This window comes from Rikenella sp. (assembly GCF_056799795.1).
Window position 1 is genome coordinate 1 of the sequence record NZ_JBQIQO010000018.1, and the last position, 45,165, is coordinate 45,165.

Annotated in this window: 27 protein-coding genes and 1 other RNA gene; 17 read left to right on the forward strand and 11 right to left on the reverse strand. The window is 57.4% G+C overall.

The window, feature by feature from the left end; translation table 11 throughout:
* Positions 1-3,159 (reverse strand): NACHT domain-containing protein (locus ACTO3O_RS05715; RefSeq protein WP_482596555.1); only part of this gene is annotated, 3,159 nt, incomplete at its 3' end.
* 653 nt (positions 3,160-3,812) lie between these two features.
* On the opposite strand from ACTO3O_RS05715, the gene ACTO3O_RS05720 reads away from it, so the two are divergent.
* The 6 genes from ACTO3O_RS05720 to ACTO3O_RS05745 all read left to right on the forward strand — a co-directional run bounded on the left by ACTO3O_RS05720 (position 3,813) and on the right by ACTO3O_RS05745 (position 15,417).
* Positions 3,813-4,514: an NUDIX hydrolase gene (locus ACTO3O_RS05720; RefSeq protein WP_297829875.1), complete on the forward strand. Its 702-nt coding sequence runs from the start codon at positions 3,813-3,815 to the stop codon at positions 4,512-4,514.
* Positions 4,515-4,540: 26 nt separating this feature from the next.
* Positions 4,541-6,781, forward strand: coding sequence for a glycoside hydrolase family 3 C-terminal domain-containing protein (locus tag ACTO3O_RS05725; RefSeq protein WP_297829877.1), 2,241 nt, complete (start codon positions 4,541-4,543; stop codon positions 6,779-6,781).
* 4 nt (positions 6,782-6,785) lie between these two features.
* On the forward strand, positions 6,786-8,897 hold the full coding sequence (locus ACTO3O_RS05730) for a right-handed parallel beta-helix repeat-containing protein (protein ID WP_482596556.1): 2,112 nt from the start codon (positions 6,786-6,788) through the stop codon (positions 8,895-8,897).
* A gap of 12 nt (positions 8,898-8,909) precedes the next feature.
* On the forward strand, positions 8,910-10,115 hold the full coding sequence (locus ACTO3O_RS05735; protein ID WP_482596557.1) for a glycoside hydrolase family protein: 1,206 nt from the start codon (positions 8,910-8,912) through the stop codon (positions 10,113-10,115).
* Positions 10,116-10,189: 74 nt separating this feature from the next.
* On the forward strand, positions 10,190-13,162 hold the full coding sequence (locus ACTO3O_RS05740) for a LamG-like jellyroll fold domain-containing protein (protein ID WP_297829884.1): 2,973 nt from the start codon (positions 10,190-10,192) through the stop codon (positions 13,160-13,162).
* A 14-nt stretch (positions 13,163-13,176) separates the two neighbouring features.
* Positions 13,177-15,417, forward strand: a complete 2,241-nt coding sequence (locus tag ACTO3O_RS05745; RefSeq protein ID WP_297829885.1) for a hypothetical protein — start codon at positions 13,177-13,179, stop codon at positions 15,415-15,417.
* Between the two features lie 17 nt (positions 15,418-15,434).
* Here the strand turns inward: ACTO3O_RS05745 and ACTO3O_RS05750 are convergent, their stop codons facing one another.
* From ACTO3O_RS05750 to ACTO3O_RS05760, 3 genes are read right to left on the reverse strand one after another with little or no spacing between them, the layout of a single operon-like run.
* Positions 15,435-15,704, reverse strand: a complete 270-nt coding sequence (locus ACTO3O_RS05750) for a WG repeat-containing protein (RefSeq protein ID WP_297829887.1) — start codon at positions 15,702-15,704, stop codon at positions 15,435-15,437.
* A complete protein-coding gene (locus tag ACTO3O_RS05755) occupies positions 15,691-16,119 on the reverse strand; it encodes a WG repeat-containing protein (RefSeq protein WP_297829889.1) in 429 nt (142 codons plus the stop codon). The genes ACTO3O_RS05750 and ACTO3O_RS05755 overlap by 14 nt, the downstream gene beginning before the upstream one ends.
* Positions 16,120-16,125: 6 nt before the next feature.
* Entirely contained in the window at positions 16,126-16,512 is a 387-nt protein-coding gene (locus ACTO3O_RS05760; RefSeq protein WP_297829890.1) for a hypothetical protein, read from the reverse strand.
* A 116-nt stretch (positions 16,513-16,628) separates the two neighbouring features.
* On the opposite strand from ACTO3O_RS05760, the gene ACTO3O_RS05765 reads away from it, so the two are divergent.
* Positions 16,629-17,261, forward strand: a complete 633-nt coding sequence (locus ACTO3O_RS05765) for a hypothetical protein (RefSeq protein ID WP_297829893.1) — start codon at positions 16,629-16,631, stop codon at positions 17,259-17,261.
* A 22-nt stretch (positions 17,262-17,283) separates the two neighbouring features.
* Entirely contained in the window at positions 17,284-18,438 is a 1,155-nt protein-coding gene (locus ACTO3O_RS05770) for a DUF4934 domain-containing protein (RefSeq protein ID WP_297829895.1), read from the forward strand.
* A 103-nt stretch (positions 18,439-18,541) separates the two neighbouring features.
* Here the strand turns inward: ACTO3O_RS05770 and ACTO3O_RS05775 are convergent, their stop codons facing one another.
* From ACTO3O_RS05775 to mltG, 5 genes are all read right to left on the reverse strand, one after another.
* Positions 18,542-20,122, reverse strand: coding sequence for a S41 family peptidase (locus tag ACTO3O_RS05775; protein WP_297829897.1), 1,581 nt, complete (start codon positions 20,120-20,122; stop codon positions 18,542-18,544).
* Positions 20,115-23,354, reverse strand: a complete 3,240-nt coding sequence (locus tag ACTO3O_RS05780) for an efflux RND transporter permease subunit (protein ID WP_297829899.1) — start codon at positions 23,352-23,354, stop codon at positions 20,115-20,117. Before ACTO3O_RS05780 ends, ACTO3O_RS05775 begins: the two co-directional genes overlap by 8 nt.
* The gene (locus ACTO3O_RS05785) at positions 23,333-26,416 is read right to left on the reverse strand and encodes an efflux RND transporter permease subunit (protein ID WP_297829901.1); all 3,084 of its coding nucleotides are present in this window, start codon (positions 26,414-26,416) and stop codon (positions 23,333-23,335) included. Before ACTO3O_RS05785 ends, ACTO3O_RS05780 begins: the two co-directional genes overlap by 22 nt.
* 335 nt (positions 26,417-26,751) lie before the next feature.
* On the reverse strand, positions 26,752-28,317 hold the full coding sequence (gene lnt / locus ACTO3O_RS05790) for an apolipoprotein N-acyltransferase (protein ID WP_297829903.1): 1,566 nt from the start codon (positions 28,315-28,317) through the stop codon (positions 26,752-26,754).
* 34 nt (positions 28,318-28,351) lie between these two features.
* Positions 28,352-29,431: an endolytic transglycosylase MltG gene (mltG, locus tag ACTO3O_RS05795; protein WP_297829905.1), complete on the reverse strand. Its 1,080-nt coding sequence runs from the start codon at positions 29,429-29,431 to the stop codon at positions 28,352-28,354.
* A 105-nt stretch (positions 29,432-29,536) separates the two neighbouring features.
* Between mltG and ffs the strand changes: the two genes are divergently transcribed.
* From ffs to gap, 5 genes are all read left to right on the forward strand, one after another.
* An RNA gene (gene ffs / locus ACTO3O_RS05800) (signal recognition particle sRNA small type) lies at positions 29,537-29,629 on the forward strand.
* Positions 29,630-29,755: 126 nt separating this feature from the next.
* Positions 29,756-30,370: an L-threonylcarbamoyladenylate synthase gene (locus ACTO3O_RS05805; protein WP_297829907.1), complete on the forward strand. Its 615-nt coding sequence runs from the start codon at positions 29,756-29,758 to the stop codon at positions 30,368-30,370.
* A gap of 26 nt (positions 30,371-30,396) precedes the next feature.
* Positions 30,397-30,984, forward strand: coding sequence for a DUF4199 domain-containing protein (locus ACTO3O_RS05810; RefSeq protein ID WP_297829909.1), 588 nt, complete (start codon positions 30,397-30,399; stop codon positions 30,982-30,984).
* A gap of 15 nt (positions 30,985-30,999) precedes the next feature.
* Positions 31,000-31,947 carry a glycosyltransferase family 2 protein gene (locus ACTO3O_RS05815; RefSeq protein ID WP_297829910.1) on the forward strand — a complete coding sequence of 316 codons (948 nt, stop codon included), beginning with the start codon at positions 31,000-31,002 and terminating at the stop codon, positions 31,945-31,947.
* A gap of 154 nt (positions 31,948-32,101) precedes the next feature.
* On the forward strand, positions 32,102-33,106 hold the full coding sequence (gene gap, locus ACTO3O_RS05820; protein ID WP_297829912.1) for a type I glyceraldehyde-3-phosphate dehydrogenase: 1,005 nt from the start codon (positions 32,102-32,104) through the stop codon (positions 33,104-33,106).
* 79 nt (positions 33,107-33,185) lie between these two features.
* Here the strand turns inward: gap and ispF are convergent, their stop codons facing one another.
* Positions 33,186-33,668 carry a 2-C-methyl-D-erythritol 2,4-cyclodiphosphate synthase gene (ispF, locus tag ACTO3O_RS05825; RefSeq protein ID WP_297829914.1) on the reverse strand — a complete coding sequence of 161 codons (483 nt, stop codon included), beginning with the start codon at positions 33,666-33,668 and terminating at the stop codon, positions 33,186-33,188.
* Positions 33,669-34,018: 350 nt separating this feature from the next.
* On the opposite strand from ispF, the gene ACTO3O_RS05830 reads away from it, so the two are divergent.
* The 4 genes from ACTO3O_RS05830 to ACTO3O_RS05845 all read left to right on the forward strand — a co-directional run bounded on the left by ACTO3O_RS05830 (position 34,019) and on the right by ACTO3O_RS05845 (position 42,940).
* Positions 34,019-35,476 carry an aminoacyl-histidine dipeptidase gene (locus tag ACTO3O_RS05830; RefSeq protein ID WP_297829915.1) on the forward strand — a complete coding sequence of 486 codons (1,458 nt, stop codon included), beginning with the start codon at positions 34,019-34,021 and terminating at the stop codon, positions 35,474-35,476.
* A gap of 285 nt (positions 35,477-35,761) precedes the next feature.
* Positions 35,762-39,319: a SusC/RagA family TonB-linked outer membrane protein gene (locus ACTO3O_RS05835; protein ID WP_482596562.1), complete on the forward strand. Its 3,558-nt coding sequence runs from the start codon at positions 35,762-35,764 to the stop codon at positions 39,317-39,319.
* 49 nt (positions 39,320-39,368) lie between these two features.
* Complete coding sequence (locus tag ACTO3O_RS05840) at positions 39,369-41,489, forward strand: SusD/RagB family nutrient-binding outer membrane lipoprotein (RefSeq protein WP_482596564.1); 2,121 nt, start codon at positions 39,369-39,371, stop codon at positions 41,487-41,489.
* A 344-nt stretch (positions 41,490-41,833) separates the two neighbouring features.
* Positions 41,834-42,940, forward strand: a complete 1,107-nt coding sequence (locus ACTO3O_RS05845) for a pyridoxal phosphate-dependent aminotransferase (protein ID WP_297832468.1) — start codon at positions 41,834-41,836, stop codon at positions 42,938-42,940.
* Positions 42,941-43,096: 156 nt separating this feature from the next.
* Here the strand turns inward: ACTO3O_RS05845 and ACTO3O_RS05850 are convergent.
* Positions 43,097-45,165 (reverse strand): SusD/RagB family nutrient-binding outer membrane lipoprotein (locus ACTO3O_RS05850; RefSeq protein ID WP_297832471.1); only part of this gene is annotated, 2,069 nt, incomplete at its 5' end.

Genomic DNA, 45,165 nt, shown 5'->3' on the forward strand with positions numbered 1-45,165 from the left:
AAAACAACAATGTGTCAAGTCTAATAAAATCGCATCCGAGGTCTGAAATTCAAATCGATGTAATAGTTGAATCAGGTATTGGACTTTTAAGTTCCATTGGAACTGATAGTCGTTAGTTATAGATATTGCGTCAGTAAAATCAACCGTTTCAATGTTTTGGTCGAACCATTGATGTAAATAGCCTTTTTGGAAAGTTGAAACTTTTGGAGGATTCTGAGTGCTTAATGCCTGGTAGATATGCCTTATTGTAAACCGTTCCATATTTTCTGGTTGAGCAAACCAGTGTTGAATTTGTGGTTTGGTTACTGGTTGCTCTTGGGTCATAAGGCTCATCCATCGTAAGACGCTGCGATTGGCTAATTCATCTCCCGGCTGATGCTTTCTCACAAAATTCAGCTGCTGCGTGTTGTATTCTTCGTAAGATAAAGATTCTTGTTCTCCCAAAAAATCTATGCAAGCTTTTTGAAAATCGATCGGATCAAATAATAGATCAAAAGCCCGTTGTTCTTGTTGCCGATGGATCGCTTCAAAATCAATCTTTGGCGGTAAGACAATGCGAATATCGGTGCTGGCTTCAATTGCTTGTTTTAGTGGCTCGAATAATTCCGGATGATCCCACTTGGTCGATCGACAAATAAAATCGAGTTGATTCGAATCGATTACCTGATTGTGATAAGCCTCAATCAATAGAGGGAAGAGTGTCGACGTGAGGGCAAATGCCAATATGCACAGAATAATATAATTGTCGGAATTCTTTACCTGTTCTAAAATATTTAAGATTAGCTGTTTGCGGGTATTGGTTTTGTCAAAAAAATCAAGAACGATCAAGATGTACATACTGCGATTGTGAAAGCAACTTTCACAATGCTTTTGTAAAAGCTGTTGCATAAGGTTATATACGGAGGTATCTTCCGCATAAATATCGACGACATGGTCGATGATATGTTTTGCTGTTTCTTGGAACTCATTCAAAACATGATCTTCAAGATCAGAGATGTGTTGTGTCCAAAACTCTAAAATGCGATGTAAACTGTATGAGGTGTTGCATCGCCTAAGTATGTCAAAAATCGAAGATTCGAAGCCAACGGTATGATTCACTTCGGTTAGTCCGGAGAGGTAATAGTCAATATAGTGTTCATAAACTTGATGTTTCTTGAATAATGTGTAAAGTGATGATCGAACATGATCGTCCTTTTCGTTTTTTAATAGTTTGTAGATCGTATCTATAACTGGTGTATTTGCTCCGACTGCCGAGATCGAGCTGATGATTTCCCTGATCAGATAACCATCGGCTCGATCGCTGTCTGTCAAGGTTTGTACCAACCGTTCCACTATCCAGTCCGTAAAATGACAAGATGAAAAGTCGTAGTGCTGAAGTATATCCAAGGCATTCAGTCGACAGCGTCTTCCGTTTTGGACCTCACAGGCTTCGTCGACCAGAAATCGGATGCAATCTTCCTGTTGACCAAAACGTGCATAATGAATTGGGGCGATCTTTTCGCGATCCAACCAGCTCTCTTTTTCTTTGTAATAGTTGAAAATATTTTTGAAAATTTCGATGCGTAAATCTACATCCAATTTTTCCGGTTCCATGGCAATCAGCCCCGCCGGATCATGCTTTGTTAACCAGTCGATAAGTCGCTCGAACAAAGTAGATTCTTTCGGTAGAATATTCAGCAATAAGGTCAGGGTATTCTGCCATCCCGGCAGAATCGTGTCATTGGCACTTTGGATCAGGGGTAAAATCTGATCGAATATTTGCCGACTCAGTAGGCGGGCTGATAAGAATTCTTGGAAATAACCGTGTTTGAATTGCCAATGGTCGGTCTCTTTTTTGACAAGAGTTCCAGAGCATCGCATTAAACGATACGCTTCACGATCGGATAATAATGCTGCAATCTCTGAGTCGGTAATTGTCCGAGTTCCCGTTATATTCATGCAACAGGCAATCGTTTCGAGATGTCTGAACAGTTCGTTTCTTTGTTCTACTAATGGAATTGAGCCATCATAGTGGCTGGCGTCGCGTTTGAAATTGCGTTCGATCAAGTATTCCAACAGTTCGGTGATGCTTTTCCCCAAATTCCGATGTTCTTGATAGAACTCGATCATGGCGATCGCCCAAAAAGGATTCTCGAGTAATGCGATTAATCTGTGCTGATATACTTGGGTGAGAAAATTTTCCGAGTCGACCGACGAGTGTGTCTTGCTAATATTATAGGCTTGTACAGCTGCCGAAGTCAATGGTTCTAAGGTAGCAACCGTAAAATCGCTCAGACTTCCCCCTGTCCCCTCCATGGGTAATGTATAAAAGTTGGATCGGCACGAAACGAGGATGGGAATTTCCGGATGAGTATGGGCAAACAGTCCGATCTCGCGTTTGACTCGCTCCGTATCCTCAGGAAGCACTTCGTCTAACCCATCCAGTAATAACGTCTTGGGTTGTCTGGCTGTCAACCACTCTGAGGCGAGCATTTGCTCCAAAGTTCGGGCTCCGGTAAAAGTATTCAGGGGCAAATGAAAGGGACAACATGTCTCTGTTAATTGTAGTGCCAACTGCTTGAGCTCGGTGCTCTTTCCCATTCCGGCACTCCCTAATATAACCAGTCGGGAATGGCGGGCTATTAGGTCGATCGGGGCATATTCACTGCCTTCCGAGAACATTCCGTTGCTTGCTTGTTGTGGATGATTGATTAATCTGACAGTACGTGGAATATGGTATGATGCTGTCGGTGCGAGATGTGGGATGAAAAAATCGTTGGAGAATAAAGGAGTTGGTATGGTTTGGGGGCAGACTGTTTTGTGCATTTCAGCTACCAGAGTATGCGTGTCCGAACTGATGCAATAATGTAGGAAACTTTGCGTCCGAGCATCCTTTTCCAGTTCAGCGCGAAATAAATCTAACAAATCATTACCACAATTTTGGGTTGACGAATTGTTGAGCAGTTGCTGAATGGTTTCTTGGAGTTTTGTGTGCAGATAGTTTTCCTCTCGATCCCGAATGTTATGATTTATGGTCCATTGTCTCAGGGCCCGATCGTATGCTTGTTGAATAGCTGTTTGTATGTTATGGTCGGAAAATTGGAACGGAAGCAGAGATTTGATAAATTCATAACTTACGTTGGTTATCAATCCGGTTAAAATCGAGCTAAGTATTCCCATCGTTTTTTAGAACTAAGACATAAATAATATATGTTGCTAATATATCGATTTTGACATAAAATAACCAAAGATGAGGTTATGAAATTCAGTCCTACCTTAGCAGATAAGATGGCATTAAATACAGCTATTCATACAATAGATGACATTATCAACCAACTTAAGAGTTTGTTATAATCAGGGGGTGCAAATAGGGGCGCAGAAATTTGCATCCCGATTTGAAGCCTCGAAACAAGGAGAAATTTCGGAAAAATGAAACCGCTCAACGCCACAATGTTAGAATCTAAATATCTGATTGTTAGTGAAATTAGTCGTCTGCTACCGACCTCACACGGAGAGGGTTTTTAATGCGCTGGTTCTTCGGCGAATTGAAAACCCTCTTCTCTTTTTTCCGGTAACCGTTGCGGGGGTGTTGGGGAGGGGGATCTTCTGTCAGTGGCGGACTCTTTCATCGAATAAAATAAGCGCTCGGGGGAAGTACAATAACCCCTCGGGGGATAGGTCTTGGAAATCAGCCTGTCGCCGGTCTTGTCGTTCGAATACAAATAGTGTATTTTATACAATAAGTTTCGGTTTAACGAATTGTCCGATAGTATTTTGCGGTCTAAATAACTATATTTGTCGAGGCGCGGCGGACGGCCGTTGCGGAATGGCTTATGGAATATATGTATGCCCATGTGTCGGTCGATTGCGTGGTGTTCGGTTTCGATGGGAACGAGCTGAACATTCTGTTGATCGAAAAGGAGGGGACGTCGGACCTGAAACTGCCCGGCAGCCTGATCTATCAGCCGGAGGATACGGACAGCGCCGCCCAGCGGGTGCTGTATGAGTTGACCGGTATCCGGAGGATGAGCCTCAAGCAGTTCAAGTGTTTCAGCTCGCCCGACCGGGCGGCGGATGCGCGGGATGTGGCGTGGCTCGAAACGACCTACGGGCATCCCGTCGGGCGGCTGATTACGATTGCTTATCTGTCGCTGTGTAAGATTAACCGGACGCTGAGCGCTGTGGCGCGCAGCAGCGGGGCCCGGTGGTGTCCGGTCAGTGCGGTGCCTGCGATGCCGTTCGATCACAATCGGATCGTCGAGGAGTCGCTCGGCGAGATTCGCCAATGGATCGAAACGGAGCCGGCCATGCTCTTCGAACTGCTGCCTGCGAAGTTTACCCTCGCCGAGTTGAGGGGACTCTATCAGGCGATCTATCGCAAGCGGTTCGACATCCGAAATTTTTGTAAAAAGATCGCCCGGATGGCCTATGTCGTCCGGCTCGACGAGCAACAGACCGATGTCGCGCATCGCGCGGCGCATTACTATAAATTCGACCGGATCGCTTATAATCGAACCCGTCGGGCGGTCGAGTGATTTCTGACTTAATTCATTCTGTTTTTATGAAGAAAATCGTTTTGTTGATCTTCTTTCTCGGTCTTCTGGGGCGGCAGGGGATGGCCGCTGGCGACCCGCGTCTGTGTGTCGATCCGCGGGTCGATTCGCTGATCGACAGGATGACCCTCTCGGAGAAGATCTCCCAGATGATGCACGTCAGTCCGGCCATTCCGAGGCTCGGGATTCCGGCCTATAACTGGTGGAACGAGTGTCTGCACGGCGTGGGACGTTCGGGCGACCGGGTGACGGTCTTTCCACAGGCGATCGGGCTGGCGGCCACCTTCAATCCCGAGGCCTTGGAGCAGACGGCGGGGATGATCGCCGACGAGGCGCGCGCCATTTATAATCGGGCCAAAGGGACGCCGGACGAGGGGAGACAGTACAAGGGGCTGACGTTCTGGACGCCGAATGTCAACATCTTCCGCGATCCGCGATGGGGAAGGGGGCAGGAGACCTACGGCGAAGACCCCTGGCTGACCGGTCGGATGGGGAGCGCGATGGTGCGGGGGTTGCAGGGCGGCGATCCGCGTTACCTCAAGACTTCGGCGTGCGCCAAGCACTATGCGGTGCATAGCGGGCCGGAGCCCGAACGCCACGAGTTCGATGCCCGGGTGAGCGACTACGACCTGTGGGATACCTACCTGCCTGCTTTCCGCACGCTGGTGTGCGAGGCGGGGGTGTCGGGGGTGATGTGCGCCTATAACCGCTACGAGGGACAGCCCTGCTGCGGCAGCGACAAGCTGATGCGGCTGATTCTGACTTACGAATGGGGGTTCGAGGGGTATGTTACTTCGGATTGCTGGGGGATCAGCGATTTCCACAAGTATCACAAAACGCATTCGGACGCAGCGACGGCGGCGGCCGATGCCGTGCTGCACGGGACGGATATGGAGTGCGGCGGCGATTATGCTTCGCTCGCGGCGGCGGTGGAGCGGGGGCTGATTACCGAGGAACAGATCGATTTGTCGTTGCGGCGGCTTTTTATGATCCGTTTCCGGCTCGGTCAGTTCGAACCGGCGGGGCGGGTGCCTTATGATACGATTTCCGGTGCGGTGATCTCGTCGCCGGAGCACCGGGCGCAGGCTCTGGAGATGGCGCGGCAGTCGATGGTGCTGTTGCGGAACGAGGGGGTGCTGCCGCTGCGGACGGGAAGGGTCGGGACGGTGGCCCTGTTGGGGCCGAATGCCGACGACGGAACGACGCAGTTGGGCAATTACAACGGGATTCCGGTGGAGAATGTCACGCTGCGGATGGCGTTGGAGCGTGAACCGGGTCTGCGGGTGATCTACTATCCGGCGACGGCGTTCACCGGGCCGCTGGCGGAGGGCCCGGAGGTGGAGGAGGTGCTGGAGGCGATTGCCGGGGTCGATGCGGTGATCTTTGCGGGCGGGATTTCGCCGCTCCTGGAGGGAGAGGCGGGCGATGCGGGGAACGACGATATCAAGGGCTTTCTCGGGGGCGACCGCAGCCGTATCGAGCTCCCGGCGGTGCAGACGGAGTGGATGAAACGGCTCAGGGGGCTGGGCAAACCGCTGATCTTCGTGAATATGTCGGGCAGCGCGGTGGCGTTCCCGTGGGAGGCGGAGCATGCCGATGCAGTCATCCAGGCGTGGTACGGCGGGCAGGAGACGGGTACGGCACTGGCGGATATCCTCTTCGGACGCTACAATCCGTCGGGCCGACTGCCGGTCACGTTCTACCGTTCGACGGACGATCTGCCGGATTTCTGGGATTATCGCATGGAGGGGCGCACGTATCGCTATTTCGACGGCGAGGTGCTCTATCCGTTCGGCTATGGGCTGAGTTACAACAGATATGTTTATTCTGCGCTGCGGCTGCCCGATGCCGTTGAGGTCGGAGACTCCGTCAGGGTGAGCGTCGAGGTGCGCAACCGAGGACGACGAGGCGGGGAGGAGGTCGTGCAGCTCTATGTCTCGCGACGGGGGATGGTCTCCGGACGGATGCCGATCTGTTCGCTGGCGGGAGTGCGGCGGGTCTGGCTCGAACCGGGCGAACGGCGGATGGTGAGCTTTGCGGTGGCGCCCGAACAGCTCGGTGGGGTCGATGAGCGGGGGAATAGGGTGGTGATGCCGGGGCGGGTGCGCATCTGGGTCGGCGGGCGGATGCCGAATGCCCGGCCGGAGCGGTTCGGCGACGAGCCGCTGGCGGGAGAGCTGGTGCTGACCGGCGACCGGCTGCTGTTCGACCATGCCGGAAATCCGATCGAAACGGATCATCGAAAGTAAAATTATGAATATGAAGAAGATGAAACAGACACGCAAAGCGCTTTTTCTCGGGCTTCTCTCCTTTCTTTCGGTCGCCGCGGCGACGGCCCGGAAAACGTTCTTCGTAGCGCCGACCGGCAGCGACCGGGCGGCGGGTTCGCTCTCCCGCCCTTTCCGCACGGTGGAACGGGCGCTGGCCGAGGCGGCGCGGTTTCCGCACGATACGACCGACATTCTGCTGCGGCGGGGGACGTATGTCTTGCGGAAGACGGTCGAGATTGCCGGGTTGAACAACGTGACGATCGCTCCTTACCGGCAGGAGGCGGTCTCTTTCACCGGGTCGCGCCGGGTCGATTCGAAACAGATACGGAAAGTGACGGATCCGGCGGTGCGGGAGCGGCTGCGGCCCGAGGTGCGCGACCGGGTGCGCCAGATCGATGCGGGGGCCCTCGGGATTCCGCTGACGGGGATTATCCCGAAAGGTTTCGGGCATCCGTCGCTTCCGGGCTGGAGCGAACTCTTCATCGACGGACGTCCGCTCTCGATCGCGCGATGGCCCAATGACAGCATGGCGCCGATCGGAAAGGTGCATTGCACCGGCGATATCCCGCGCGAGGGGAAATACGGTATCGGAAATCCGGTCTTCGAGTATGCCGAGGAGCGGCCGGCGCAGTGGAAATCGACCGACGGGATGTGGATCGGCGGCTATTTCGCTCACGGCTATGCCGACGACATGGTTCCCGTGCTGCGGATCGACACGGCCGCACGTACCGTTACGGCTGCCCGGTCTACGCGGTACGGCTTTATGACCGGCGCGCCGTGGCGGAGGTGGTTCGCCCTGAATCTGCTCGAAGAGATCGACCGACCGGGCGAATATGTGCTCGACTCGGCGGCCCGGAAGATCTATTTCCTGCCGCCGAACGAGGCGAAAATCGGAGACGATGTCCGGGTCTCGACGCTCGATGCGCCGATGTTCGCTGTCGAAGGGTGTCGGAATGTCGTGCTGCGCGGCCTGACGCTCGAATATGCGCGCGGGATGGGGGTCTACATCGAGGCGTCGGACTCCGTGCGGGTGGACAGCTGTGTGATCCGCAATCTGGGGTATGTCGGTGTCTGCATCGGACGGGGGGACAAACCGAGGCAGGTCGGCGCGCTGGGAGGGATCATCTATGACGATGTGCTGATCAATCGCTGCGCGGGGAGGTATAACGGGGTGAGCAATTGCCACATCTATCAAATGGGTGCCGGAGGGGTCAACCTGAGCGGCGGCGACCGGGCCACTTTGACTCCGGCTTATAATTACGTGGAGAATTGCCGCATCCACAATGTCAACCGACTGGAAAAATCCTATATTCCCGGCGTCTGGATCGACGGCGTGGGGAACCGCGTCTCGAACTGCGAGATTTTCGATGCGCCGAGCATGGCCGTTCTGCTGCACGGCAACGACCACCTGATCGAATATTGCGACATCTACGACGTCTGCCGCGAGGTGGACGATCAGGGGGCTTTGTACTACGGCCGCGACCCGTCGGAGCGGGGCAACCGGGTGCGGTACTGCTATTTCCATGATTTTTCGTCGGCCCACCGCGTCTCGGCCACCTATCACGACGACGGGGCGTGCGGCATGGAGGTCTTCGGCTGCGTCTACTTCCGCTCGGGGACCATTCCCGTACTTATCGGCGGCGGGCACGACAATATCTATCGCAATAACCTCTTCGTCGACCTGCCGCAGGCGGTTCACATCGATAACCGGATGGAGACCTGGGGACGCGGGATGCTCGATCCGGACGGGGTGGTAGATCAGCGGCTGCGGGCGGTGCGGCATACCGAACCGCCGTATGCGACGGCTTATCCGGAGTTGGCCCGCTATTGGGAGGGAACGCCCCGGGTGTCGCGCGGCAATGTGTTTGCGGGCAATCTGTTCTATCGGGTCAAAAAGATGCTGAATGGTTCTCCGGGCTGGGCGGATTGGAGCAACAACTGGGTCACGATAGAGAATCCGGGCTGGGTCGATCCGGCCGACCCGATGAAAGGTTTTGTCCCGGATGCGGCGATTTATCGGATGATCCTCGGTTTCACGCCGATTCCGTTCGACCGGATCGGCTGCAAACTGCCTGTGTCCGAATCGGAACTGTAAATGCTTTGTGTGATGAAAAGAGTGCTTCTATTTACCGCCTTGTGTGCGGCGGTTTGCGGTTCGGCTTCGGCGCAGACTTACTGTGTGAAGGCCGGGCCGGCGGAGATCAGCGTCACTCGTCGCGACGGCAGGGCGGTCGTGACGGGCGAGGGGGCGTTTCAGCTGCCGGATCACTTCGTGTGGGGCGCTTCGGTCATCCGGGGAGACGAGGGGCGATACTACATGATCTACAGCGCGGTGCCGACGGGAAAATATGCGTTCGACCCCGCGTGGGTTTTGGGTTCCAAAATGGGGCTGGCTGTCTCCGATCGACCGGACGGAGGATTTCGACACCTCGGCTTTTTCCTCAACGAAGACGGTTTTCGGCCCGACCGGTCGGCGTGGGATGCCCAGACGGTGATGAACTCTCACGTGCGGAGATTCGGGGATAAATACTATCTCTACTATGTCGGCGGGGTCGATCTGGGGAACGACCGCGTGCGGTCGGCGGACGGCACGTTGCCGCTGCGCGCCCGGGTGCAGCAGTCGCTGCGGATCGGCGTCATTGAGTTCGAGACGTTCGCCGATCTGCTGGCCGGTCGCTTCGAACGGTCGAACGGGCCGCTGCTGGCGCCCCGAACGCGTGTCAAACCGAACGACATCGTCGATCCGTCGCCGGAGGGGACGAGGCCGATGCCGGACAACATCATCGTGGTGAATCCGGCGGTGGTCTATCGGCCCTCGGACGGGAAGTATCTGCTCTATTTCAAGGGCAATGTGTACGATCCCGCGTGGCGCGGGGTGCACGGCGTGGCGATCGGCGACTCGCCGGCCGGGCCTTTCGTGCCGCTCGACCTCGAAGTGCTGACGATCAAGGACGGCGACAAGCGGCTGTCGGCTGAAGACCCTTATGTGTGGTACTGCGCCCGGGACTCCTGTTTCTATGCCGTTTTCAAAGACTTTACCGGGGCGTTCACCCGGAGCGAGCCTTGTCTGGCTGTGATGCGGTCGCGGGACGGGATCGAATGGGAGTTGCCGGAACGGTCGCTTTTCATGAAAAAACAGGTGGTCTTGCCGTCGGGCGAGGTGGCGAAGGTGGCGCGTCTGGAGCGTCCCCAGCTGCTGGTCGATGAGCAGGGGGTGCCGCTGGTGCTCTACTGTGCCTGTGCGGTGGACGAGGTGAACGGACGCATCGACGGGGGATCGTTCAACGTCCAAATCCCGCTCCGCAGCGAATAGTCTGAACAGGTGTTCCGGAACTAACGGCAAATGAAGAACTGTTGCAGTTGTCGAATTCAAACCTATTTCTTCCAATGATAAGAGGTCTCTTTTTCGTTTTGTTTTCCCTGGGGGTGTATGACGTGGCGCGGGGAGCGGTTACGCCCGTTCTGCACTATAATTTCGGTAAGGCGGGTAATGTGACCTATGCTGTCGCTCCGCGGGCGGTGCGATCCTCGACGGGCGGCGGAGAGCTGCTCGTCGTGGGCCAGCCGGTGTTTTATGCCGACGCGCCCGGAGATCGAAAAATGAAGGGCGAAGGCTCGATTCTGTTCGACGGGAAACGCGACGGGTATCGTTTGCGGGAGGAGAGCGTTCGGTGGGGGGACAATCGGCTGTTGGAGGTGTGGGTCAAAGCGGCCGACACGGGCCGTGAGGCTGTGCAAACCGTTGTGGCGCTGGGGGACGGGGCTGAAAGCATGACGCTCGGGCAGCGGGGAGACAAATGGGTGTTCCTCTGCGGAGCAGGCGGGGCAGGTGGGGCAGAGGAGGTCGAAATCGGAGAGGCGGTTGCCGACCGGTGGGTACATCTGGCGGCGGTCGTCGAACGAGGGCGGGGCGCAGTCTGGATGGACGGTCGGAAGTCGGGCGAGTTTCTCTTCGAGGGGGCTGTGGCGCCGATCCTTTCGGTGGCGGTCGATGCGGAGGGCGGTCGCGCGTTCCGTGGCAGCATTTACGAGATCCGGTACGGCACGTTTGCGGATGGGGCGTTCTCTCCGGAGACCGATCTGTCGTTGCACGCGATGCGGAGCGAGGGTCGGACGGCCCGGAGTGCCGAGGCTCGGGCGGCTTTGGTCGCCCAGTTGGAGGCGCCGGGCTACGGCAAAGAGGTTGTCCGCACACTGTCCGAAGAACGCCAGCAAAATGACTGGCTGATCCGCCCCGTCCGGCAGGCGAGCCGTCTGTATGTGCGGGTGGCCGACGATCGGCAGGATGTCCGGTTCCGGCTCGACAACGGCTTGGTCTCGCGCACCTTCTATTTGGGCGGCAACATCGCCTGCATCAGCTACAAGAACAAGAGCGACGACACCGAATACCTCCGTGCGGTGAAGCCCGAGGCCCGCATCCGGATCGATACGACGTGGTACGACGTCGGCGGCCTCGCCGGCCAGCCCGAAATGTCCTACCTGCTCGAAGAGTGGCTGCCGCAGATGACGGCGGCTCCGGGGGCTTTCGTGCTGGAGAAGATCGAGACGGGAGTACCGGTCGAACGTTATCCGTGGAGCCGGAAATTCCACGCTCCGGCGGCCGACTGGCCGCCGAAAGGGCTGCGGCTGACCCTGACGTTCGCGGCGCCCGGGGATGTGCCGCAGGTCAAGGGGGTCGAGGTGCGTGTCCATTATGAAATCTACGACGGCCTCCCCGTGATTGCCAAATGGATCGAGGTGGTGAACGACGGCGCTCGGGAGCTTCTGCTGCGGGATATGGAGTGCGAAGTGTTGGCGGTGAATCAGGATCGGGTCTCCCGCATGCACGTCGAGAGCGACTACTCCTTCGCGCTGGCCAACGCCGACCCGCAGGGGAGCGCCCTGATGCACTATGCCGGAGACCCGAAAGCCTATCACGTCGGCCGTTCCACCACCCGGTGGGTGCCCGACCCCGAATACCACACCTGGGCCAGCCACAATCAGGCCGAAGACAAATTTCTCGGTTTCCCGCACCACAATCTGCTGCTCAGCAAGTTGCCCATGGGGCCGTGTGTCGAGGTCGAGGCGGGGAAACCGTTCCGCTCTTTCGTCACCTTCGAGCTGCTGCACGACAGCGACGACCGCGAACGCCAGTCGCTCGCCCACCGGCGCATGTACCGCCGGCTCGCTCCGCAGGTGACCGAATCGCTTATCGCGGCGGGTATCACCTCGCACGACGAAACGCAGTTGAAAAAACTGATCGACCAGATGGCCGAGCTCGGAATCGAACAACTCGACATCCAGGCCTGGCCCGGGGTCAGCCACGACAATCTCGATTCCGCCTATGTTGCTCATTGGCGGGATATCGCGGCCTATGCGGCTGACAGAGGGATCGTGATGGGCGGGTACGAACTCCAGATCGCTTCGCGCGGGCGGGGCGACTCGGTCGACTGTGTGCATCCCGAGACCGGCAGGCCCGGCAGCCTCTTCGGACAGAGTGTCTGTGTGGCCAGCGGGTGGCAGGATACCTATTTCCCGAAAATGTGGGAGTTTTTCGACCGCACGGGCTTCAAGACCTACAACATGGACGGCCCATACCACGGCGACCCTTGCGCATCCGCGGCGCACCTCCACCACGAGGGGCTCGAAGACTCGCAGTGGCGGCAGTGGTCGGCGCAGGTCGGGGTGTTGCACGAGCTGCAACGGCGGAGCATGTACATCCCTATCCCCGACTGGTATTTCCTGAACGGACAGACGGTCACCGGGATGGGCTATCGCGAGGCCAGCGCCAATCTCACTCCCCAGCAGCAGTTGCTGCTCGGGCGGCAGTATATCTACGACGGGACGTGGCACAAATTGCCCACCATGGGCTGGATGACGCTCCAGCTCGTCGGCTTCTACACCAACGACCCGCGGGTGGGGCTCGAGCCGTTGTGCGACAATCTCGACCGCTACGAAGCCCAGCTGTTCCAGTACCTGGCCAGCGGCTGCCACCTCACCATCCGTGGCAACCGGCTCTACGATACGCCGGAGACGAAAGCGATGGTCGAGCGCCAGTTAGCGTGGCTCCGCCGCTATCGCGATATCCTTACCTCTGAAATCATCCATGTCAGCCGACCCACCGGATGCGATCTCGATTGTATGATGCACGTCAATCCCTTTATCGATCACCGGGGGATGGTGGTCGTCTTCAATCCCACCGACCGGAAAATCGAAAAAACGCTCCGCCTGCCGCTTTACTACACCGGGTTGGAGAAAAAGGTGAGTGTGACCGGATCCGACGGCTCGAAGGCGGTGCGTAAGCTGGACGGCAAACAGGAACTGTTTCTCCCGGTCAGCGTCGAAGCCGGCGGCAGCGCATGGTATCTGCTCGAAAAATAAAAGCACTTGAATTTATGACCGGAAATCCGTTATACCGCTTTGTCCCGACCTTGTGTCTGCTGATTTTCAGCGTCTGTTCCGCACAGGCCCGGGGCAGCTGGCTTCCCGAGCGGCCCGACCCGACGAAACAGATCCGGCTGCTCGACTGCCGCTACGACGGGCCGGTGCTTGTCCGGGCCGAAGAAATCGACCCGGCTGACGGAAATTGGGAGGTGGCCGTTGCCTGTTCCGACGATTCCTCCTGCACCTTCACCTTTCGCGCTCTGCGCGATATGGCAGATGCCGGGGTGGCGGTCGCTTTCGATTGCTACGGGTGGAGCAGCGACAATTATGTGATGATTCCGGCAGCCGTCTACGGCGGCAACCGCCAGCGGATCGTGAACCGCTCTTACGCTACCGGTCTCGACGCCACCGACTACGGCCGGCGTGATCTGGCGCTGACCTCGAATCCGATTCCGCAGCTCTCGCCGGAGTTCGGTGCGACGTCGCGGCTGGAGCTGCTCGTCTGCAATGCTTCGACCCCGGCCATCGCCTGGCTCGACCGGGCGAACCGGCAGGGAACCATCCTGCTGACCGATCAGGGGATCGAACGGGACGGCGAGGTGAAAGACCACGGCCTGATGGTCGAGGAGTCACCCGATCGGAGCATCGCCACCTTCGTCATCAGCGCGCCGGGCGTGCGGGAACGGAAGCCCGAATTCATCGGGTTCAGCCCGAGTCCCGACCGGGGGGTGTCTATCCGAAAAGACGACGAGATCACGATCCGAGTCACCCGGCTCGATTTCGAGGCCGGCGGGGTACCGGATTTGCTGGCCTGTTTTATGCGCGAGCGGAAACGTCACATGCCGACCGCGATGCCGCGCAACCTGATGCCGATGAGCGAGGTGCGACGGCGTATGGAACGAAACATCGAGAGCCGTTACCATGTGGGCGCGGCGGGCGAATACTACTGTCCGGAGAATGCGGACTGGATGTCGTACGGCTGGATCGGCGGCCTGATGAATACCTATCCGATGCTCGCCGCGGGCGATACGCTCCGCTTGCGGCGCGTGGTCCATACGTTCGATTTCGGGCTCTTGAAGGGCTGCGGCGAGAGCGGTTACTACTGCGATGTGCTCGGCCCGGACGGGAAGCCGCTCTATCGTGACGCGGCGAAGCTCCACCCGGGGATCGCCCTGACCCGCAGGAACGCCGATCTGCTCTATTGGATGGTCAAACAGTTCGACCTGCTCCGGAAACAGGGGCGCGGCTACGCGATCCGGCCGGAATGGGAAGTCCGTGTGCGCGGACTGGCCGACGCTTTCGTCAAGACTTGGAAGGAGGAGGGAACGTGGGGCAACTACCTCCACCTGGCGACCGGTCGCGTGGCGGTTTACAACACCACCGGCGGGGCGATGGCGGTCGGCGGGCTCGCGCTCGCTGCGGGGTACTATGGCAATCCGGAATACCTCGACGTCGCCCGGCTGGCGGCGGACTTTTATTACCGGGACTTCGCTCTGCGCGGGTTCACCTCGGGCGGCTGCGGCGACATCCTCCAGAACGCCGACTCCGAGACGGCTGCGGCACTGATGACTTCGCTGATGACGTTGTATGAAGCTACGGGCGATACGGCTTATCGCACTTGGTGTGCCGATCTGGCGAACCTCTGCGCCACCTGGACGGTGTCGTTTCGTTACCGGCTGCCGGACGATACGCCGCTGGCCCAGCTCGGAGCCGACCTCACGGGGGCCGTCTGGGCCAGCACTCAGAACAAACACGGGGCGCCGGGTTTCTGCACCCAGTCGGGCGACGCGCTGTTCAAGCTCTACCGCGAGACGGGCGATACGCTCTATGCGGCGTTGCTGCGGGACATCATCCACGCCCATGCCGAAGGGGTGCAGCCCGACGGCCGGATTACGGAGCGATTGACCTACTGCGATGCGGACAGCCGGGGTTCGCGCGGCGACGGGGGACGGACGGGCTGGAACGAGACCAATGGGGCGCTGATGGCGATCGAGGTGCCGGGGATCTATCTGCGGACGGACACCGGACGGGCCTACGTATTCGACCATGTAGTGCTCCGGAAGATCGAAAAAACGGACAAAGGGATTACCCTCACCCTGTTCAACCCGACCGCATACGATGCCGCTGTCACGCTGCTGGCCGAAGACGGGGCGCAAGCCGCTGAGCCGCTCGGCGACAACGCTTTTGTGGGCTGGAGAGGCCCGGTCGTTGTCCGGGCGGGGCGGGCCCGGACGGTTCGGATCGCCCGGTAAAGGTGTCGAAGTTGCGCTTAGGGTCGTTCCAGCCGGTCGTACAACTCCTCATCCGAGGCGTAGTCGCCCCACGGAACGACCATCCGCCATGTCCCGACCTCCAGCACGCCGTATCGGCCGTTTTTCTCGACGCCGTAATAATACCGGTCGTTTGTCCACACGGGCCAGATGTAGTCGTATTCCGTATCGGGCAGGACGATATTCCCGCGTAAATCCATCAATCCCCACTTGCATCCCGGATAGACCCGTCGAAAGTCCGGGCTGTCGGCACCGTCAGGATCGTACACGCCGCGGTTGAACCGCAGGTAGGGCTCCCCCGCGATTGATGTCGATATAGCTGTATTCCGGCGGGACGATATAGCTCCCGTTCCGGCCGATCAATCCGGTCTTTCCGGGCGTGGCGACCTGGATATTATGCGAAATCTCTTGTACGAGCATCGCATTCAGACTGTCGGCCACGACCACCCGTGCCATCCCCTCGTAAAAGTCGGAAACCAGGCTCCACCGGGGACGAATGACGATCCGTCCAGTGGAGTCGGCATATCCCCACTGTTTCCCGTCCGGCGAAACGGCGGCGAGGCTTTCGTGCAGGGAGCGGGTTGTCGGGTTTTGCCGCTCCGTCCGATGCTGCTGCGCCCGGAGGGGCAGTACGTTCAATCCCGCCCCCAGCAACAATCCGAACCATCCGATCGGTATTTTCATAAAAAATTATCGTTTCTTATTACGTTCCGCATATCGGTATCCCGCCCAAAAAACCGGCACGAAATAACTGCTCGCCCAGATGAAATAGCCGATGAACGATCGGACTCCCGCGCTCCACGAGGAGGCATGGCATCCGAAGAGTTCGTACCAGACAAAGATGCTGCATACGGCTACCGGGCAGGCTGCGATCCAGGTCAGGAGACGGTACTTGCCGGGATGCCGCCTCAGGAGAATCAGGTAACCGTAGGCATAGAGCGTGACGGGAATCGAAATCACGCCGTAAATGAACGGCAGGATTCCGTCGCCGATCGGCCCCGGGTCTGTCTCCGCATGCTCTCCCCACAGGGCGTCGCCGACCGCATAGAGCCCGAAAATCAGGATCTGGCACAGCATTCCCGCCGCGGGCGAGGCCTAATATCGCACTGCGCTCATTCGGAAAATCAGTTAACGTTGTTAGATCGTTTCTCAAATATATGCACTATCTTGCGGATATGATTCATTATTAGGTCATGAGGCTGCTTTTTTTATGGGTTGCGGCGACCGTCGGGATGGTCGGATGCGGTTCGCCGCAGCAGGCCTCTGTCGTCGGCCGGGACGAAAACGTCGGGTCGGGGCTCGACACGGGGCATTATGTGCGGATCGGCGGGCTGAAGTGGAAACGATACAACCTCGGCGCGACGGCACTGCCGTCCGAAGGGTGGGAGGAGAGTCTGGGCGGTTATTTCTCCTATGCCGACCGGGCGACGTTCGTGAAGCGGCATTGCGTGAACGGGTGGCGGCTTCCGACCGAGGCCGATTATGAACGTATACGGCCGGCCCGGCAGTTTTGTCAAACCGAATGGGAGCAGATCGACCGGAAAAACGCCCTTTTTCGGGACAGTGTCACGGGCATCACGTATGAAATGTGTCGGGCGGGGCGGAGGCAGTCGTTTCTGCGGATCGTCCAGGGGGCCAACACGCTGGAATTTCCGGCCGCCGGTTATCCGGCCCGGGAGCGGTCGGTGGGGCTGAACGGCATCTATATGACTGCGACGCCGGAGGGACGGGAGTGGGTTCGGGTTTATTACATGGATCCGTCGTTCGTGAACATCCACCGGTGGGGAGGCAACGGGCGGATCTCGGTCCGGCTGGTCAAGGATTGATCATGAACGAAACACGTTCGATATGATACGTTTTTTGCATTTCACCTCTGTGCTGACGCTTGTCTCGACCCTGTGTCTGACCGGCTGCGGCGAGTCGGGGGCTTCTACGGCTGATGGTCTGGCGGTTATCCCTGTCGAACAGGGGCTCGGGCGGGAGAGGAGGGTCTCGTTGTCCGATTTCGCTGCGCGGGCGGTCGAATATGTCGTGCTGGACGATGCGCCCGAGGCGCTGGTCGGCGAGGTCTACATGCTGGTGCTGTCGGGAACCGGATTCTATGTCGCGGAAAAGAACTATGGAGCGGCCAACAGTGCGGTCAAGTATTTCGACTGTTCGGGGAGGTTCGTCTCCACCCGGGGAGGGATCGGACACGGGCCGAATGAGTATGTCGGGGTGTCGTATCTGGCGGTGGACGAGGAGAGCGAGCGGGTGTTTGTCGGCGGAACGGGCGTGATTGCGTACGACCGGAACAATCGCCGGACGGCTCGCAACGATTCGATCCGGTCGGCCCAGATGGCTTATCGGAACGGGGAGTTGCTGGTCTTTCACTATCCGTCGGGAGAGGCGGAGGGGGATGGGAGCCGGGTGCTGTTCACCCGCTACTCGGCGGACGACCTGACGCCCCGGGGTGAGATTCGGGGGGCGGACAAGGGGCGGGTGGCGGTGGAGGTCGGATTCCAGGTGCTGTGCGATCGGGGGAACGGGTTGTCGTTCAAGGAGGAGCTCAGCGATACGATATGTCGTCTGAGCGGCGATTCGGTGCGGCCTGCCTGCCGGTTGGAGATGGGGCGGTATCGATTCCCGGCGGAAAAGATGACTTTCGAGGCGATGAACGAGTGGCCGGATTACTACCGGCTGGTGGATCTGCTGGCCGGGGAGCGATATTTGTTTCTTTCGCTCCAAAACGGGCTGATGGGAGATCGGACGCTGCTGGTGTATGACAAGAGCGACGGGGCGTGCTACATCCCGAAGGGAGATGACGGGTGGCAGGGGCTGTTCGTGGACGGGGTGCGCTTTACGCCGCGGAGTCTCCGCCGGAACCGGCTGGTCGGCGAACTCGACCTGCTGGATTTGCTGGATCGGAAAGAGCGGATAACGGATCCGGCGTTACGGGCGGTTGCTGCCGGCGTGACGGAACGGAGTAATCTGGTGGTGGCGATGCTGCCGCTGAAGGAGTAAATCCGTCAGGCTTTCCTCCCGATTGTGCCGTTTTTGCGTAAAAGTCGGAAAACCAGCTTTTCATTGTAGTGAAAGGGAAATTGCTTGTGGCTTTTCAATCCGATCATTTCGAAAGGTGTTGTTCCTGCAACCAGCGGAGGAAACGCGGGAGAATGCCTTCTTCTTGCTTCCCGGCCAGCCACTCCTCGCAGGAGATCGGCTCGGGTTGCAACGGAATGTCCACCGGTTCGAACTCGAACCGTGGTGCATGAACATCATTTCGTAAACTCGAATAGGGAATCGTGAACGAAAAATCCGTATACGGCAGCCTGACCCATTGCGCATTTCCGCCGCTGATGCTCGCATAGCCTCCACAAGGCTCGCCCGCCGTCAGGCCGATCTCCTGCTCCTTGAAATGCTGGGCAAAGAGCTGCGCTGCCGAGTAAGTCCCCGAACCGGTCAGCAGGTAGACCGCCTGCCCCCGATACCGGTGTTTCAGAACCGAGTCCGGCCGGAAACGAAGATCGTACACCATGTCAGTCGTGAAAAAACTCCCGTCCGGAATGCTGTCCACATACGCCGCCATCTGTTTCTGTTGTTCCGGCGTCAGGCCGAATAGGTCGTACTGCGTGTTCCGAATCACGGTCTTGATCTTTTCGCGGTTCGCGTCCGTCACCCGATAGGCCTTGTTCGCATCCACCGACCGGGTCGTCAGGTAGTTCAGCGTCTTGTAGACGTTGTCGATCATCCCGTCGCCGTTCCCGCTGATGTCGAGCACCAGCGTGTCGATCCGGTTCCGGTCGACCCATGCCATGGCCCGCCGCAGCTTTCGGGAATAACGCCGGTCTTTCTTACCCAAGCCGAGAATCATAGCCACTGGACTCTGACCCACGAAATAATCGATACTCACCACCGCGCTGTGCGCGCCGATCCGCTGTCGGGAGATCGTCTTGTCGCCGAAAAAGAGACTCCACACATTGTCGTCCCTGGATCTTTGTCTCTTCTTTTTAGCTATTTCCCGAAGTTCTCCGCGGGTCATGCCGGCCAACGTAACCGTATCAACCCGTTCGCTCCCCGGCAAAACGTACTCCACCCGATAGGGCGCCTGTTCTCCTTCCATGAACAGAAAGTTCATCAGGCTATACCAATAGGCAGGTTCTCCCGTTTCGATGATAGAAAAGCCCTCGCCGTCCTTCTCCCAAGCGGGTATGGAGCGCATGACACAGGCCATCTCCTGCGCCGACCGGCCGTTCACACGAAGAATCCGGGCATCCTCCGGCAGGTGGCCCGTAGGGTCTCTCTGAACGAACGTCGTCCCGTCTTTCCAGTTCTTGATGCTGATCGGAAACAGTGTGTCGGTCGGCAGAAAGACTCGATGACGGTTGTAATACGACATGTCGGGAAAGGTGAAATGGCCGTCCTGGATCAACGTTCCCGTGTACCGCAAGGCATACAGATATTCGTTCTGCGTCCTGGCGGCTTGCAGTTTCTCGCGTAGCGCCTCCACCCGTTTCTCCCACTCTTCGTCGCTGGCTCCACGGTGACCATAAATATATACGGAGTCGATCTGACGAACGATAAACGCCAACTCCTCGTCCCGCTGCTCCCGAGTCAGGAAGGTGCTGTCCGCCGGCTCCTGGGCCTGCGCCGAAAAGAGCGTACCGGTTAGAAGAAGGATAAGAAACCGATTTCCCAATTTAGTCATGATGTATGGTTTTGGTGCTGTCGATATATGATTTTCTTGGCTGTTTCAGGGGCAGGAAGATCGGCAGGAAGAGCAGAATCGCGATCAGCGAGAAGAGCATACCCCCCATCGCTCCCGCGGCGAACGAGAACCAGAACGGTTCGCGGCTCACCACCACGAACGGAACCAGCCCCAGTACCGTCGAAAGTACGGTCAGCAGAATCGGCACGATCTTCCGGTTGTAAGCCCGCAGGTAGGTCGGCAAACCCGCTCGCACGCCGTTCCGCAGGAAGAGGTTGTAGTCGTTGATGAGGTAGATGCCGGCATTGACCACCAGCCCGCTCAGCAGGACGAACGAGGCGAAGCCGCCCTGGTCGAACCGCAGTTCGAAGAGGTAGAAGGTCAGAAAAACGCCGATGAACGAGATCGGAATCATCGCGATAATCACCAGCGGCTGGCGAAGCGATTCGAAGAGCACCGAACAGATGAAGTAGATGATGACGATGATCAGGCCCAGCAGCCAGTACGGTGTGCCGCCGCCATCGCCCCACCAGCCTCCGCCCCGGTCGTTCGCCACGCTGTAGCCTACCGGCAGCTCGGCCCGCAACCGCTCCGCCTGTCGGTCGGTGAAGCGGTTCGCCAGCTCGTAAGAGCCCACGAAGTCGAAGGCCACGATCAGCGAATACTGCTGGTTGTGCTTGTAGATGTTGTTCCCAGAGCGTCGTTTGGCCAGCTCGCCGAGCTCCGAGAGCTTGACATTCCGGTCACCGACCGTCAGGATGTCGTTCCGCATGTGCCATGCGTCGAAACGCTCCGCCTCGGAAGAGACCAGCACCGCCTGTTCCATCCGTCCGTCGTGGTAGAACGACGGCAATCCTTGGCGGTAGACCTGTTCGCTCAGCGTCCGGTAGTAGGCCGACGGGGTCACGCCGTATAAGGCGAAGCGGTCGAAGTTCAGGTCGAGATAGAACTCCGTTCGGTTGTCTTTCCCGCCGAAGGTGACCCGCCCCATGATCTCCGGGTCGGACACCCGCGGGTTGACCGAAATCGAGTCCACCAGCTCCTGCGCATAGCGGTAGAGTTGTTCGTAGTTGTATCCCCGCAGCGTGATCCGGTTCGATTTCCATCCCGAACTGAGGCTGTTGTTGAATCCCTGTCCCACTCCGTAGATGCTCCAGTCGGCACCGCCGAGGCTGATGGCCTTCGAGGTGGCGAGGTCTTTCAGCCGGAAGGCGAAGCCCTGCCGGTCGGCTTCGGGTCGGAAGGTCACGGTGATCTGCCCGTTGTCGTACCCCGTGATCGAGGTGCGGAACATGTCGATCTCGTCGAATCCGCTCAGGAAATTCTCCATGTCGCGCATCGTCTCGTTCAGCTGGTGCACGGTGCACCCCTCGGGCAACCGGGCGCCGATAATCAGCCGCGTCCGTTCCGGATCGTTATAGAAGTTCGAGTTGTAGACCTTCTTGGCGAAGAGCCGCATCGAACCGCCCAAGGCCCCCTCGACCCACTCCTTGGCTTTCTGCTGATAGAAGGTGCTGCCGATCGTGGCGTTGTAGGCCCGTACCCAGAGGGTCGAATCCCGGGCCGGATCGTTCTTGTGCTCGATCTTGGCGGGCAGCAGCTGGACGGGCAGGCCGAATCCCAGCACCGCTGCTGCGATAAAGGCCCATCGCCACCGCCGGGCGAATCGCAGGAACCGGGCGTAGCGGGCTGTCGCCCAAGCTGTCCGCCGTTTTCCGCGGGTGCGGAAACGGCGTGCCCGTTTCGAACGCTGTCGTTCGTAGATCGGGCTCTTGTCGAGCAGGGCGGGGATGAAGAAGACCGAAATCGCCATCGAGACGACGAGGTTGATGACGATGACGGCGCAGAAGTCGACCAGATTCTCGCGCTGGCTCTCGGGCAGGAAGAGCACGATGCTCAGCGCGCCGATCGTGGTGAGCAGGGCGCCCATAATCGCCAAAAATACCCGCCGGTTGCGGAACCGGCCGTAGTGGTCGATCATGATGATCGAGGTGTCGATGATCATCCCGAGCGAGACGGTGATGCCGGCCAGCGAGTAGAGGTGGATCTCCAGCCCGAAGAGGTTGTAGAAGATGAAGGCCACCAGCACGTTGCAGGCCAGTGTCAGGACGATCATCCACAGATACCTCCAGCTTCGGCTGGTGAGGAAGACGAAGAGCAGCAGGATCAGTACCGACAGCCCCGTCCGCCAGTAGATTTTGCTGAGCTCGCCCCGGATATAGACCGAGGTGTCGTCGGCCAGCAGGATGGCGTAGCCCGGCGGTAGCGAGACGCGGATCTCCTCGACTTTCGCCTTCAGGGCGTCGGTCACCACCAGCGTGTTGACGTGCTTTTCGGCGTAGATCGTCAGGTTGATGTTGTTCAGTCCGTTGATCCGGTAGTAGGTCTCGGGCAGCTTCTGGCGGTGTTCGACGGTGGCGACTTCGCCCAAACGAACAATCCGGCCGCTGCAGTTGCCCACTTCGATCCGTTCCCACGCTTCGGGCGGTACGGGGCGCGGCCGAAGACCGATGCGGATCTGTCGCGGTTCGCCTGTCCGGTCGTCCGTTTCGAGCGTGCCGATCCCCAGCTGGTCGTTGCGGGCCAGCCGTTGGAAGGCGTTCCGGATATCCTGTCCGGTCAGGCCGAGTGTGGCGCAACGGTTCGGGTCGAAGGTCACGACCCACTCGAACGGCGTGGCGCCGGTCACCGAGACCTGTCGTACCCCTTCGACCCGCGAGAGGGGCTCGGCGATGTTCTTTTCGGCGTATTGCTCGATTTGCCAGGTGGGCAAGTCGGCGTTGATCGTGTAGGTGAGCACCGGCGAGGCGCTCTCGCCGTCCATGCCGGTCGAGAGCTGGGGATAGGAGACGCCGTCGGGCAGCGAGGGGTAAAGCTGGCGCAGCCGCGACGAGATGTCGAACCGGACGGCGTCCATCCGGGCCTCTTTTTTGAAACTGAGGGAGATGCTGCCGCCGTCTTTGTAGGAGGCGGAGTACATCTCGCGGATGCCGGAAATGGAGGCGAGGGTGCCTTCGATTTTCGAGGTGACCTCCTGTTCCACCACCCGTGCCGAGGCGCCCGGCCAGTTGAACCAGACGGTGATCCCTTTCTGGCTCACGCCGGGCGCGTATTGCACGTGGAGCAGCGGGATCATGGCGATCCCGATCACCATCAGGGTCGCCATCACCAGAATCACGGTGAAGGGGGATATGCGTCGTGTCGGCGTGCTCATGACCGGGAAGAGGGGCACCGTTTATCGCTCCGGCGGTAGATGAGGTAATAGAAGATCGGAATGAAGTAGACGCTGACGATGGTTCCGAAGACCATCCCGCCGATGATGGCGAGCGACAGCGGCCGCTGGAGGTCGTTCCCCATCCCGCCCGAGAAGAGGAAGGGCAGGATGGCCAGAATGGTCGTGAGGGAGGTCATGACGATCGGTTTGAGCCGCCGGTCGCCGCCGGTCAGCACGGCGCGCAACAGGCCGTGGCCTTCGCGCCGCAGCCGGTTGAAGGTGTCGACTTTCAGGATCGAGTCGTTGATGACGATCCCGCTCATCACCACGAGGCCGATCAGCGACATCAGGTTGAGGCTCGATCCGCACAGCCACAGCACGAACAGCGCGCCCGAGATGTCCACGACGATTTCGGACATGATGATGAAGGGCTGTACCAGCGATTCGAACTGCGAGGCGAGGATGAAGTAGAGCAGCAGCAGCGAGACGACGAGCACGGTCACGAGCTGTTGCAGGGTGTCGCGGCTGTCGAACCAGCCGCCCGAGAAGCCGACTTCGAAGTTGCCGTCGCGTTCCACCGCTCGCCGGACGACGTTCATCGTCTCCGGCACCTGTTCGTCGGCCACGTCGAGGTGCAGCGGGTAGTACTCTCCCTCGGCGCCCGAGACGATGCTCCGCAAGTCGCGGTCGGGGCTCTCGGTCAGGAGAAACGACACGGGAATCTCGACCTTGTCGTCCGACAGCACGGTATGCGAGGCGAGCACCTCCCGTACGGTGCGCTCGGCAGCTCCCAGCGAAACGGGAAGGGTGTATTGCCCCTGGCGGATCTCCAGAATCCGGTTCCCGTTGAATGCGCTTTTCAGGGTGTAGTAGAGGTTGTTGTAGCCGACCTTATAAAGCGCCATCCGGTCGGGGTCGGCATACAGCGTGATGTGCTCCTGCCAGACGACGGGCTCGATCCGAACTCCCGGCAGACTGTCCCGGATGGCGGCCAGCAGGGGGTTGAGTTTGTCGGGCTCGGCGCTTCCTGCGGTCGGTCGCAGCCGTGCCGTCAGCATCGCGCCGCCGTCCGAAAAGATCATCTCGAAAATATTGCCGGCCTCTTCGGTCTGGAAAGCAGCCTCGGGATATTCCCGCTCGATGAACCGCTGCGCCCGCTCCACGACCCCTTTCAGCGAGTCCGGATCGCTCACCCGCACATAGACCAGCGCCTCGTTGCTCCCCGTCTCGCGGGTGTGCGAGAGGACGAACTGCTGCTGCCCCGCCAGCACGGTGGCATGCGTCGCCCCGGCCCCCAGCATGCCGGCCAGCCGGTCGGTCCGGTTGCGGTTCTCTGCGGCCGTGATCGGCTGGTTCCAGTCCACGTGCAGGATGATATCCTCCTTGTCCATCTCCGGCATGGTGCTCTTGTCGAGTTCGCGGTAGAACCAGATGCCGGCAGCGGTGAATCCTGCGACGGCGAGCCATACGAACCGCTGGTGCCGGAAGACCCACTTCAGGCTCCGTTCGTACGCCCCGGCCATATCCCGCACGCCGATTTTCTGCAAGATACGGTTCCGTCCGCGCTGCTCTTTTCCGCGGTAGAGGAGGTGGTAGTAGACGGGGATGATGGTCATGGCGACGATCAGCGAGGAGACGAGGCCGATGGTGACGGCCATCGCCTGGTCGTAGAACATGGCTCCGGCGATGCCGCTCAGGAAGATCAGCGGCACGAAGATCGAACAGGTGGTCAGCACCGAGCTGAGCAGGGCCGAAAAGACTTCGCCCGTCCCGACGACGACGGCTTCTTTCATCCGTTCGCCACGGTCCCACCGTTGCGAGATGTTGTCGATGACGATGATCGAGTTGTCGACCATCATCCCGAGGCCGAGCATCAGCCCCGAGAGCGAGATGATGTTGATCGAGATGCCGAGAAGGAAGAAGAAGAGCAGCGACACGAGCAGCGACAGCGGAATGGTCAGCGTGATGAGGAGCGGGGCGCGGAAGTCCTGCATGAAGAGGAAGATCACGAGGCAGGCCAGCACGGCACCCACGATCAGGTTGCTCTCGAGGTTGCCGATAGAGTAGTCGAGCAGTTGGGTCTGGTCGCGTGTGAGGGTGAAGTCGATGTCGGGGTAGTCGTGTTCGAAATGGCCGACTAGGCGGTTGATTTCGGCTTTGAGGTCGCCCATCCGGGCATCGGACTGCTTGATGACGGCCATGGTGACGGCTTCGCGGCCGTCGGAGAGGACGATGCCCTGGCGTTGTTGAGGCCGTTCGACTACGGTGGCGAGTTCGCCGAGGCGGAATATCCGGCCTTCAATGTTGAGGGGGATTCGTTCGATGTCGCGCCGGCCGGAGAGGGTGGAGTTGAACCGGATGTTATACTGGTACTGGCCGTCCCGGACGGTCAGGTTGCCCATGTTGATGTGGTTGGCCTGGATGGCGGCTTCGAGCTGCGAGGGTTCGATGCCCAAGGCTTCGAGCCGGGCGGCGTCGGGGATCACGACGAGTTCGGGGTACAGGCGGCCGCTCATGTCGACGAAGGCGACTTGCGAAAGCTGTTCGAGCCGTTTGGCGATCACGGTGGCGGCGAAGTTGCTGAGTTCGATCAGCCGGTTCTCGCGGGCCCGGCTGTTGGCAGCTGCTCCGTCGGCGGGTCGTTCGTCGGAGAGGGTGAGGTTCAGATAGAAGGCGGGGATGTCGGTGGCGCTGGCTTTCACGACGGTGGGGCGCTCGACCTCTTTGGGCAGTGACCCCATGGCGCGGTCGATGCGCTCGTTGACGTCGATGAAGAGGTAGTCGATGTCGGAGCCGTAGTCGAATTGCAGAAAGATCAGACCGGCGCCGTCTTTGGCTTCGGCGGTGATCTCGCGCAGGTGGCCTGCCTGCATGAGTTGCGACCGCAGCGGGGCGATGACGGAGGCCTGAAGCTCTCGGGCGGGGGTGTTGGGGGCGTGGATCCGGACGGTGATCTGCGGAATGTCCACTTCGGGCATCAACGAGATGGGCAGCAGCCGAGAGGCCACGATCCCGAGCACGATCACGGCGATGGCGCACATGGTCACGGCGATCGGTCGCTCTATCAGTCTTCGAACCATAGCTTATTGCATAATCTTATTTGTTTTGCTTGTACCGGCTGGAACTGCCGCTTTCTTGTAAGAAAGCGGCGCAAAGAACTTTCGTGATAGCTACGCTACTCCTTAGGCTCCGCAGTCCTCAATCTTCGTGATTGCTTTTGGGTCGGGGTTCTCCGGGCGCGTAAGGATAATTCCCGCATTAGCGCGCCCGGAAGAATCCCCGGCCCAAAGAAGAGTCCGAGAGTTGGGCCGCCGGCAGTCCATGGAAAACGAAGTTTTCCCGAAAGTCTTTTTGGTTCTTTTTCTTCAGAAAAAGAACAGTACTCTCCCGATAAAAAGCAGAAAGGCAAATAGGGCTATTCATCAAGGAGCGAGCGTTTTCGGAAGTGCCACGCCACCGAGTAGAGCACGCACAACCCCAGTACCAGCAGCGACAAGCGCGCTACGTAGTCCCCCCCGCGGACATACGGCGTCAGCGAGTCGTTCGACCGGATGTCGCCCGCCAGCAAGTCCCGTTTGTCCCAGCCGCTGCGGTCGAGCACCTCTCCCCGCTGAGAGATGAGGCCCGAGATGCCCGTGTTCGCACACCGCGCGATCGCCCGGCGCGTTTCCACCGCCCGTAGCCGCGCATAGTTGAAGTGGTGCCTGTATCCCGGCGTGTCGCCCCACCAGCCATCGTTCGTAATCACGAACATCACCTGCGCCCCCCGCCGCACATATTCCGTATAGTACGCTCCGTAGACCGATTCGTAGCAGATCGCCACCCCCGCGCGCGTTCCTTCCGGATTGACGATGAGCGTCCGGTGCCCCTGCATCCCCAGCGAACCCGAAATCCCCCCCAGGTCGATGTTCAGAAACTTCAGCATCCCGAACACCTTCGGATAGGGAAACAACTCCGCTCCCACCACCAGCTTCGATTTGTGATAGACCTGTACGTTCGAATCGGCCGCCGAAATTCCCAATGCGCTGTTATAGACGTCGTAAGAGATGCCCCACAGCGGGTCGGTGCGTGTCCATCGCCGGTGCGGCATCCCCTCCTCATACCGCAACAGCGTGGTCGCCCCCGCCACCAGCGTCGCTCGCGGGAAACGCCGCATGAACCGGCGCAAGGTGTCGATTTCGACGTTGTCGTCCAAGTCGTTCAGCCAGAAATCGCCGTCGAAAGCGGTCTCCGGCGTCAGGATGAACTCCACGTCGCGCGGCGCCCCTTCCGCTAAGCCGAGGATAATGTCGCGCTGCTGCATCGAGGTCAGACCGCCGAATTTCTCGTTGTAAGGGTCGATGTTCGGCTGCACCACCGCCACCCGTACCGCCTCTCCGCCCTCTTCGTAAGTGGCGTAGCGAATCAGCGAGGCCCCGACCGGTAAGACTACCCACAAAATCGCCGGCAGTGCCGCCCGCCACCGTCCGGTGTGCCGGTTCTTCCAAAACCGGTAGAAGAGGATATTCCCCACCAGCACCCACAGCGAGCCGCCCAGTGCGCCGGTCAGTTCATACCACTGTACGACCTGCGGCGTGTCGGCGAACCCGTAGCCGAGCGTCAGCCACGGGAACGAGATTTCGTTGTTCAGAAAAAGGGTCTCGAACGCGATCCAGAGTGTGACGAACAGCGCCCATCCGACCGGTTGGGGTACTCGGAATCGCAGCCAGTGGAAGAGCAGGAAAGGGAGCAGGGTGAAAAACAAGCTCCCGAGCGGGATGCCGAACGTGGCCACCGGGGTGGCGATACCGACCCACCACGTGGTCGAGACGTTCCACAAGGTAAACGCTGCCGCTACCCAGAGCCAGTAGAGCCGGGGACGCTCGTCGCCCAGCACGAGCAAGGGTACGAAGGCGAAAAAAAGGCTCCACCCGCCGCACCCCCACCAGGGCAGGGCGAGCAACAGGGCCGAGAGCAGGGTATAGAGGATTTTTCTCAGCATCTCGTTTCGGTTTTCTGCGATGAACGGCTCCGTGTTACCGGATGCCGCGACGGTTGAGTTCCGCGGTATAGGCCGCAGCGTTGCGGCTGTGCTCGGGCAGTGTCCGGGCAAAGGCGTGCCGTCCCGAGAAGTCCGACTTGGCGCAGAAATAGTAATAGTCGTGCCGGTTCTCCCGGTCGGCATAGGCCAGTGTCGCGTCTAACGCCGCGATCGACGGCACGCAGATCGGTCCGGGCGGCAGGCCGGCATATTTGTAGGTGTTGTACGGCGAGTCGAAGGCCAGATGTTTATGCAGCACGCGCCGGATGGTCGGATCGCCCACGGCGAATTTCACGGTCGGATCGGCCTGGAGCAGGATGCCTTTCCGCAGCCGGTTGATGTAGACGCCCGCCACCTGGGTCATCTCGCCCCGGAAGTTGGTCTCTTCGGCGACGATCGAGGCGATGGTGGCGATCTGTTCCGGCGTGTATCCCAATTCAGCGGCCCGCGCGCGCCGATCGTCGTTCCAGAAACGGTCGTGCTCCTTCTGCATCCGGGCTACGAACTCGCGCGGGGTCATCGTCCAGTAGACTTCGTAGGTATTCGGAATGAAGAGCGACGGAAAGGTCGCCCGGGTCAAACCGGTCTCGGCGATGACCGCCGGGTCGCTCAGCGTTTGCAGGATGGTCGCCGAATCCGCTTCGATATATTTCGCTACGACGCCCGCCAGTCGATCCATTGTCCGGATGTTGTTGAAGGTCAGCCGAACCGGCGTCTGGCGACCGAAGCTGAAAGCCGACAAGGCCGCCCGATAAGTCTCTCCTTTCTGCAAGGCATAGTGGCCGGGACGAACGGTGTCGCGGTCGAAAGCCCGGGCGTACGACATCCACTTCCTGCCGTTCCGCACATAGCCGCTGTCGACGAGCATCCGGCTCAGCTCGCCGAACGAGGTGCCGGTAGGCACGTTCACGGCGCCGCTCCGCGCAATGGCGCTGCCGAACCGGTAGTCGTATTGTTTCCATCCGAAGATGCCGACGAGGACGAGGAGGATGGCGACCAGCACGAGGAGGATCACCACCAGTTTTCGGCTTCGGCGGGCGGGTGTCGGGTGCTGATAAGGGTAGGAGGTGGTCATGGGATTGAAGATGTAACGCTTGTGTGATGGTTCAAAGATAGGGAAAAAACGAAAATCGTCGGAGCGGGTTGGGTAAATCGGGAAAAAGGTTTACTTTTGCGCCGTGGGTAAGTCTTGTACGACCAGCTCCTGCTGAATCCCCCAGGGCCGGAAGGCAGCAAGGGTAGGCGGTTGTAGCGGTGCGATGCAAGTAGCTTACCCACTTTTTGTTTTGTGTCTGTTCCTTTGTGTCGCCCGGGCCTGCCCTTTTTCTCAGAAAGGGAACCGGATACTTTCCCGGTGATCGTTCTCCCCCGTCGGCAAAATGTGATAACTTTGTACCCTATGATTGTCAAACTATATCCCGAAAATCCCAACGAACGCACCGTCCGACAGGTCGTCGACATGCTGCGAGGCGGCGCCGTGATCGTCTATCCGACCGACACCGTCTATGCCTTGGGGTGCGCGCTGGATCAGCCGAAAGCCATCGAACGGCTCCGGACGATCCGCGGCGGGAAAAATTCGACCGAGATGTCCATTGTCTGCTCCGAAATCGGCGAGGTGGCCGAGTATGCCAAGGTGGACAACCGGGTCTTCAAACTCCTGAAATACAATCTGCCGGGACCGTTTACCTTTATCCTGCCCGCCTCGTCGCGCATTTCGGAGCGGGTGATGGTGGGACGGCGGACGGTCGGCGTGCGGATTCCGGACAACTCCATCGCGCAGGCCATTGTGCGGGAGCTCGGGATGCCGCTCGTCACCGCGTCGGTGCGGACGGACGATGTGGGCGAGGAGATCGAATACATCACCGATCCGGAGCTGATTCACGAACGCTATGCGGCGGTGGAGGCCGTGGTCGACGGCGGGATGGGCGACGTGCATGCCTCGACCGTGGTGGACTGCACGCAGGACGGCGAGATCGAAGTGGTGCGACAGGGGGTGCGGGAGTTGGAATTTTAATCGGACTCTATATCACAACATAAGTTATGGAAGAACAGGAACGTCCGCAGGGGGCGGAAACCGGCACCGACCGGCGGCTGCCGGGGCCCGATCCGGACTGGAAAGCGAAATACAGGGCCGAATGGATGACGGGCGGCTTGGTATTGGGGCTGGCTCTGTTTGCGCTCATGGGACTGGAGTACCTTTTGCGGGGAGTGCGGGCTCAGGCGGGGTGGGTCGGTCTGTTGCTGGCGGTCGCTCCGCTGGCGGTGCTGGTTGCCGTGCTGGTGATCTACGGACGTCGCGGGGCGGCGTTGCGGGGAGCGCGATTTACGTACGGGAAGGCGTTCGGTTTCTCGTTGTGGATCTGTCTGCTGAGCGGGATTATTTACGGTACGGGTATCTTTCTCCTGCTGGAGGTGGTCGATCCGGTCTATTTCGGGCGGACGTTCGAACAGGCGCTGACGGTCTATTTCCAGGCCGGCATGCTCACAGTGCAGGAGGGGCGCGAACTCATGGAATTGATGCACAGTCTGCCGTTTATGGTTGTCAGCGGGATTCTCGCTATGGTATTGCAGGGCGGTTTCGTGGCGCTGTTTACGTCGGCGGTGGTGCGGTATCGGGTTAATCAATAAGCAATCGGGAGGGTTATGGATATTTCGCTGGTCATTCCGGTATACAACGAAGAGGAGTCGCTCGGCCCGCTGATGGAGTGGGTGGCGCGGGTGATGACGGAGAAAGGCTTCTCCTACGAAACGATTTTCGTGGACGACGGCTCCACGGACGGGTCGTGGGCGGTGATTACGCAGCTCAGGGAACGGTATCCGGAGGTGCGGGGGATCCGCTTCCGGCGGAATTACGGAAAGTCGCCGGCTTTGTATTGCGGATTCGACGCGGCGCAGGGCGATGTGGTGATTACGATGGACGCAGACTTGCAGGACTCGCCCGACGAGATTTCGGAACTCTATCGGATGGTGACCGAGGAGGGGTACGACCTGGTGTCGGGCTGGAAACGCAAACGGTACGACCCGATCGGGAAGACCTGGCCGTCGAAGTTTTTCAACTGGACGGCGCGGCGCGCCAGCGGAATCCGGCTGCACGACTTCAACTGCGGACTCAAGGCCTATAAGAAAAAAGTGGTCAAATCGATCGAGGTGTACGGCGAGATGCACCGCTTTATCCCGATACTGGCCAAACAGGCCGGGTTCCGGCGTATCGGCGAGAAGGTCGTGCAGCACCGGGCGCGGCAGTTCGGCGTCTCGAAGTTCGGCTGGGAGCGGATGATAAAGGGCTATATCGACCTCCTGACGGTGTTGTTTATGACCCGTTTCGGACGGCGGCCGATGTATATTTTCGGCGGGCTCGGAACGGTGATGTTCCTGGTCGGGCTGGTGATCACCGTCTGGCTGATCGCCGAGAAACTCTGGTTGCAGTATCACGGGCTGCCGCTGCGGCCGGTGACCGAACAGCCGCTCTTCTACATCGCCCTTTTGGCGGTGGGGCTCGGGATGCAGACCTTTCTGGCGGGCTTCCTCGGCGAGATGGTCAACCGCTCGGCGCCCGAGCGCAACCGCTATCTGGTGGACGAGCGGCTGTAGCCGCCGGGGGCGGTTTTTATCTCCGCGGATGAAGAAACGGGCCCCAAAAATTGCGCAGATTTGAAAAAATGATTAAAATTGCACTCGGATTCGGGGAGTCTCTTCCCGGCGACGAGACCGGATTTCTGAACAAACACAATAAACACACACAACTATGTCTAAAATCAAAGTAGGTATCAACGGTTTCGGCCGTATCGGCCGCTTGGTGTTCCGGGCCGCAATGACCAAAAACGACATCGAAATCGTTGGGATCAACGACCTCGTGCCGGTGGAATACATGGCGTATATGCTCAAATACGACACCATGCACGGTCAGTTCAAAGGTACCATCGATGTGAAAGACGGGAAACTGGTCGTGAACGGCAACGCCATTCGCGTGACCGCTGAAAAAGACCCGGCTAACCTGAAATGGAACGAAGTGGGGGCTGAATACGTCGTTGAATCTACCGGGCTGTTCCTGACCAAAGAACTCGCTGAAAAACACATTCAGGCGGGGGCTAAGCGGGTTGTGATGTCGGCTCCGTCGAAAGACGACACCCCGATGTTCGTGATGGGGGTGAACAACAAGGAATACAAAGGGCAGACCATCGTGTCGAACGCTTCTTGTACGACCAACTGTCTGGCGCCGATCGCTAAGGTGCTGAACGACAAATTCGGTATGGTAGACGGGTTGATGACCACCGTGCATTCGACCACCGCTACCCAGAAGACCGTAGACGGACCGTCGCTGAAAGACTGGCGCGGTGGCCGGGCTGCTGCGGGGAACATCATCCCCTCTTCGACCGGGGCTGCCAAGGCGGTAGGTAAGGTGATTCCGGCGCTGAACGGGAAACTGACCGGGATGTCGCTGCGCGTGCCGACTCTGGATGTGTCGGTAGTCGACCTGACTTGTAACCTGGCCAAGGACGTAACCTACGACGAAATCTGCAAAGCCATGAAAGATGCTTCGGAAGGCGAACTCAAAGGTATCCTCGGATATACCGAAGACGCTGTCGTTTCGAGCGACTTCCTGGGCGATGCACGGACTTCGATCTTCGACGCAAAGGCTGGGATTCAGCTGACGCCGCGTTTCGTGAAGGTCGTTTCGTGGTACGACAACGAGTGGGGGTACTCCAATAAAGTGGTTGAACTCATTCAGCACATGAATACGGTTAAATAGGCTTTGCCTTTATACCTTTATGGAGCGGGGCATCTTGAATTTCAAGATGCCCCGCTCCTTTTTTGTTGGGTGATTGGTTCTATTTTCGGTAGAGCAGTGCCGTGGCATAGACCGCCACTCCCTCCTCCCGGCCGGTGAACCCGAGCCGCTCGGTGGTCGTCGCCTTGACGGATACCTCTTCGATGGCGATTCCCAAGATCGGCGCCAGCGTCTCCCGCATCCGGTCGATATAGGGCCGCAGTTTCGGAGCCTGCGCCAAAACGGTGCAATCGACGTTCCCTATCTCGAACCCTTTTTGTTGAATCAGTTCAACGCATCTCCGTAATAGAATCTTACTGTCTATCCCTTTGAATGCTTGTGCATTATCCGGGAAATGCAGTCCGATATCCCCCAGTGCGAGGGCGCCGAGCAGGGCGTCGCACAAGGCGTGGATCAGCACATCGCCGTCGGAGTGAGCCACGAATCCTTTATTATGTTCAATACGGATGCCGCCTAACCACATGGGCAGTCCTTCTTGCAAGGCGTGCACGTCGAATCCGTTTCCAATGCGTATCTTTTTCATCTTTATTTCGTACTTTTAGCAGTTTGTTTATCGCTCTTTGCCCGGGAGGGTACTGTTCTCTTTGTGAACAAAGAGAACCAGAAAAACTTTAGACGGATGCTGACGCATCCTCCAGCTGCCGGCGGCCCGATTCTCGGACTCTTCTTTGGGCCGGGAGTTGTAGCGCGCTAATGCAAGCAAAACCTTAGGCGCGCTACAACCCCGACCCAAAAGCAGTCACGAAGACTGAGGACTGCGGAGCCTGAGGCGTAGCGTAGCTGTCATAAAAGTTTTTGGTGCCGCTTTTTCCAAAAAGCGGCAGTTCCATGCGGGTAGACACGATATAAAGAATGTTTAAAAATACGAAAAAGATGGAAATAGGATCATTGGAGCCACAGATTGTTTGGGAAATATTCGCAGAGATCACCCGCGTGCCCCGGCCCTCCAAGAAAGAGGGTCGGATACAGGCATTCGTAGAAGACTTTGCCCGCCAGCACCGTTTGGAGAGCAAGCGGGACGAAAAAGGGAATATCGTATTGATTCGCCCCGCCTCGTCCGGTCGTGAAGACGAGCCCGCCTTGATTTTGCAAAGCCACATGGACATGGTGTGCGAGAAAGATGCCGACGTCCGGATCGACTTCGAGAACGATCCGATCGACGCCTATGTGGACGGCGAGTGGGTGAAAGCTAAAGGGACTACCCTCGGGGCCGACTGCGGGATCGGGATGGCCTTGCAGATGGCCGTTTTGATCGACAAAGACCTCTCCTGTCCCCGGATTGAAGCCCTCTTTACCGTCGATGAAGAGCAGGGGCTGACCGGTGCGATGAATCTCGGCGACGGGATGCTGACCGGTACGCGGATGATCAATCTCGACTCGGAAGACGAAGGCGAACTCTTTATCGGTTGCGCCGGCGGGATCGACACCATTGCCACCCTGCGTTATACCCCCGAGGCGCGCGGAGCGAAAGACGACTATACCTATTATTATATAGGTGTCTCCGGGCTGCACGGCGGCCACTCCGGCGACGACATCGAAAAGGGGTTTGCGAACTCTAATAAACTATTGAACAGGTTGTTGTGGAATCTGGATCGTGAGTGGGGACTGCGGGTTGCCCGTTTCGACGGAGGGAATTTGCGGAACGCGATTCCGCGCGAAGCAGAGGCGGTGGCAGCGATTCCTGTCGGGCGCACGGCTGAGGCTGAAAAACTGTTCCGGCGGCTGGCCGAAGAGATCGCTGCGGAGTTCAAACAGACCGAAACCTCGATGAAATTCACCTTCGAACCGGCTACGGAGCACCCGACGCACCTGTTGCCGATGGAGGTGCAGCGGCGGTTGCTGGATTTGTTATATGCCCTGCCGCACGGGGTTATAGCGATGAGTCGTTCGATGCCCGGTCTGGTCGAGACTTCGACCAATCTGGCGTCGGTCAAGATGCCCGAAGAGGGGGTAGTGGTGATAACGACTTCGCAGCGCAGCTCGGTGGAGAGCGCCAAACGCGACATTGCGGATCGGGTGGCGGCGGTCTTCGCTTTGGCGGGAGCCGAGGTGCGGCATACGGACGGTTATCCGGGATGGACGCCCAATCCCGACTCGCCGTTGGTGCGTCGTGCGGCGGAAATCTATCGCGAGTTGTTTGGTAACGATCCGAAAATCAGGGCAATCCATGCTGGTCTGGAGTGCGGTCTTTTTCTGACGCGCTATCCGCAGCTGGATATGATTTCGACCGGGCCGACTTTGCGGGGAGTCCACTCTCCGGCCGAACGGGTCGAGGTGGCTGCCGTGGCGAAAGTCTGGCGTTATCTCCGCGAGCTGGTGGAGCGGGTTTGACGATTTTTTTTAGAAAAAACACGGCTTTTCGTTCGGTTTGTGGCCGATGACCGATCGAACGGAGTTGATACGGTTGAATCCGAAAGGATTAAGTTTTGGAATTTATTTCGAAACAAAACGGTCGTCCGGTTCGTCTTCCGGAGGGGGTGGGCGAAAAGTGAAATTCGCGAGAAAAAGTTTTTTTATCTCGGTAGAAGAGTCTATATTTGTCGATAGTTAGGAGTGGAACCTGACGGAAACTCAAGTCGTAAACAATATTAACCCTTTTCAACTAAATGTTTTTATATGAAGAAAATTAGACTGTTAACATTGTTGATCCTGGGTCTGCTGGTAGGCGGTACAGCCTTCGCGCAGAGCCGGGTGAGCGGCGTGGTCAAGTCTTCGGAAGACGGGCAACCACTCGCAGGTGTAGTCGTACAGATCAAAGGTACGACCATCGGTGCTTTGACCTCGGCCGATGGTTCTTACACCATCAACAACGCATCGGTAGCTAATTCCACGCTGGTTTTCAGCTATGCCGGGATGCGTAAACAGGAGATTCCTGTAGCAGGGAAATCGACCATCAATGTTACCTTGCAGCCCGATGCTTTGCAGACAGAGGCGGTGACGGTGACTGCCTTGGGAGGCCGCAAGCAAAACCGCTCGCTGGGTTATGCTACCTCTACCGTCAAAGGCGACGAATTGGCACGTACCAATACTTTGAGCCCGGCGAATGCCTTGCAGGGGAAAGTAGCAGGGGTGCAGATCGCTTCGGGTGGGTCTGCCGGTATCACGACCGCTCCGACCGTGACGATTCGCGGTAACAAGTCGCTGACTAAGAACAACTCGCCGATCTATGTGATCGACGGGATTGTGATGGAATATGAGCAGCAGGATGCCAACAGTAACTTCCGGAATACGGAATCGACCATGTATGGTAACCAGTTGAAGAACCTGAACCCGGACGACTATGAATCGGTTACCGTGTTGAAGGGTGCTGCTGCAACCTCGTTGTACGGTTCTCGTGGTGCCAACGGTGCCATCGTGATCACTACCAAGAGCGGCAAGGCTCGCAAAGGGATCGGCGTTGAAGTGAACTACTCGCACGAATGGGGACAGATTTATCAGAATGCTTTGCCGCTCCAGAACCTCTATGGGATGGGGCAAGCAGGCAACGGTTATGAAGGTGGTGTTATCGAAGGACAGCAGTACACGCGAAACGGCTACACTGCACAGTCCTACGGGCCTTCTTATGCTTCGATGAAAGGCCAACAGTTGTATCAGTTCTATAAGTACTACGCTCCGGAAGGAATCGATAATCCGCTGGATGACTATGTAGCTTATCCGAACAACTGGAAAGCATTCTTCCAGAACAGCAACTACGACAACGTGAGCGTAGCGTTGACCGGCGGTTCGGAAAAGGCTACCTTCCGTCTTTCGTATGGGTACATGAACGGCGACGGGAATATGCCGAAAAATAACTTTGCTCGTCACTCGCTGAATTTCACGGCGAACGGTAAGATCAACGACATCTTCTCGACCAACCTGAGCCTCCAGTATTCGAACTCGAATACCGAAAATCCGAATTCGACGGTCGGGGGATCTTGGGGAACTACCGTAGCTATGGTAACAGGCGGTTACTATGCCAACCGGAGTACCGACTTGCAGTGGTACAAGAATCACTACATTGATCCGACCACTCACAAGACCTATGGTCGTGCCGGGTGGACGGTCAATGACTTCTTCAGAAGACAATATGAAGATTATTCCAACCGGAACGAACAGACCATCATCGGTCAGTTGGGTTTGAATGCCCAGTTCACCGACTGGTTGGACGCCAACGTTTCGATCAGCTACAACAACTGGCAGACTTTCACTGAAACGAAGAACGCCGGATATATCGGAACCGGTCAATATGCTATTGCCGGCTCGACCAGCGGTTCTTACGACGGTATCGCTCAGTTGCATAGCAACAACCGCTTCGTAGATGACAATCTGGAGCTCGACGTGCGTGTCTTGGCTGAGATCTATGGGAATACCCGTAAAAACGAGTACTCAAAGAGCACGAACGGTGGTCTGATCGTACCGGGAATTTTCTCGTTCTCGAATACGAAAAATCCGATTACCCTTGGAACCAACGACGTTAAATATACGCCTCGTAACAATATGACCGTCGGTGTGGCAGGGGTAGTTAACCTCTCGTGGAAAGACCAGGTTTATCTCGAAGTAACCGGACGTAACGATTGGCTGAGCACTTTGATGTACCCCACTTGGTTGCCGAATGGTCAGAATAACTTCTCTGTCTTCTATCCTTCAGTGAACGCATCGTGGATCTTCTCGGATACGTTCAATATCGATCCGAAGATCCTCTCGTTCGGTAAACTGCGTGCTTCTTGGGCGCAGGTAGGTAAGGGTACCGACCCGTACAATACGGCTTCCGGTGCCGGCGGGTTCACCGTGTCATCGGTGCAGGGGCCGTTGAATTCGGCTCTTTCGGCAGCATCTCCGAACAATACTGTCCTCCCGAACTACGACCTGAAGCCTGAGCTTCAGACCTCTATCGAGTTCGGTGCCGACTTGCGTTTCCTGAACGGGATGATCGGGTTGGACGTAGCTTACTACAAGACCAATACCAAGAACCAGATCCTTTCATTGGATGCTGTGACCGAATCTGGGGTAAACCAACAGTGGATCAACGCCGGTAATATTCAGAACCAGGGTTGGGAATTCCAGTTGGACGTGACTCCGATCCGGACGCGTACCGTGAACTGGACTATCGGCGCCAACCTGAGCCGCAACCGAAGCAAGATCAAAGAATTGGCAAATGACATCTCTTACTATCGTGTCAGCGCTTATTCTTGGGATGGAGCATACGGTACGCAGATTTATGCTTTCGAGAACGGCCCGTTCGGCGCTATCGTTACGGGGAACAATTATGGTACCCATAACGCGGCTATTGCCCGGTACAACGACCTCGAAAATCCGAACAACCCGCGCAATGGTATGAAAATGATCGGTATCGCAGGTGCTTTGGATGCGAACAAGAATGCTGTAGGAGCCAACACCAACTTGGCGTATGTCTGGTTGAATTCGGATGACATTCCGGGTTACTATGGCGACGAAGCCGAATACTGGGGTGGAAAAGAAAACCAGTATACGATGCTTGGCCGTGTGGAACCGAAATTCACTTACGGTATCAACACCTCGGTGCAGGTGAACCTGCCGAACAGCAGCGGTTCGTTCGACTTCTTCGCTCAGATCGACGGTCGCTCGGGCGGTAGCGTGATCCAACCTTTGAAACAAGCTTACTTGAACAATTCAGGGGCATTGAAAGAGACGCTGTACGGTCGTGACGCAGAACACGGCGGGGTGGCTCGTGTAAACTACAAAGGCGAGATCGTCAATAACGGGATCATTCCGGACGGTGTATTCTGGAACGGTGGCGGATATACGACAAAGGTAACTTCGTTCAAGACCGGCGAAAAGGTAGACCTGAACGGTATGACCTTCCGCGAAGCGGTCGATGCAGGACACATCCAGCCGGTACTGGCTTCGACTTGGCATTACTACAGTGTAGCCGGAAACTTCTATGGTTGCGGCGATACACAAGTGTCGAAAGGTACGTACATGGCTCTCCGCGAATTGACCCTGGGTTACAACTTCCCGGAAAAATGGATCAAACACGTCGGTTTGCAGTCGGCACGCCTGTCGTTCTCGGCACGGAACGTTTGCTACCTGATCAACAAAATGAACAACAAGTCGAACCCTGACTCGTTCATCTCGAACAACGCCTTGACGCCGTACGACTACAGCACCACTCCGTTCGTTCGCAACTTCTCGATTAACCTGAACCTGAGATTCTAAGACCGTCTCTGTTCAAATCTGAAGTTTTAAACCAAACAAGACTTTTCATATGAAAATAACAAAATATTTGATCGGCGGTTTGGCTCTGGCGCTTGTCGGCTGTAAGGACAAGATGCGGGAACTGAACTCCGATCCTGCAATCGTCGGAGATGCCAACCCGGCTTACATGTTCTTCGACGCGGTACAGAACCTCGATTATTCGAGTCGCTCAGCCTCTTCCAGTATTTTTAGCAGCGAAGGCCGCCTGATGCAGTACTTCGTTAAATACGACGGAGCAGTAAACGATACCTATTGCAAAGAAGGGAGCTATTCCGCCCCGGGCCAGATCGGCGAATACTATACGTGGTTGTATAGCGTCGGTTATAAGTTGGTGTCGCTGCAACGCCACATCGACGCCATGACCCCGGAAGCCGCTCTTCCGTATCAGGATTTGCGTGCAAAAGCAGGTATTATGAAAGTTTACCACGCTTTCCGGGTATTCCAGAACTACGGCGCTGCGGTCTACAGTCAGGCTTTCAATGCGATCACCGAAGGGGTCACCTTGCCGGCATACGATCTCTTTACCAAAGAGGTGTATGAATCGCTGGACGACGAACTGGCCGGTTACATCGCCGTGTTGGCTCAGGCCAACGAAAATCAGGCTGCTCTCGGTGCTTACGATCCGATCTACGGATACGAACCCATCAACAAGATGGGGAAACCGAATGCCCGGAACAAACCGAATGACGAGCGTGTGTTGTGGCAGAAGTTCGGTAACTCTTACCGGTTGTACATGGCCTGGATCATGAAAGCTGCCGATCCGGCTCGTTTCGACAAAGTCTTGGCCGAAACGAAAGGCAAATGGTTCGAAACGGCTGCCGACGGGGCTTATTCCTATCAAAACGGCTCTAATTACAACGGTACACCGTACAACTCGAACGGGAATAATGAAATTTCCGTGTTGTATGCCGTGTCGGATAACTTCGTATCGTACTTGAAGGAGTTGGGCGACCCGCGTCTGCCGCTCCTGGCACGGGCCAACAGCCTGTATGCCGACAATAAATCTTTACAATGGATTCAGGCCTACTTCCCCGACTCGTTGCAGCAGCACATGGTTTATGATAAAGATTCTAAAACTTGGAATCTGAAAAATTGGAACGGGGTATTCGATTTCGAAGCCGATCCGATGCTGGCTTATCAGGGTATATCGCCCAATCCGTTCGATTACGACCAAGAAAATCCTGGCGAATTCTGGGGTCAGCGTAACTTCACGTTCCGGTTCTATCATCCCAATTACAAACCGGGCGATACGGAAGGAAACAAGAAGCTCGGCCCGTGGACGGTAACCAACCAGGGAGTTGTATCTGAAGATTTTCCGGCAACCTTTACGGTTCAGAATGCGGACACTTCGTTCACGCTGGAACTCGGTAGTCGTCCCCAAGGACGTTATCTGGTAGCTGGCGGTGGGAAAAGTTTCAGCAACGACAACAACGGCGGTAACGGTTATGACGGAGCTGTCAACGACAATGGCGAAATTTATTTCCGTCGTCCGCTCTACACCTATCCGGAGTTCTGCTTCATGATGGCATATCTGAGCAACGAAGGGGTCGATACCGGTGCGCCGGCTGACGAATGGTTCAAAAACGGTGTGACGGAAGCCATGAAAGAACTTCAGACCGATGCAATCCGTTACGGGGTTCAGGTGGCAACCAACTCGGCAGCAACCTACTACTATGAAACGACCAAATCGACTTATGTAGTCAATCCGAAAGTCGTCGGGGTGAATGATACGAAACTGTATGACATAACAGATCAAATCACATCCTATGTAAACGGTTTGGTGCTTTCTCCGGAGGCGATCGTAGGTCAGATGTGGATCTACGCCTACAACCAGCCGATCAAGATGTGGGACTGGTGGCGTTTGACGGACTATCCGAAGATCGTAGACGTAAAAACGCCGGCCGATCGACCGACGGGCCTTTACTGGGTGAAACCCCAAACCCGTACAGAAGGCGAAAATATGGATTGGCCGCGTCGGGGTAATTTGCCGGGGACGAAAGCTGCGAACAATGCGAATTTCAATGCGATCCGGAATGTCCTGCTCGAACAGCCGGGCTATGGTACCACTTACAACCAAACCACGGGTTGCATCTTCTGGGATCAGCTAGGCCTGCAACAACAAGGTTTGTAGTTTCGGATTTCGGAACTATTTGACCGACCATTAAACACGGAGGGCTCCGGGGAAATCGTTTCCCGGAGCCCTCTTTTCCCGGTCATCTTCTGGTGTTAGTAGCCTTTCCCTGGACCGGGCCTCCCCCGTGACCCTTCCCGGCGTTTATCGCCGGGTCGGTCTCGGGGGATTTTTCTTTCTTCTTGTCGGAAAATTTGTTGAAGAACAACTCGAATTATACTATTTAGTTGAATTTTCAACAAACGGTCTGCTTTCTCTGCTTCAGGGCGCGATCGGTTGCTGAAAAAACGCTACCTTGCAGTCAACCTAAGTCTCATCCCTCCTAAAAGTATAGACTCGATATCATGGAGATCAAAAAAAGCGGTGCCGCTCTGTCCAAGATCGTACAGATCGGTGAAAAACTCAAAAAACTGACGGTCGAAACCGGCGAAACTTACCTCCCGCTCAATCGCGGGGTGAATGCCGTGGTCAATATCGACCTGAGCGAGGTGGTCAAAGAGATGGACTTCAACTCCAACGACATTCAGGTCTATCCTCCGGGGCCCGGTTTTCCGGCGTTGCGACAGGCCATCAACGACGAATATTTCGGCGGCAAGTCGTCGGCAGACAACATCCTGATTACGGCCGGCGGAATGAACGCCCTGGATCTCGTGGTGCAGGCTGTGGGGATGGGGAAACTCTACCTGCCGGTCTACTATTGGGGCTGTTATTTCCAGATGCTGACCGTCCGCGGAATCGGCAATGCCGAATACATGGCTCAGCGCGATCTGGCAGGGATGATTCCGGAGCTAAAAGGAAATGCGGTGTTGATCTGCGACCCGGGGAATCCGCTGGGCGAAAAATACGACGACGACGAACAGTTCGCCCTGATCAAAAAGCTCAACGACGCAGGCGTGACGGTCTTTTTCGACAGCCCGTACCGGCGGATCTTCTATGACAAATACGACAACTATTACCAGCGGCTGCTGGAGCTCGAAAACGTCATCATTACGGAAAGTTTCAGCAAGTCGGTGGGGCTCAGCGGCCAGCGGCTCGGGTTTATCCATACCACCAATCGGGAGTTGCACGACGAGTTGGAGGTTCGGTTGATGTACTGCACGAACGGCGTCAATGCGTTCGCCCAACAGCTGATTCTCCGGCTCCTGACGACGCCGACGGGGATCGCGGCGGCCGATGCGTTCAAGGCGGCCACTTCGCGCGGCATCGCGCTCAATATCGAATACCTGAAACAACGGGGATTGCTGGCCGAAGAGTACTACCATGCGAGCACGCCGACCGGGATTTTCGTCGTCGTGAACCGGACGGAGGAGGAGTTGCTGGCGCATCGGATCGGCAGCGTGTCGCTCTCGTTCTTCACCAAAAGCAGGAAGGAGGAGGCGTCGAAGTTCGCGCGGATTTGCGTTTCGGCGCCGCATGACAAGTTCGTCGAATACTTCGAACGGGTGAAATAGGGCCGTTCTTTTGTCGGCTCTGTTTTTGTTGCGGCAAAGGCTTGCCCGGCAAAGAACGTCTGACAACGACCGCAAAAAAAGAAGAGGGCTCCGGGGAATCGATTTCCCCGGAGCCCTCCGTGTTAATGGTCGGTCAAATAGTTCCGAAATCCGAAACTACAAACCCTGTACATCCCAGTAGATGCGGCCCGTAGTCTGGTTGTAGGTCGTCCCGTATACCGGCCCCAGCAACGCATCGCGCGTAGCGTTGTAATTCGCGTTGTTCAGCTCGTTCGGCTGCGGCAGCGAAGCACGACGCGGGAACGAGAGGACATTCGTCGAAGTCCGCGGAACCGGCTGAACCCAATACGGACCGCTCACCTGAGCCGCATCGGCCGGAGTAGTTACCTTCACGATCTTCGGATAACCCGTCAAACGCCACCAGTCCCACATCTTGTTCGGCTGGTTGTAGGCGTAGATCCACATCTGACCCACGATCGCCTCCTTCTTATCCGCAGCGTTGGCCAGCGCCTGGGCCTGAACGTAAGGTGCGATCTTGTCCGTGATGGAGTACACCCCGGCGTCATTCACCCCGACGATTTTGGTCGCTCCGGAGTTGGTTGCCACCTGAACTTCATAACGGATTGCATCGGTCTGAAGCTCTTTCATGGCTTCCGTCACACCCTCTTCGTACCAAACGTCGGCCGTTTTACCGGTAGCGACCCCTTCGTTGCTCAGATAAGCCATCATGAAGCAGAATTCCGGATAGGTGTAGACCGGATGGGTGTAGAACTTGTTTGACGGATTAACCGGCCCGTCGTTCCCGTTCACACCGCTGTTCCCGGCTCCGTCACCCTCTTTTTTACCCCCGTCGGCAACGAAATAACGTCCCTGAGGCCGAGATCCCATTTCGATGGTGAAGGTCGTGTCTGCGTTCCAGATCGTGTCTTGGGCCGGGAAATCTTTGGAAACCGCACCCTGATTAGTCACGAACCACGGTTTGAGCTTCTTGTTCCATTCCGCGTCGCCCGGTTTGTAGTCCGGGTGGTGGAAACGGAAAGTGAAATTACGCTGGCCCCAGAAATTGCCCGGGCCGCTCATGTCGTAGTTGTACGGGTTGGCCGAAACACCCTGATAAGCCATCATCGGGTCAGTTCCGAAGTCCAACACATCACCCCAAGGAACATCTTTCAGCGAGGTTTTGGTCTGTTTGTCGTAGTAAGCGTGCTTCACGAGCGAGTCCGGGAAGTAGTGCTGCATCCACTGAATGGCCTTGTTGTCTCCGTTCAGGCCGTTGTTGCGCGCCAAGAGCGGCAGACGCGGGTCGTCCAACTCCTTCAGGTAAGAGATGAAGTTGGCCGATACGGCGTAAGTGACGCTGATCGAGTTCGGGCCGTCCGAGTTGTAGATCAGACCGCTGTTGGCATTGCTCCCGTTCATGTAAGCGACAGCCCCGTCGGCAGCCGATTCGAACCAACCGGAAGCTTTCGTTTCACCCAATACTTTATCGAAGCGTGCCTGGTCTACGGCTTTCATGATCCAAGCCATGTACAACCGGTAAGAGTTGGCGAATTTCTTCCAATTCGTCCGTTGAACGTCGTACTTGCTCTGGATGGCCGGTGCGCTGGCTGTTTTGCTGGCGATGTACCCGTAGATCGGGTCGTATTCGCCCAACGCCATCACTTCGTCGCCGGCCGGTTTTTCCAGCACTTGGATGTACGAGAGCAGTTCGTCATCCAACCATTCGTACATCTTATTGTCGAAGATGTCGTACGTCGGCGTCATGATCCCTTCGGAAAGAGCCTTGAACGCTTCGGTGTAGACCGCCGCACCGTAGTTCTGGAACACCCGGAAAGCTTCGTATACCTTCACGATACCGGCGATAGCGTGCAAATCGGTGTACTGCACCTTTTCATGTTCGGGCAGTGCGTCGATATAACGTTGCAGTTCCACCATCTGGTGACCGATGTCGTAGAAACGATCATAGGTATAGGAGACCGTTCCCGGCGTCACGTAGGTGTCTGCCTGCGCATCGCAGTAGGTCCCGTCCGTAGCTCCGGTGTAAGAGACGAAGTACTGCATCTTCACAGCGGTATTGAACATCAATTGTTCGCCGAAGCCGCGCTCGCTGTAGTCGAAATCCTGCATCACCGAGAGGAAGACATATCGCGGGTCTGTGGTGGTGATCGTGTTCGGGTTGGTGTTCAGCTCGCGCATCTTGTCCTTACAGCCGACAAGCGCCAGAG

Coding starts and splice junctions, on each gene's coding strand:
- ACTO3O_RS05720 (WP_297829875.1), top strand. CDS start 3,813: ATGGAATATATGTATGCCCATGTGTCGGTCGATTGCGTGGTGTTCGGT.
- ACTO3O_RS05725 (WP_297829877.1), top strand. CDS start 4,541: ATGAAGAAAATCGTTTTGTTGATCTTCTTTCTCGGTCTTCTGGGGCGG.
- ACTO3O_RS05730 (WP_482596556.1), top strand. CDS start 6,786: ATGAATATGAAGAAGATGAAACAGACACGCAAAGCGCTTTTTCTCGGG.
- ACTO3O_RS05735 (WP_482596557.1), top strand. CDS start 8,910: ATGAAAAGAGTGCTTCTATTTACCGCCTTGTGTGCGGCGGTTTGCGGT.
- ACTO3O_RS05740 (WP_297829884.1), top strand. CDS start 10,190: ATGATAAGAGGTCTCTTTTTCGTTTTGTTTTCCCTGGGGGTGTATGAC.
- ACTO3O_RS05745 (WP_297829885.1), top strand. CDS start 13,177: ATGACCGGAAATCCGTTATACCGCTTTGTCCCGACCTTGTGTCTGCTG.
- ACTO3O_RS05755 (WP_297829889.1), bottom strand. CDS start 16,119: ATGAAAATACCGATCGGATGGTTCGGATTGTTGCTGGGGGCGGGATTG.
- ACTO3O_RS05760 (WP_297829890.1), bottom strand. CDS start 16,512: ATGCTGTGCCAGATCCTGATTTTCGGGCTCTATGCGGTCGGCGACGCC.
- ACTO3O_RS05765 (WP_297829893.1), top strand. CDS start 16,629: ATGAGGCTGCTTTTTTTATGGGTTGCGGCGACCGTCGGGATGGTCGGA.
- ACTO3O_RS05770 (WP_297829895.1), top strand. CDS start 17,284: ATGATACGTTTTTTGCATTTCACCTCTGTGCTGACGCTTGTCTCGACC.
- ACTO3O_RS05775 (WP_297829897.1), bottom strand. CDS start 20,122: ATGACTAAATTGGGAAATCGGTTTCTTATCCTTCTTCTAACCGGTACG.
- ACTO3O_RS05785 (WP_297829901.1), bottom strand. CDS start 26,416: ATGGTTCGAAGACTGATAGAGCGACCGATCGCCGTGACCATGTGCGCC.
- lnt (WP_297829903.1), bottom strand. CDS start 28,317: ATGCTGAGAAAAATCCTCTATACCCTGCTCTCGGCCCTGTTGCTCGCC.
- mltG (WP_297829905.1), bottom strand. CDS start 29,431: ATGACCACCTCCTACCCTTATCAGCACCCGACACCCGCCCGCCGAAGC.
- ACTO3O_RS05805 (WP_297829907.1), top strand. CDS start 29,756: ATGATTGTCAAACTATATCCCGAAAATCCCAACGAACGCACCGTCCGA.
- ACTO3O_RS05810 (WP_297829909.1), top strand. CDS start 30,397: ATGGAAGAACAGGAACGTCCGCAGGGGGCGGAAACCGGCACCGACCGG.
- ACTO3O_RS05815 (WP_297829910.1), top strand. CDS start 31,000: ATGGATATTTCGCTGGTCATTCCGGTATACAACGAAGAGGAGTCGCTC.
- gap (WP_297829912.1), top strand. CDS start 32,102: ATGTCTAAAATCAAAGTAGGTATCAACGGTTTCGGCCGTATCGGCCGC.
- ispF (WP_297829914.1), bottom strand. CDS start 33,668: ATGAAAAAGATACGCATTGGAAACGGATTCGACGTGCACGCCTTGCAA.
- ACTO3O_RS05830 (WP_297829915.1), top strand. CDS start 34,019: ATGGAAATAGGATCATTGGAGCCACAGATTGTTTGGGAAATATTCGCA.
- ACTO3O_RS05835 (WP_482596562.1), top strand. CDS start 35,762: ATGAAGAAAATTAGACTGTTAACATTGTTGATCCTGGGTCTGCTGGTA.
- ACTO3O_RS05840 (WP_482596564.1), top strand. CDS start 39,369: ATGAAAATAACAAAATATTTGATCGGCGGTTTGGCTCTGGCGCTTGTC.
- ACTO3O_RS05845 (WP_297832468.1), top strand. CDS start 41,834: ATGGAGATCAAAAAAAGCGGTGCCGCTCTGTCCAAGATCGTACAGATC.